This window comes from Janthinobacterium sp. GW823-FHT06H09, assembly GCF_058794735.1.
Map to the genome: position 1 here is coordinate 1 of NZ_JBXAHC010000023.1, position 55,073 is coordinate 55,073.

Genomic DNA, 55,073 nt, shown 5'->3' on the forward strand with positions numbered 1-55,073 from the left:
CTGCATGAAAGGCTCCCGTTTGTCTGATATATACAGTCAGACAGCCGGGGCTGGGGAAGATTCCTGAACTTCCCCTACTTAGCGGGAACAGAGCCTTAGATATCGAGGGTGCTGGCGCCCTGCGCCTCCACCACCCTGTTGCGGCCCGCCTGCTTGGCCGCCTGCAGCGCCTCGTCGGCCCGCTTGAACAGGCTGACGGTGCTGTCTTCGGCGCGGATGGTGGTCACGCCCAGGCTGGCCGTCAGCTGCAGCACGGCACGCTCCGTCTTGACGGGCAGCGCTTCGACGGCGGCGCGGATGCGTTCGGCCACCATCAGCGCATCGGCCAGAGTCGTGCGCGGCAGCTGGATGGCGAATTCGGCGCCGCCCAGGCGGCCCATCAGGTCGCTGTCGCGCAGCTGCTGGCGGCAGGTGTCGACGATGGTTTTGAGCACCGCATCGCCGACCGGATGGCCGTAGCTGTCGTTGACTCTTTTAAAATGGTCGATATTGAGCACCACCAGCGCCGTCGGCAAGCCGGGCCGGCGCGCCAGCGCCATCCACGGCGCCAGCGCCTGGTAAAAGCCGCGCCGGTTCGGCACGCCCGTGGCCGCGTCGAGCACTTCCAGGCGCGCCAGCTCGCCGCCCAGTTTTTCACGCGACAGCAGCAGATAGCCGAAGGCGTTCGTCAGCATCATCAGGTACAGGGCGCCGAAGCCGGCCAGCTGCATCAGCTCCGCATCGAAACCGGGAACGGTGGCGGCAAGCACGCCGCGCGCGGCGATCAGCAAGGACAGCACGCCCATGCTGACGACGAGGAAGCGGCGCAGCATGCTCGCCTCGCGCCATTTCAGGCACAGGGCGGCCACGCCGGCGAGGAAAAAGCCGGCCACGATGAGCGAGCCGCCGGCGCTGCGCAGCAGCGGCGCCACGTCGAACAGGTAGCAGGCGGCAAACAGGGCCACCGACAGGCCCAGCGCCGGCAAGACATAACGTCGCCAGCCGCCGCGCCCGGCCGCCTGCCACAGCGCGCCCGCATCGAGCGCCATGCCGGCAAACAGCAGGCTGTTGCCGAGCAGGATGGAGAGGAAATCGGGCAGCACGCCGCGGAAATACAGCAGGCACCAGGCGATGGCCTGGCATTGCTTGGCCACCGCCCAGGTGGACATGCTGAGCGACTTTTTGCGCTCGTATTCGAAGAAAAACAGGGCCGCGCACAGGCTCAGGTTGCCGAGCGCCAGGGCCAGTACCAGGGTCTTGATATCCATGGGCTACGCCATCGCCGCGCCGCCGCGGCACGCTGTGTCAGATTTCGTGTTCGACATTGGTGCTGCCGTCGCCGATCTTGCTGGCCCACGCCTGCACGAAATACTGCTTTTCCACGTCGCTGGGCGCTTCGTGCCAGAACACGATGAGGGTGCCCTTGTGGTCGTGGATCTGCGCCACTTTTTCAATGAAGCCTACATTGCCGGCCTGGTCCGCCAGCGCCGCCGCGTAGCCGTACACGCGCGTCAGCCGCTCGATGCGGTCAGGCTCCGTAAAACTGTTCGTCGCCGTAATAATGGGGTGATCCAAAAACATGCTTGTCTCCATGGTGCCCGACTGCGCGGCCGTGCCGCCGCGCGCCGTATATCTGCATATACGCATGCTCGGCGCGGATTAATCGGGTATGCTCACGGGAGCTTATCAGATTTCTCTGAATGCAACAAAGCATCTTCCCCAGTCCACTCAGCGAAGTCGTCCCATGCCGGAACACAGAAGCACCACCCCACTTGCCCCGCAGGTGCATACCTGTGGCGACCGGCGCCGCCTGGAATTCCAGCCCGGCATGATCCAGAGCGAAATGCTGCTGTCGCGCCCCGACCATCTGCTGCTGCGCTATGCGCGCGCCATGATGTGCTTTACCCTGTTCGTGCCGCGCCCGCGGCATATCCTGATGGTGGGCCTGGGCGGCGGTTCGCTGCTGAAATTCTGCCACCGCCACCTGCCTGATACGCGCATCACCGTGCTGGAACTGCGCGCCGACGTGATCGCCCTGCGCGAGCAGTTCATGCTGCCGCCCGACGACGCGCGCCTGCGCATCATCGAGACGGATGCCGTCAGCTATATCCGCCAGCATCCGGGCTGCGCCGACGTGCTGCTGCTCGACGGCTACGACGAAACGGGCTTGCCGCCCGCCCTCGGCAGCGCGCGCTTCTATGCGGACTGCCTGCGCGCCCTGCTGCCCGGCGGCGTGCTGGCGGCCAACCTGTTCAGTTATGACGAGCACTATCCCGCCATGCTGGCGCGCCTGATGCTCACCTTCCGCGGCGCCGTCTGTCACTTCGACGGCATCGCCGGCAACAACCGCATCATCTTCGCCGCCAAGCCTGAGCAAGGCCAAGGCGCCGACGGCCGCGCCGTGCGCGTCGTGCGCCTGGTGCGCTGGCGCCGGGTATGCGGCCTGGCTTTCCTGAACCGGCTGCTGCCGGCATGGCAACTGTGGCGTTTGCGCCGGCAATCAGGCGCACGCGACAACTGATAGTCGTCCGCCATGGCCATCTATATTGTTGCTTATTAGCAGCGATCTGGTACAAAATTCGCATGATGGATGTGGTTTATGACAAACTACGGCCTGCGCGGGCCGGCAGGTGCTGCCGAGCAATTGTGTCCATGAAGTGAGATAGGAAAAACCATGCTGCGTGGCCGCCTGCCATTGTCGATTTCCGCCGCGGCCGCGCTGACCTTCGCCTGCGGCGTCAGCGTGACGGCCGTGCTGTTCGCCGCCATCAGCCAGCTCGAATACGACAAGATGAGCCTGAGCCTGCAGCAACGCGCCGGCGCCAGGGTGGCCGCCATCGAGCAGGGACTCGACGACGCGGTCGAGGTACTGACCACGACGAACCAGCTGTTTGCCGCCGTCGTGCCCGTCACGCGCGAACAGTTCCACGACTTCACCACGCCGCTGCTGCAGCGCCACCCGTTCATCCAGGCCTTTAATTTCCACCGCATCGTGCCGCATGCGCAGCGCGCGGCATTCGAAGCCGAGCTGCGGCGCATCGTGCCCGACTACGCCATGATGGAAATGCGCGACGGCGTCATCGTGCCCGCGACGACGCGGGCCAGCTACATGGTGGTCGACTATCTCGAACCCTTGCAGGGCAACCGCCCCGCCTTCGGCCTGAACGTCAGCCCGAGCGGCATGCTGGCGCGCGCGCTGGAACAATCGATCATCAGCGGCCAGACCACCGCCACAGGCCTGCTGACCCTGGCGCAGGGACCGCAGCAGGGCTTCGTCATCGTACGGCCCGTGTACCGCCACGGCGTGCCCCTGCAAACGGTGCAGCAGCGGCGCGCGGCGCTGATCGGCGATACGGCGGCCATCGTGCGCGCTGGCGAACTGGTGCAGAAAATCCTCGCCGGCGCCGACCTGCTGGGCGACCCGCAGCTTGAACTGAGCGTCTATGCCGACGCCGGCGCCGACCCGCGCCAGTTGATCTTCCGGCACGGCCAGGCGCCTGCCGACGAAGCAGGCGTCACCTGGGAGGTGCTGCCGCGCTGGCTGCACTTTGCCTACCACAGCCATTATGACCGTGCTTTTTTTTCCGCCGGCCGGCCCTGGCACGTGCGCGTGGTGGCCCATCCGCGGCCCTTCCTGGCCGACCACCTGGGCTCGCTGTTCACCGTGATCATGGGCTTGCTGTTCAGCTTGCTGACGGCCGCCTTCGTGCAATCGCTGACGCAGCGCTCGCGCCGCGTGCAGCTGCTGGTGGAGCAGCGCACTGCCGACCTCAAGCGCAGCAACGAGCTGCTCAGCGCCGACGTGCGCGCGCGCCAGCGCACGGAACGCGCCCTGCAGGAAAGCGAAAAGCGCTTCCGCCGCCTGCTGGCCTTGTCCTCGGACTGGTACTGGGAGCAGGACGCCAACTTCTGCTTCACCCACATCACCAGCGGCTTCACGGACAAGTCGAACATGCCGCTGGAACGCTTCATAGGCATGACGCGCTGGGACAACAACCCGGAGATGCGCAATTCGCGCTGGGGCAAGCAGCATATCGCCAACCTGGAAGCCCACCTGCCCTTTTCCAACCTCGAATATGCGATGCACGACCGCAATGGCCAGCTGCGCTGGTTCAGCGTCAATGGCGAACCGCTGTTCAACGAGTTCGGCGAATTTCGCGGCTACCGGGGCACGGGTTCCGAAATCACGGAACGCAAGCTGGCCGAGCAGCAAATCCAGCACATCGCCCACCACGACGTGCTGACGGGCTTGCCCAACCGCGCCCTGCTGCGCGACCGCCTGGCGCAAGCGATGGCCCTGTCGCGCCGCAAGAACCGCGCGCTGTGGGTGCTGTTGATCGACCTCGACCGCTTCAAGTTCGTCAACGACAGCCTCGGTCACAAGGCCGGCGACCTGCTGCTGAAAACCATCGCCACGCGCCTGCAGGCCAGCCTGCGCGAAACCGATACGGTGGCGCGCCTGTCGGGCGACGAATTCGTCGCCATCCTGTGCGAACAGGCCGACGAAGCGCTCAGCGCCGCCATCGTGCAGCGCGTGATGGATGCCGTGGCCCAGCCGGTATTACTCGATGGCAAGGAATTCTTCGTCACCTGCAGCATCGGCGTAGCCGTCTACGACATGTCGCGCCACGACGCTCCCGGCGACGTGACCCTGAATGGCGAGACGCAGAACCTGATCGAGCAGGCCGACATCGCCATGTACTGCGCCAAGAAACAGGGCCGCAACAACATCAAGTTCTACACGACGGCCATGAACCAGGCCACCCTGGAGCGTCTGCGCATCGAGACGGCGCTGCGCAACGCCCTGGAGCGCGAACAGTTCGTGCTGCATTACCAGCCGCAGCTGGACCTGGCCAGCGGGCGCATCGTCGGCGTGGAAGCGCTGCTGCGCTGGCAGCATCCGGACCTGGGCATGGTGGCGCCGCAGCGCTTCATCGCGCTGGCGGAAGATACGGGCCTGATCGTGCCGATCGGCGCCTGGGTCATGCGCGAGGCGTGCGCGCAGGTGAAACGCTGGCATGCGGCGGGGCTGGACCCGCTGCGCCTGGCCGTGAACCTGTCGGCGCGCCAGTTCAACGAGCCGAACCTGGTCGCCTCGATCGCCGCAGTGCTGCTGGAAACGGGCCTGCCGCCCGCCTGCCTGGAACTGGAACTGACGGAAAGCCTGTTCATGCACGACGTGGCGCTGGCCGTCAGCCAGCTGCACGACATGAAGGCGCTGGGAGTGCAGCTGTCGATCGACGACTTCGGCACCGGCTATTCCAGCTTCGCCTACCTGCGCACCTTCCCCATCGACGTGCTGAAGATCGACCGCAGTTTCGTCGGCGACGTGGCGCGCGACGCGGACGACGCAGCCATCGTCGTCTCCATCATCGCCCTGGCGCACAATCTGAAACTGCGCGTGGTGGCCGAAGGCGTGGAAACGGCCGAGCAGCTGGACTACCTGCGTCAGCACGGCTGCGACGAGGCGCAAGGCTATTACTTCAGTCACCCGCTGCCTGCGCACGAGGTGGAACTGCTGCTGCGGGCCGAAACGAAGGAAGCGAACGCCGCGGCCTGACGCGCGTGCGCGCAGGCTAGCCGGCCGGCAGCCTGGCGAGCAGCGCCAGTTCCTCCCAGTCGTCAGCAAGACCGGCTGCCGCCAGAAACTCCGCCACGCCCTCGCTGGCGTCGATGTCGGGCGCGCTGCCCGGCTCGGCCCACAGGTTGTCGCATTCGGTGCAAACGACCACCTCCTGCCCCGTCTTTCTGACTTTCGCAAGGATCAGGTCGCCGTATTCGCCGCAGGTGGGACACTGCATGCCCTTCCCCTTCATACCCGGCCTACAGCTTGTGCTGCAGGAATTCGAGAAAGCAGCTGATGCGCTGCGCCAGCTGCGTGTTGCGGTAGTAGACGGCATGGATCTGCTGGCGGTAGCCCGTGTAGAACGGCTGCAGCACATTCACCAGGCGGCCGGCGGCGATATCGTCCTTCGTCATGAAGTCGGACAGGCAGACGATGCCCTGGTCGTGCAGGGCCAGCTGGCGCAGGGTTTCGCCGCTGGAGGCGGCCAGCGCGGGCACGATCTGCAGGCTGTTGCCCGCTGCGTGGCGCAGCGGCCAGTTGTTGCCCAGGTCGTACTGGGCAAAGCCCAGCAGCGCATGGCCGGCCAGCGCTTCCGGCGTGGCCGGTTCGCCGTGGCGCGCCAGATAGGCGGGCGTGGCCAGCACGTGCAGCGGGCTGGCAGTCAGGGCGCGCGCATGCAGGGTCGAGTCGACCAGGGCGCCGATGCGGATGGCGATATCGGTGCGGTGCTCGAGCAGGTCGGCGATCTGGTCGTTGCTGGTCAGCTCCAGGCGGATCTCCGGATACATGGCGCGAAATTCGGCCACGTGGGGCACCACGCAGTGGAGCATGAAGGGCGAAGCGGCATCGACGGACAGCCGCCCGGCCGGCTTCTGGCGGCGGATGCGGATCGACTCTTCCACGTCTTCCATCGAAGCGAGGATGGCGCGCGCCTTGTCCAGGAACAGCTGCCCTTCTTCCGTCAGCTCCATGCGCCGCGTGGTGCGCGTCAGCAGCGACGTGGCCAGCTTGTCTTCCAGGCGCGACAGCGCCCGGCTGACGCCGGAGGTGGTTTGTCCCAGGTGCACGGCGGCCGCGCTCAGGGTGCCGCTGTCGATGACGGTGACGAAGATTTTCAGGTCGTCCGAGTTGATGTCCATTCTTGCCCTTGTTTCACAGATCAGGGCATTATAATGGATTACAGGCAATAGTCAGCGAGGGTGGCCCGGCTGCGCGCTACGTCAGGCAACGTAGAACAAAATGGCGATAAAGTGGCAACTGCTGCCAGCCAGCACGAACAGGTGCCAGATGCCGTGGCCATGGCGCAGCTTGTGATCGGTGGCATAGAAAGCGATACCGCCCGTGTAGCACAGCCCGCCCGCCACCAGCCACAGGAAACCGTTCCACTCGAGCGCCGCCAGCAGCGGCTTGATGCCGATGACGATCAGCCAGCCCATGGCCACGTAAATCACCAGCGACAGGATGCGCGCGCCTTTCGCATACACATATTCCTGCACGATGCCAAACAGCGCCAGGCCCCAGACGACGCCGAACAGCGACCAGCCCCAGGGACCGCGCAGGGTCACCAGCATGAAGGGCGTGTAGGTGCCCGCGATGAGCAGGTAGATGGCGCAATGGTCGAGCCGCTGCAGCACGGCCTTGGCCTTGCCGCGCACGCTGTGGTACAGGGTGGAAGTCAGGTACAGGGTCAGCAGCATGGCCGCATACACGCTGCAGCTGACGATTTTCCAGGGGTCGCCCGTGCGGGCCGCCGCGACGATCAGGATGACGCCGCCGATGGCCGCCAGCGCGGCGCCCACCGTATGGGAAATGCTGTTGAACCGTTCACCGTAGTACATGCTTAACACCGCTTTGCTAAGACGCAACAGACACCCGGGGTCAGACCCGTCGGGACTCGGCGTCCCCGTCTGACCCCAGCCTTCCGCTGCGAGCGGTCAATCAAGCCGCTTCCGCCTTCTTGCGCGCGGGACGGCGTGCCGGGGCCTTGCGCGGGGCCTTGGCCGGCTTGTCTTCCGCCACGACGGCCGCTTCCACCGGCGCCGCCGCAATCACAGGCGCCGCTTCCGCCACGGCTTCAGCCGCCTTTTTGGCCGGCTTCTTCGCCGCTGCCGTCTTGCGCGCCGGCGTGCGCGGCTTGGCCTTCGGCTTCGCTTCGGCGGCCGCTTCCACGATCGCTTCGGCTACAGGTTCAGGCACGGGCGCAGGCATGGCTTCCGCCACCGCCACCTCGACCACCTCGGCACGCGCTTCACGGCCGCCATCGCCGTTCTTGCGGCCGCCACGGCCATTGCGGCGCGAACCGCGCTTGGCGTTGCCCTCTTCCGCCACGACCTCGACTGCGGCTTCGGCCAATTCATGCACGATCTCCGGCTGCGGCGCCGGCGCATACTGCTCGACGGCCGTTTCCACGTCGGCCACCGGCACAAAAGCCTGTGGCGCGGACTCGCCGCGGCGCTGCTCGTTCTGCTTGCGGCCGCCACGGCCATTGCGGCGCGAATCGCGGCGGCTGCCGCCATCGCGGTGATTGCCCTCTTCCGTCGTCGCGCCGGCTTCGCCGCTGGCGATGACGTCACTGGCGACTTCCCCGCTCACGGGCGCAGCGACAGGCACCAGGCCGCTGCTGCGGTAGACATAGGCGCCCGATTTCTCGTCGCGGCCGAATTCCAGCAAGCCGCGCGTCTGCGCTTCTTCCAGCAGGTTGCCGAAGGTGCGGAAACCGTAATACGATTCGCTGAAGTCCGGCTTGCGGCGCTTGATCGCTTCCTTCAGCATCGAGGCCCAGATCTTGCCGCTGTCGCCGCGCTCCGAGACCAGCGCGTCGAAGGTGGCGACGGCCATTTCGATCGCTTCCGTCTTGCGCGACTCGTATTTTTCCTTGCGGCGCACTTCCTCGTCGGGCGAGCGCTTGGCCGCCGGAGTTTCGCGCGCGTCGCGCTTGGCGGCCGTGCGGCGGCTCTCGCGCACCAGGTCATCGTAGAAAATGAATTCGTCGCAGTTGGCCACCAGCAGGTCGGAGGTCGACTGCTTGACGCCCACGCCGATCACCTGCTTGGCGTTTTCGCGCAGTTTCGACACCAGCGGCGAAAAATCGGAATCGCCGCTGATGATGACGAAGGTGTTCACGTGGGCCTTGGTGTAGCACAGGTCCAGTGCATCGACGACGAGGCGGATGTCGGCCGAATTCTTGCCGGACTGGCGCACGTGGGGAATTTCGATCAGTTCGAAGTTCGCCTCATGCATGGTGCCCTTGAAACTTTTATAACGATCCCAGTCGCAATATGCCTTCTTGACAACGATGCTGCCCTTGAGCAGCAAGCGTTCGAGGATGGGCTTGATATCGAATTTTTCGTAATTTGCATCTCGCACGCCGAGCGCGACGTTCTCGAAGTCGCAAAACACGGCCATGCTGAGGTTTTCTGGGGATGACGCCATAAGGGTGAATTCTCGCTGATGATAAGGGCGGACGGGAAGCGCAACGCCTCCCTTTTCGACTAGTATATTCGCCCATCCCCCGTTTCGGCGACAACTATCGTGCGCGGCAGCCTATTGCGCGCCGCCGGCGGCGCTCGCGCTGGCGCCGGCGACGGGCCAAACAACGCTTTCATCGACCGAATACAGCTGGCATGGCAGGCTGCTGCGGCGCTGGCACGAAGCGAGCGCGCGCACATCGGGGCTTTCGCCCTCCTCGGCCCAGCCCCAGGCGCCGCTGGCCGACAAGGCAAAGGCGCGCGGCGCGGTTTTTTCCAGGAAGACGCGGTAGGCGGCGCGGCCCTGCTCTTCCAGGTAGGGCACGGCGGCGATATCGTCCTGCGGCGCGAAATGCGTGGCGGGCGGCGCCGGCGCCTCGGCCACGCGGTAGACCTGGCGCACCGGCATGCCGATCTTCGCCAGGAAGCGCTCGGTAGCGGGCAGCCACACGGCCACCCCATCGCGGCTGCCCAGGGTCAGGTGGGCGTCGCGCTTGAACGGGCCATAGGCCAGCAGCTGCGCCCGGCCGCCTGAACCGGTAAAGGAATTGAACAGCCGCCGCGCCAGCGCCGGCGAAAAATACGAATCATTCGCGCCATACAGCCACAGGCTGGGAATGTGGTTGTAGGCGCCCAGGGTGGCGAAGGTCTTGGTCAGCGCCCCTTGCCAGTCGCAGCCGGGCATGTCGACGCGCAAGCCGCCCGCAAAATTGAGCACGCCGCGCACGCCGGGCACCATCCGTGTGGCCAGTGCCAGCGCCGCCATGCCGCCGTACGACTGCCCCGCGACGACGATGCGCTGCGGGTCGACCCAGCTCTGGCGGCGCGCATACGCGAGTGCGGCGAGCATGTCGCGCGCCTGGCCCTGGGCGTTGCCCAGCATGTCGCAGCCGAAATCGCGGTAGGCGCCCGTGGAGCGCGCAAAGCCGGCGCGCATCGGCAGCATCACGGCATAGCCGCGGCGCACGAACTCGGTCGCCATATAGATGAAGCGCTCGCGCTGCTGCAGCCGGGCCGGGCCGGCCTGCTTGCCGTGATTCATCAGCAGCAAGGGAAACGGGCCGGAGCCGGGGGGACGAAACACCGTCGTCTCCAGCGTCTCGCGCAAGCCGTCGCCGGCCGGCACCATGATGACTTGCTCGTTCAGGCGCGCATCGAGCGGTAGCTGAGAGGGAACAAGCTGGGCTTTCAGGGGCAGGCAAGGCAGGCTGAGCAGCAAACCCAGAAAAATGGGGCGTAACAGGTGGAAAATGACGGACTCCGTGGATGACTTCCCTGCCAGTCTAGGCAGTGAAATGCCACAGAACAATATAAAAAAATTACGTGACGTACATATTTTTTTCGGCAAGCACCTACGGGAAAAATTGTTGCCTTGCGCCACCACACTTTTTCCGCAGACGGGAGTAAACTGGGCGTATTCTGAAGGAGTTGCCATGTCCATATCCGCCCTCACCACCGGTACCTCGGGGCTGACCGCCAACCAGCGCGCGCTGGATGTGGCCGCCAACAATATCGCCAATGCGAATACGCCGGGCTTCCAGCCGCAGCAAGCCCAGTTCCAGGAAGCCAGCCCGGCCGGCACGGGCGTCACCCTCTCCGTCGAGGGGCGCAAGCTGGCCGCCAGCGAAAGCGTCAGCGGCGCCAATGCCAATGCGGCCAAGGCGTCCGAAAGCCGGCCGAACGGCGTGGGCCTCGCTTCCGAACTGACCGATAACCTCGTCTACAAGGCCGGTTTCAACCTGTCGGCGAACGTCGTCAAGGCGGCCGACCAGGCACTGGGCAGCCTGATCGACGTCAAGACTTAAGCACAGTCACTAGCGCTTAGATAGCCTGCTTTTGCATTTCCAGCGCCAATGGCGCCATCGCCGGCGCAATCAGCGCCAGCAGCCGTTCGGCCGGAATGCCGTCGCGCGCCTGCACCGACAAGCCATGCAGCAAGGCCGCATAGTAGTCGCCCAGCGCCTGCACGTCCGCCTCCGCCTTTAATTCCCCCGCCAGCTGCGCCGCGCGCAGGCGCTCGATGACGGCTTGCGTGCGCGCGCGGCGGTGCTGCGCCAGCCAGTCGGCGATGCCCGCGTTTTCCGCGCTCGTGTTGGTGGCGGCCGTGACCACCATGCAGCCTTGCGGCTGGCCGCTGCGCGTATACAGCAGCACGGCTTCTTCCAGCATGCGCGCCACCGCATCGCGCACGTTCAGGCTGGCCGCCAGCGCGTGCACGGCAAACGCGCCCTCTCCCGTTTCATACAGCTCCACGGCTTCGCGGAACAGCTGCTCCTTCGAGCCGAACGCCGCATAGATGCGCGCCGAGGCGATGCCCAGCGCCGCCACCAGGTCCGCCATCGACACACCCTCGTAGCCACGCGTCCAGAACGCGTCGCGCGCTTTTGCCAGCGCCAGCGCGCGGTCGAATTCCCTCGGTCTTCCTGCCATCTTGATCCTCTGCTTGCGAAGTGGCGGCCAGTATAACGCCTGGCGCCCGCGCCGCGTTCGCCATTTATTTTGCATCACGGGCTTGACCGCGCCAACAATTTCGCCTATTCTTTGTCGATCGACAAACAATAGGAGCCGATATGAAAACCATCCAAGGACCAAGCCTGCACCTGGCACAATTCGCCGCCGATACGGCGCCCTTCAACACCCTGCACGCCATCGCCGAGTGGGCGGCCGGCATGGGCTTCAAGGCCCTGCAGATTCCCGCCTGGGATGCGCGCCTGTTCGACGTGGCGCAAGCAGCGCACAGCCAGCAATACTGCGACGACCTCGTTGCCATGCTGGCCAGCCATGGCCTGGTCATCAGCGAACTGACGACGCACATCCTCGGCCAGCTGGTGGCCGTGCACCCGGCCTATGACGCGCTGTGCGACAGCTTCGCCCCGGCACATCTGCACGGCCAGCCGGCGGCGCGCACCGAGTGGGCCATCGAGCAGGTCAAGCTGGCAGCCATGGCGTCGAAACGCCTGGGCCTGACCGACATGGGCACGTTCTCCGGCTCGTTCGCCTGGCCATATCTGTTCCCGTTCCCGCAGCGCCCGCCCGGCCTGATCGAGGCGGCCTTCGACGAACTGGCACGCCGCTGGCTGCCCATCCTCGACGTGTGCGAGGAACAGGGCGTCAACCTGTGCTACGAAATCCACCCGAGCGAAGACCTGCATGACGGCATCAGCTTCGAGATGTTTTACGAGCGCGTAGGCCGCCACCCGCGCTGCAAGATGCTGTTCGACCCCAGCCACTTCGTGCTGCAGCAGTTGAACTACCTGGAATTCATCGATATCTACAAGGACCATATCCGCATGTTCCATGTGAAGGATGCGGAGTTCAATCCGACGGGGCGGCAAGGCATTTACGGCGGCTACCAGTCGTGGGAAAACCGCGCCGGGCGCTTCCGCTCGCTGGGCGACGGCCAGGTCGATTTCAAGGCCATCTTCTCGAAGATGGCGCAAAACGATTACGCGGGCTGGGCCACGCTGGAATGGGAATGCTGCCTGAAGGATCAGGAGGTGGGCGCGCGCGAAGGCGTGGCCTTCATCAATGCCCACATCATTCCCGTCACCGACAAGATCTTCGACGACTTCGCCGGCGCACCCGTCAGCGCACAACAGATCAATACCCTGCTCGGCATCGAGCATCACTAATCAAGGAAACATATGAACGACTTCATTCACGACTACGTCCGCATCGACGGCCAGCGCCTGCATTGCGTCATCGCCGGTCCCGACACCGGCAAACCCGTGCTGCTGATCCCCGGCTGGCCGCAAACCTGGTATGCGTGGCGCCACGTGATGGCGGCGCTGGCCGCCAGCGGCTACCAGGCCATCGCCATCGATCCACCGGGCAGCGGCCACTCGGACCGCCCGGCCGGCGGCTATGACACGGGCGCCGTTGCCGCCACCCTGCACCGCGCCATGCTGGCCCTGGGCCACGCGCAATACGACGTGGTCGGTCACGACATCGGCATGTGGGTCGGCTATGCGCTGGCCAGCGATTTCCCGCAGGCCGTGACGAAACTGGCGCTGACGGAAGCCGTGATTCCCGGTCTGGCGCCCGCGCCGCCGATTTTCGTCGCGCCGTCCGACAACATCTTCCTGTGGCATTTCATGTTCAACCAGGTGCTCGATTTGCCGGAAATGCTCACGGCGGGCAAGGAGCGCGAGTACATCCGCTTCATTTTCGACCGCTGGTCGTACCGCCGCGACAAGGTCGCCGTCGACGTGTATGCGGATGCCTATGCCACGCCGGGCGCCTTGCGCGCCGGCTTCGCCTACTACCGCGCCATACCCGAAACCATCCGTCAAAATCTGGAACGGGCAAAACGCAGCCTGACCATGCCGGTGCTGGCCATCGGCGCCGACCATGCGACCAACGACGCGCCGCTGCTGACCATGCAGGGCAAGGCGGACAATTTGCAAGGCGCCATCGTCGCCGAATGCGGCCACTTCATCATGGAAGAACAGCCGGAAGCGTTCATCGCCCACCTGCTGCCCTTCCTGGCCGGAGAAAAGTCAGGAAACAACGCATGAGCCTCGATCCGCTGATCGCCGCCTGGCTGGAAGAGATAAAAGATGCGCCGCCGCCCGCCTCGCTGGCGGACCTGCGCGCGGCCACGGAAACGGGGTTGCGCCAGCTGCATGGCCCCCTGGAAGACGTCGCATCCATCACCGATTACGTGCTGCCGGGCGAGCATGCGCTGACCTTGCGCGCCTACGTGCCCGCCGGCGCGGACACAAGCAAGCCCCTGCCGGCCATCGTCTTTGCGCATGGCGGAGGATGGTGTCTGTGCTCGCTGGACCTGTACGACAATCCCTGCCGCGCGCTGGCCAACGCCACCGGCTGCGTGATCGTTTCCGTCGACTACCGGCTGGCGCCCGAGCACAAGTTCCCCGTGCCACTGAACGACTTTTACCGCGCGTTGTGCTGGGTCGCCGAACATGCGGCGGCGCTGGGCATCGATGCGAAACGGCTGGCCGTGGGCGGCGACAGCGCGGGCGGCAACCTGGCGGCCGCCGCCGCCCTGATGGCGCGCGACCAGACGGGACCCGCGCTGGCGCACCAGTTGCTGCTGTACCCGGCGCTCGATTTCGCCTTCGACACGGACTCGTACCAGCGCTATGCGGAAGGCCATTCGCTGACGCGGGAAGCCATGCGCTTTTGCTGGTCGGCCTACCTGAACGAGCCGGCCGACGGCGCAAACGCCTACGCGGCGCCCCTGCGGGCAACGTCGCTCAAGGACTTGCCGCCGGCGACGGTGCTGGTATGCGAGTACGACCCGCTGCATGACGAGGGCGAAGCCTATGCGCGGTATTTGCGCGACGACGGCGTGGCGGCGCAATGCGTGCAGCTCGACGGCATGATCCATGCATCGATACACATGCAGGGCTTGGCACCAAAGGCGCGGGGATTGTTCGACGTGGCGGGCCAAGCAATGAACAGTGCCATGTTTGCGTAAATAGTCCACTAGAAAAATGCTGGGGTCTGACCCGGCGGGTCAGACCCCAGCATGCCTCTATTCCACCAATTTGCGCACCTCGATGGCGTTCAGCCACTTCACATGGCGCGGACCCGTGCGGATATCCTTCGCCGAGATGAGGGCGATCTCGCCATCGCTGTCGTCGAGCGCCTTGCCGTTCTTTTCGTAGTAGACGATCACGCCCTCGCCGGCCGGCGAGTTATACAACTCGCCCCAGGAAAACACCACCGCATAGCCATCGGTGGCCGTGGCGATGATGGCGAGCTTCTTGACGTCGTTGTGGCCGGGCGCATCGAGCGCCGCCTTGTCGAGGATGTCGCGCAGGCGCACGCCCTTGTAACTGGTGATGGTTTCGGCCTTGTCACCGTTGTGGCGCGTGACGGCGATGTCCCCGCCATTGGCTTGCGGCAGCCGGCGCAGGTCGGCCACCGTCAGGGTCAACGGCGTTGCCACCTTGCCCGTGACGGCGAGCGCGCGGCTCATGTTCTCGCGCGCCGGCGCCGGGCCGGCCCATGCGGGGACCGCCGCCAGCAGTGCGGCCGAAGCCAAACCAAGGAATATTTTCTTCAACATGCTGTGTCCTTTCATGACAGTGAAAACTCAGAACTGGTATTGCGCATTGGCCAGCCAGGTGCGGCCAGCGCCGGGAAAACCGTCGGCCAGCGCATAGTTGCGGTCAGCCAGATTGCTCACGCCCGCTTCCAGGCTCAAGGCCGGCAAGGGGCGGTACACGGTCTTCAGGTTCACTGTCGTAAAACCGCCAAGCTCCAGCGTGTTCGAAACCCAGCGCCCGCTGTTCGCTTCCGCGATGGCCACCACGTCGACCTGGCGCGCCGCGTGCAGCACGGCGTGCGCCGTCAGCTTGTGGCGCGGCACGTCCGTCAGGCGGATGGCACGGTCGCTGACGTTCTTCATGTCCGTGTACGTGTAGTTGCCGCCGAAATCGAGCCAGGCGCCGGCGCGGCCGCGCACGCCCAGTTCCACGCCGCTGATGTGCGCCCTGCCCGCGTTGCGCATCTGCGCACGCACGCCCGCCACATTCGCCACGCTCTGGATCTTATCCTTCACGTCGCTGTAGAACAGGGCGGCATCGAGCGCCAGCCCGCGCACGGTTGCCTGGTAGCCCAGCTCATAATTCATTGCCTCTTCCGCGCGCAAGGCCGGGTTTTCAATATATGTGCCCAGGCGCTGCGAGTAGCGGTCCTTCAGGGTCGGCAGGCGCGACTTGCGCGCCACGGTGGCGTACACGCGCGATGCAAGACCGGTCTTGTGGAACAGGCCCGCCTGCAGGTCGGTGGCCGATTGATTCTCGGGCAAGGTATACGCATTGCCGGCGCTGTAGACGGTGTCCGGGCGCAGTGCATTGCGCGACACGCCCAGCGACAGTTCCGTCGCCGCATTGAGGGCGATGCTGTCTTCCGCGCCCAGCGTCCACAGGGCATCCTTGTACCAGGTGGTGCGCACGCCCCTGGCGCCCAGTTCCTGGTGCTCGTCGGCCTTGTAGCTGGCCACAAAACGCAGGCTGTGCGCGGCCAGGCGGAACGATTCGAGTTCCACCGCGCCGCCGTTCGTGCGGTCGTTATAGATGCTGCGCCCGCCGCTGACGCTGCCCTGGCCGCTGGTCTTCAGGGTCGCGTAGCTGCCGTTTGTATAGGAGGTGATTTCATTGTCGTAGCTGTCGTGGTACAGGCGCAGTTTCAGGCGTTCCTGCTGGCCCAGACGCGTCTGCGAGACGAGATACACGCTTTCCTTGTTCCAGTACGGCCACTGCCAGTAGCGCGCGCCGACGGGATTGGTCGATGGCGGCTGGCCCTTTTCGCCATGCTGCTTGTAGTAGCTGAGCGCATATTCATCGCCCGCGTGCGCGCCATCGGGCGTCAGGCCCACCTTGAACGACACCTTATGGTCCTTGCGATAGGCGTTATTGCGCATGCCGCCGTCTTCCGTGGCCGTGGGGCGGAAGTCGGACGACAGGGGAAAGCCGTCGCTGTCGATGTAGGACACGCCCGCCTGCAGATACCACAGGCCCTGATTCGTGCCCACGTTGGCCGACACCTGGCGCTCGCTGCCCGAACCGAATCCCACTGACGCATCGCCTTCCATCAAAGCCGTCGGTTTGCGCGACACCAGGTTGATGGCGCCGCCCAGGGTATTGGCGCCGTAGGCCACGGAACTGAAGCCCTTGGCCACCTGGATGGCGGCCAGGTCGGCCGTCGTAAATCGGTTGAAATCGACATAGCCGTCATACGGCACGTAGACGGGAATGCCGTCGATGTACAGCGGCACCTGGCGCGCATCGAAGCCGCGGATGGCGACGGTTTTCTCATTGCGCGCATTGGTCGACAGCGACACGCCGGACAGCAAATTCAATGCGTCGCCCACGTTGTCGCGGTTAAAGCGGCGCATCTCGGCGCGGCTCACCTGCGTGCCCACCTGCTGTTCCAGCTGGCCGGCCTGCTCGCGCTGGCCGATCACCGTCACCGTGCCCAGCACGAACGGCGCAGCCTCATCTTTGCCTGCTGTCTGCTGCGCCTGCACCGTCTGCGCCAGCGCCAGCATCACGGCGCCTGCCATTACCTGTTTCACCATCGTCATCTTGTTCTCTTCCGTTATATATCGTTTTATATAGCGATATGCAAAAAAGCGGCCACTCGTGCGGCGGCCGTCATCCAACAGCGCAATATACAGACGTATATAGCGATGCTCAAGCGGGGAGAGGCAAAACGGGCGCGCAAGTCAATTTCCCGGCGATTTTTCATGCACCGCACCATTTCGCTGTGCGAACGAATGTTTCACAAAACGGTTGACATGCGGGAGCCGGCTAGGCAAACTGATTTCCAGGGAGCCAGCAAATGAATGCAAATATGACAAATATTCAGGCCGCAGCAGATCCGGAAATCATCGTCTTCAGCGATGACGAAGAAGGCAAGGACCGCCAGTTCGTCAACGCGCTGGCGCGCGGCCTCGAAGTGCTGCGGTGCTTTCGCCCCGGCGAAGTCTTCCTGTCGAATGCGGACATGGCCAAGCGCACGGGCATCCCCAAACCCACCATTTCGCGCCTCACCTACACCCTCACCAAACTCGGCTACCTCAATTATTCGGACAGCCTGGGCAAGTACCAGCTGGGCGCCGGCGTGCTGGCCCTCGGCTACCGCATGCTGTCGAACCTGGACGTGCGCAAGATGGCGCGCCCGCTGATGGAGGAACTGGCCGAACATGCGCAGGCCTCTGTCTCGCTGGGCACGCGCGACCGCCTCAGCATGGTGTACGTGGAAACGTGCCGCAGCAGCGCCAACGTCACGCTGCGCCTCGACGTCGGCTCGCGCATTCCCCTGATGACGACGGCCATGGGCAAGGCCCTGCTGTGCATCTTGCCGCAGGCCGAGCGCGACTATCTGATGGACCATGCGCGCGTGCACGAAACGGAACGCTGGCCGCGCATCAAGGCCGGCATCGAGCAAGGCTTCAAGGATTACCAGGACCGGGGCTTTTGCATCTCGGCCGGCGAATGGCAGAACGACGTGCATGCCGTGGGCGTGCCCATGCTGGGCGCCGACGGCGAACAGGTGATGGCCTTCAATTGCGGCGGCCCCGCCTTTTTGCTGTCGCGCGAAAAACTCGAATCGGACCTGGGTCCGCGTCTGGTGGCCCTGGTCAGGACAGTGGAAAAAAACCTGGGCCGCGGTTAGACTGCGCGCCCCCTCTCAACAACAGATCAAATCAAAGCGCCGAGGAACCCGATGATACGCGACGAAGAAACCCTGAACATCCTGCTCGACAGCATCGCCCGTTTCGTGCGCGAAGTGCTGGTGCCGAACGAGGCGCTGGTGGCTGAAACGGACACGATCCCGCCCGCCATCGTGGCGCAGATGCGCGAACTGGGCCTGTTCGGCCTGTCCATTCCGGAAGCCTACGGCGGCCTGGAACTGAGCATGGAAGAGGAAGTGCGCGTCGCGTTTGAAATCGCCCGCACCTCGCCCGCCTTCCGCTCGCTGATCGGCACGAACAACGGCATCGGTTCGCAAGGCATCGTCATCGACGGCACGGAAGCGCAAAAACAATACTATCTGCCCAAGCTGGCGGCCGGCGAGATCATCGGCTCCTTCGCGCTGACGGAAGCGGGATCGGGCTCCGATGCCGCCTCGCTGCGCACCTCGGCCGTGCACGACGGCGACTTCTATATCCTCAACGGCAGCAAGCGCTACATCACCAACGCGCCCGAAGCGAGCATCTTTACGGTCATGGCCCGCACGGACCCCGTCAAGCGGGGCGCCTCGGCCATTTCCGCCTTCATCGTGGAAAAGGATACGCCGGGCCTGTCCCTGGGAAAAATAGATAAGAAAATGGGCCAGCAAGGCGCGCATACCTGCGACGTCATCTTTGAAAATTGCCGCGTACCGGCCGCGAACGTCATCGGCGGCAAGGAAGGCGTGGGTTTCAAGACGGCCATGAAGGTGCTCGACAAGGGCCGGCTGCACATCGCCGCCGTCTGCGTGGGCGCGGCCGAACGCATGCTGGCCGACGCCCTCGCCTACGCGATGGAACGCCAGCAGTTCGGCCAGCCCATCGCGGAATTCCAGCTGATCCAGGCCATGCTGGCCGACAGCAAGGCGGAAATCTACGCGGCGCGCAGCATGGTGCTCGACGCGGCGCGCCGGCGCGACAACAAGGAAGACATCTCGACGGAAGCGTCGTGCTGCAAGCTGTTCGCCTCCGAAATGTGCGGCAGAGTCGCTGACCGCTCCGTGCAGATCCACGGCGGCGCCGGCTACATCAGCGAATACGCGGCCGAGCGTTTCTACCGCGACGTGCGCCTGTTCCGCATCTACGAAGGCACGACGCAGATCCAGCAGATCGTCATCGCCCGCAACATGATCAAGGCGGCGCAAAAGTGAAGGAGGCCGCGATGGACATTCCCGCCCTGCTGGCCCACTTGCCGGCGCGCCTGTCGGCCATCTCCATCTATTGGGCGACGCGCGCGCCCGACGCGCCCGCGCTGCATGAAGCTGGCCGCAGCTGGACCTACGCCCAGCTGCAGCACGGTGTGGAAAGCGCCGCGCAGCTGCTGCGCCAGCTGGACGTGCGCGCCGGTGACCGCCTGATGGTGGTGGGCGAGAACTGCGCGCTGCAGGTGGCGCTGATTTTTGCTGCCGCCAGCATCGACGCGTGGATCGTCAACGTCAATGCGCGCCTGTCGGCGCGCGAGATCGACACCATCGCCGCGCACAGTTCGGCGCGGCGCGTGCTGCTCCTGGCCGGCGCCTCGCCGGAAGCGGCCGCGCATGCGGCGCGTCTGGGCGCGGCCAGCGCCACGGTCGACGGCATGGGCGAGCTGCTGGTGGGCGACTTGAACGAGGCGGCCATCGCGGAAGACACGGTGCCCGGCAACGAACAGGTTGCCGCGCTGATCTACACGACGGGCACCACCGGGCAGTCGAAGGGCGTGATGCTCACGCACCGCAACCTGCTGTTCATCGCCGCCGTCTCCAGCACCCTGCGCGGCCTGACCAGCAGCGACCGCGCCTACGGCGTGCTGCCGATTTCGCACGTGTACGGCCTGGCCTCGGTGGCCCTGGGCACCCTGTATGCGGGCGCCGCACTGTACCTGGTGCCGCGCTTTTCCGTCGACGGCCTGCTCTCGGCACTGAAGGACGATGAACTGACCATCGTGCAGGGCGTGCCCGCCATGTACGCCAAGCTGCTGCAAACCCTGGGCGGCGCCGATACGCCGCTGCCCACGCGGCTGCGCTTTGCGTATGCGGGCGGCTCGCCGCTGGCGCCGTCGCTCAAGCACGAGGTGGAAAAGCTGCTGGGCACCGCGCTGCACAATGGCTACGGCATGACGGAAAGCGCCCCCACCATCAGCCAGACGCGCCCGGAAACGCCGCGCCGCGACGATTCGGTGGGCATGCCGATCCCCGGCGTGGAAGTGCGCGTGGTCGACGTGGCCGGCCGGGACGTGACGCCGGGCCAGCCGGGGGAACTGTGGATACGCGGGCCGAACATCATGGCCGGCTATTACCGCGAACCGGCCATGACGGCGGCCACCATGCGCGACGGCGGCTGGCTCAATACGGGCGACATGGCGCGCCAGGATACGGACGGCGCCCTGTTCATCGTGGGCCGCACCAAGGAACTGATCATCCGCTCCGGCTTCAATGTGTATCCGCTGGAAGTGGAAACGGCCCTGAACGCCCACGCTTCCGTGGTGCAGTCGGCCGTGGTCGGGCGCACCCTGGCCGATGGCAACGAGGACGTCATCGCCTATGTGGAGCTGGACCCGCGCCAGCCCGCCAGCGTGGCAGAATTGCAGGCCTGGCTGGCGCAGACCCTGTCGCCTTACAAGTGCCCGTCCGCCATCATCGTCATGGAAGCGCTGCCGGCAGCGGCCACGGGCAAGATTTTAAAGGGGCAGCTGCGGCAAATGGCGCAGAATGCACGATAAGTTGACCATGTAGTAGCAGACACGACAATAAAACCAAGCCACATCACCGGAGGAGACACGATGAAACGCACCTATACACGCATCGCCATGGCAGCGCTGGTTGCCAGCGCCTGGATGGCACAGGCCAGCGCCGACGAATTCCTGGTCGGCGCGGAAATCCCGCTGACGGGCAACCTGGCGCGGGTCGGCGCCGGCATGCAGGAAGGGATCATGGTCGCGGCCGAGGTATTCAACAAGACCAACGGCAAGCACACCATCAAGATCATCACCGTCGACGACGAATCGGCGCCCGCCAAGGCCATCGCCGCCGTGGAAAAGCTGGCCAGCCAGGGCGTGGTGGCCATCACGGGCGGCTACGGCTCGAACAATATCTCGCCCGCCTCGGACACGGCCAATAAACTGGGTCTGGTCTACATCACCTCGGGCGGCGTGGACGACAGCCTGGTGGCCAGCGGACGCAAGAATTTTTTCCGCATCAATAACACGGCCGGCTACGAAAAAGCCATGCTGGGACTGCTGCAGGATGTGGGCGCCAAGTCCGTCTCCATCGTGTATTCGACCAAGGATGCCACCACGGGCCTGGCCAAGGACGTGGAAAAGGCCCTGGCCGCCAGGGGCGTGAAGGTGACGACGCACTCGTTCGACCCGGCCATTACCGACTTCAAGCCCATCATCAACAAGATCAAGCTGCAGGATAAATCCGAAGTGGTGGCCATGGTCGGCTACGAAAACGACTACGTGGGCATCATCCGCGCCGCCCGCGTGCTGAAACCGAAGATCAAGGCCATGGTGGGCGTGTGGTCGCTGGCCACGCCGAAGATGGCGGCCGACTTCCCCGACCTGATGCCGAACGTCTTCGGCACGGCCCTGCTGCCCTTCCCGACCGAATTCAAGACGGCCGACGGCAAGGCCTTCAGCGACGCCTACAAGCAGCTGTACAAGAAGGAGCCGGACTACCTCGGCCAGTTCGGCTATGTGCAGTCGATGCTGCTGTTCGAAGCGATCGCGCGCGCGGCCGACAAGGGCACGCTCAAGAAAGGCGGCGTGGCCGACGAGATGCGCAAGACGGACCGCGAAACCCTGATCGGCCGCGTGCAGTTCGCCGCCAACGGCGACAACCAGAACTTCGTGCACCGCATGGCGCAGCACCAGGACAAGAAAGTGGTGATCGTCTGGCCGAAGGAACACGCGACGGGCAAGCTGAACTATCCTGCCCTACCCTGGTAAGCAGCCTCCCGCTGCACACGCGCGCGCCCGCCGGGCGTGCACCGATGAACGGCGGTCCTGGTGCCTCTTCGCGATGCGCCTGGGCCGCCTGACGGGATGACGAAATGACAGAATTAATCTTGCAAGCCCTGTATTCGGGCTTGCTGCAGGGCGGCTCCTACGCCCTGATCGCACTGGGACTGGCGCTGGTCTTCGGCACCATGAAAGTGATCAACCTGGCGCACGGCGAACTGGTGCTGCTGGCCGCCTACATCGCCTACAGCGTGGAATCGGGCCTGGGTCTGGGGCCGATGTTCGCCATTCCCATCGCGCTGGTGATCGTCAGCCTGACGTCCGTGGGCGTCTACCTGATCGTCAGCCGCATCAAGAAGGACCGCGAAATCAATTCGCTGATCCTCACCTACGGCATCGGCGTGATCCTCACCAATTTCATTTTGCTGGTCTGGAAGGCCGACATCCGCTCGACCTCGTCGAGCTGGCTGCAGGAAGGCTTCGAGATCGGCCCGTTTTTCAGCATGCGCAGTGAAGTGATTTTCTTCGGCGTCAGCCTGGTGCTGATGGCGGCCCTGTGGCGCTGGCTGTCGACCAGCTGGTATGGCCGCGCCGTGCGCGCCGTGTCCAGCAACCGCGACGCGGCCAAGCTGATGGGCATCGATCCGGGCCGCACAGAACTGGTCTCGTTCCTGGTCGCCGGCATCCTGGCCGCCTTCGCCGGCGTCGCCTTGTTCAGCTATGGCGTGATCCAGCCTGCCTACGGCGGCGCGCTGACGGTGAAAGCCTTCATCATCACGGTACTGGCCGGCATCGGCTCGATTCCCGGCGTGCTGCTGGCCGCCGTGCTGCTGGGCGTGGCAGAAGCCTTGACCGTCACCCTGGCCAGCTCCGCGCTGCAGGAATTGTCGGGCATGGTGCTGTTCCTGCTGGTGCTGTTCATCATGCCGAACGGCCTGTTCGGCGCACAACGGAGGCGCGGATGAAGCGCTCGACTTTGATTTTCACGGCAGTCCTGCTGCTGGCCGCGTATGTCGCCGTGCCGCTGGCCCTGGGCGCCAACCAGTATGTGATGAGCATGGTGGTGGCGGCCCTGATCATCGGCGGCGTGGCCATGTCCTGGGCCCTGCTGGGCAACCTGGGCGGCATGGTCAGCTTCGGCCATGCGGCGTTCTTCGGCGTGGGCGCGTATGTCTCCGCGCTGGCCACCGTGAAACTGGGCTTGCCCGTGTTTGCCGCCATGCTGCTGGGCGGCGCGGGCGCGGCCATCGCCGCCGTCATCATGCTGCCCGTGCTGCGGCTGCGCGGGCCGTATTTTGCGCTGGCCATCCTCGCCTACGCCCACATCTTCCGCATCCTGGCCACGGAATGGAGTGCCGTGACGGGCGGCGCCGGCGGCATCAACAATATCCCGGCCTTACCCACCGTTTTCGGCTTCGACCTGGCCAGCAAGACGGGCGCCTACCTGGTCGTGCTGACCCTGGTGGTGGCGTGCGCCTTTGCCTACAGCCGCATCCGCGCCAGCCACTACGGCATCGCCCTGCGCGCCATGCACGACAGCGAGGACGCCACGCGCGTCGTCGGCGTCAACAGCACCTTGCTGAAAGGCGCGATGCTGCTCGTGTCGGCCTTCATGGCGGGCCTGTTCGGCGCCTTCAACGCCCACTACATCAACTTCCTCGAGCCCGACTACGCCTTCAACAGCCTGTGGGTGACCTTGCCGATCGTGGCGGCCATCTTCGGCGGCTACCGCACGATACTCGGCCCCGTGCTGGGCGCCGTCGTGGTCTACCTGGTCGACCAGCTCATTTTCAAGTCGCTGATCCCCACGGGCCACCAGCTGGTGCTGGGCGTGCTGCTGGTGGCGATGATCGTCTTCAGCCCGAACGGCTTGCTGCCGCTGCTGCAAAAATGGCTGAAAAACACCTTCAAAACGAAGGAGAAACAACATGCTTGAACTCGATAATGTGTCCGTGCGCTTCGGCGGCCTGACGGCCGTCGATTCTGTCACGTTAAAAGTGGGCAGCCACGACGTGATCGGCCTGGTGGGCGCGAACGGCGCCGGCAAGACCACCCTGTTCAACGCCATTTCCGGCCTGGTGCGCCCCACCGGCGGCAGCATCCGCTTCGAGGGACGCGACATCATGGCCACGCCCATGTATCAGCGCGCGCGCCTGGGGCTGGGCCGCACCTTCCAGATCCCGCAACCGATGCATGAATTGACGGTGCGCGAAAACCTCGTCGTGGCGCAGCGCTTCGGCACGGGCAAGGTGGACATGCGCAAGATCGATGAAATCCTCGATTTCACGAGCCTGGCGGACAAGGCGCAACGCGACGCGGCCAGCGAACTGGCGCTGACGGAATTGAAAGCGCTGGAAGTGGCCAAGGCGCTGGCCACCAATCCGAAACTGCTGCTGTTAGACGAAGTGCTGGCGGGCCTGGAAACGAACGGCAAGCGCCGCTTCATGGGCATGCTCAAGGACTTGCACGCCGCCTTTGGCGTGGGCATCGTCATGATCGAGCACGACATCGAGACCATCAGCAATCTGTGCCAGCGCGTGGCCGTGCTCAATTTTGGCCAGCTGATCGCCGACGGCACGCCCGATTGCGTCTTCCGCGATCCGGCCGTCATCGAAAGCTATACGGGAGCAGCGCATGCTTAACATAGAAAATCTGCGCGCCGGCTATGGCGCCATCAATGTGCTGTGGGACGTGTCGCTCTCGATCCAGAAGGGCAAGCTGACCACCATCATCGGCCCGAACGGGGCCGGCAAGACGACCCTGCTGCGCGCCATCATGGGTTTGCTGCCTGTGGGCGCGGGCAGCATCGCGCTCGACGGCACACCCATCAACGGCACGCCCACCTGGAAGATGAGCGATGCGAGGGTCACGATGATCCCCGAGGGGCGCATGACGTTCCGCGACATGAGCGTGGAAGAAAACCTGATCATGGGCGCGTTTCCGAAGGAGCACCGCAGCCACATGCCGGCGCGCCTGGCCGAAGCCTACGCCATGTTCCCGCGCCTGCACGAGAGGCGCCGCCAGCTGGCCGGCTCGCTCTCCGGCGGCGAGGCGCAGATGCTAGCGATGGCGCGGGGATTGATGTCGGATCCGTCGTTATTGATCATCGACGAGCCGTCGCTGGGCCTGGCGCCGCTGGTGGTCAACGAGCTGTTCGAGATCCTCGCGCGCCTGAACGACGGCAAGCGCACCATCATTTTAGTGGAGCAGAACACGGCGCGCGCCGTCGGCGTGGCCGATCACGTCTACCTGATGCAAAGCGGTAAGGTGGCGCTGTCGCAGGCGGCGGTTGATGTCGACCTCGAACATCTGCATGCGCTGTATTTTGCACGCTGAGCGGCATGGCCGCCGCCGAGGTTGAGCGGCCTGCGGCCATCACTCCTCGTCGTCGTCCTCGTCGTCGTCGTCGGCCAGCTTGTCAAACACCTGCAGCTCGGCCTTGCTCAGTCCCGTCATCACGAAGGGATCATCGGCAGGAAAGCGGCCGGTATCGAGCAGCATGCGCAGCTTGCTCAAGCGCTCGCCCAGCGCCAGCGCCAGCGCCTGCGGATCGGCATCGGCTTGCCCCACCTGAGCGATCGCGCGGGTGACGGACACGGGAAACTCCCATAATTCCGCGATCCGTACCGACAAGATGCGCGCTTGCGCAAACACCTGGGCAATGAAGGCGTCCGATTGCGGAAAGGCATCGGGCGCATGCATCTGGTCGATCAGCCGGAAGGCCACCACCAGGCCGACATTGGCCATCAGTCCCGCCAGATACGCGTCGAAGGCGTTGGCCTGCATGGCCGGCGCGACCAGGTTGGCCGCCAGTGCACATTTCTCGGACTGGCGCCAGATCAGCGGCGCCGTGCGTATGGTCAGGCCGCCGCTTTGCATGCTGACGATGGGACGGAAGGCGACGCGGGCGAGCAGCATGCGCATGCCGTTTTGCCCGAGCAGCATGATGGCGCCTTCCATGTTGTTGATCGACGGGCTGGCGTTGTAGCGCGAATGGTAGCGGGGCCGGTTCGCTTCGCGGTAGACCTCGGCGACCAGCAGTACGTCCTGGGCCAGCTGGGCCGACAGCTTGGCCGCGCTCATGTTTTCATCTTGCAAGGTACGCATCAACTGGGGAATGATGGCCGGAATGCGCGGTATCAGCGCAGCGCCAGCGACCGGTTCACGGACCAGGCGCGCCAATTCGTCCAGAATCTGCTGTTCCGCCTCCGCCGGCGCCTGCGCCGAACCGGCGGCCGCCAGCCAGCGGTAGTAAATGGCATCGATTTCGGTGATGGTGGCCGGCTGCCGTGCCGCCTCGGGCGCCGCCGCTGCCGTGAGGTGCGCAGCCTTGTCGCCGCCGCCGCTCAGTAATTTTCCTATCCAACCCATTTTATTCTTCCAGCCCTATGTGCATCACTATCGCGAAATCCGCCCCGCGATTTTACTTGATGACAGCGGCGCCGGTGCGGCGGGCGTGAGCGCTTTGTCCACCTGCCGCAACATGCTAAAGTAGCATGACATGCCCCCTGTCCTGCCTAACAAGCGATCCATCATGAACAATCCACTTGCGCACTACATCACCAGCCAGGCGTACAACAACGCCTGGACCAACCACCGCCTGCTGAAAGCTTGCGGGCAGCTGACCCGGGCCGAGTTCCAGGCCACGCGCGTCAGTTTTTTTCCCACCATCCAGTTCACCTTGAACCACATCCTCACATGCGACTGGTTTTATCTCGACGCGCTCGAGCGCGAGCTGCGCGGCGAAGCGCCCCATCCCGACTGCTACGTCTTCTTTGCACAGGATGAACCATTCACCGATTGCGCGGCCCTGCACGCGGCGCAGCGCGCATCGGACCTGCGCCTGATCGCCCATTGCCGCAGTCTGTGCGACCTTGACTTGGCGCGGCCCGTGACGATCTTGCGCGACACGCCGCAAGTCGACACGCGCCAACGCCTGCTGGCGCATGTGTTCCAGCACCAGATCCACCACCGGGGGCAAGTGCACGCCATGCTGGCCGGCACGCGCATCGCGCCGCCGCAGCTCGACGAATTCTATTGCGCCGGCGAAGCGGACGAGCGGGCGCAGGATTTTCTGGAACTGGGCTGGACGGAAGACGAGGTGTGGGCAGAACGCTGAGTTACTCCTCGCCGTGGCAGCAGACGCACAGCTTGTTGCCGTCGAGGTCGCGGAAGTAGGCGCCATAGTAATTATCGTGGTAATGGGGGCGCAAGCCAGGCGGCCCCTCGCACACGGCCCCCAGCGCCAGCACGGCCTGGTGGCAGCGGTCCACCTGCGCGCGGCTGGACGCCAGCAAGGCCGTCATCTGGCCATTGCCGGACGTAGCCGGCAAGCCGTCGTGCGGCGCCGTCAGCACGAACAGGGGACGCGGCGCCTGCCGCGCCATCCAGCCCGCCCAGGGCTTGGCCGGATCATGAAATTTTTCGATCAGGTCGAGTTCTCCCAGCAAGGCCGTATAGAAGGCGTAGGCGCGGGGAAAGTCGTTGGTGCCGAGGCAGAGATGGGACAGCATGCTGCTCCTTCATGGTTAGAAACGGGTGTGCGGCGGAATGCGCCAGCTGATTATAATGGCGCATCTCTTTCGGACCAGATCCCATGCCAGACATCGACCGCCTCCAATTGTCCCCTCCGACCAGCGCCGACCTCTGCGCCTTGCTCGCCTTCGAGCTGGACAACCGCGCCTATTTTGAATCCTGGGTCACGGCCCGGGCGCCGTCCTACTATAGCGAGGAAGCCATCGCCGCCGCCATCGAGCAGGCGCAGCGCGAGCGCGAGCAAGACCGCGCCTACCAGTATCTGGCCAGGCTGGACGGACAAATCATCGGCAGGGTCAACCTGACGGCCGTCACGCGCCCGTATTTCAACAAGGCGGCGCTCGGTTACCGCATCGGCGAACGATTCGGCGGACGCGGCTACGCCACGCGCGTCGTGGCCCTGCTGCTGGAAGAAGCGTTCGGTCCACTGGAACTGTGGCGCCTGGAAGCGACGGCGCGGCCGCAAAACCTGGGCTCGGTCGCGGTCATGCAGCACAACGGCTTTCACCAGTATGGGCGCTCGGAAAAAGCCATGCATTTCCAGGGCGTCTGGTCGGACTTGCTGTATTTTGAACGGCGCAACGAGCACGCCGGCATGGAATAAAACCGAGCAGTTGCTCTATTGTGAGGCCGCTTCTGCCCTGATGTTATAAAATAGGCAAATATCACACTCAGGGAACAATATGCACAATACAGATAAAAAAGCCTACCTCGTCGGCGGCGGCATCGGCTCGCTGGCCGCGGCCGCCTTCATGATACGCGACGGCGGCATGCAAGGCAGCAACATCACCATCTTCGAAGCGGCGCCCGTGACGGGCGGCAGCCTCGATGGCGGCGGCAATGCCGAGGATGGCTACACCTTGCGCGGCGGGCGCATGCTGACCACCGACAATTACGAATGCACGTGGGACTTGTTCAAGAGCATCCCCTCGCTCGAGCATGCGGGCCAGAGCGTCTACGACGAAACCATCGCCTTCAACGAACGGCATATTCCCCACTCGCGCGCGCGCCTCGTCGACCGCAACCGTTTCAAGGTCGACGTCAGCAGCATGGGCTTTTCCATGCAGGACAGGCTGGAACTGCTGAAGCTGACGGAAGCCGATGAAGACGTCCTGGGCAGCAGCGCCATCACGGACTGGCTCTCGCCCGCATTTTTCGACACCAAGTTCTGGACCATGTGGGCCACCACGTTCGCCTTCCAGCCCTGGCACAGCGCCGTCGAGTTCAAGCGCTATCTGCACCGTTTCATGATGGAGTTTTCGCGCATCGAGACGCTGGCCGGCGTCAAGCGCACCGTCTATAACCAGTACGATTCGCTGGTGCGTCCGCTGGTCGCGTGGCTGCAGGAGCAAGGCGTGAACGTCATCATGGATTGCGCGGTAACCGATATCGAAGTGCAGGAATCCGAAGGCCGCCTGAGCGCCACCGCCATTGCCTGCCAGCGCCGCGGCATGGCCGACGTGATTCCTGTCGCTGCCGGCGACCTGGTCTTTTTCCAGAATGCCTCGATGACGGATGCATCGAGCTATGGCAGCATGCACAGCGCGCCGGCCAAGCGCACGAAGAACGACAGCCACGGCTGGCGCCTGTGGGAAAAGCTGGCCGAGGGCCGCCCGCAACTGGGTCGCCCCGCCGCCTTCAACAGCAGCATTCCCGAATCGTACTGGGCCTCGTACACGGTCACCCTGAAAGACAGCGCCTTCTTCGACAGGATGGAACAATTCACGGGCAACAGCGCGGGCACGGGCGGCCTCGTCACCTTCAAGGACAGCAACTGGTTCATGTCCATCGTGCTGGCGCACCAGCCCCATTTTGCGGGCCAGCCCGAGGGCGTGCAAGTGTTCTGGGGCTATGCGCTGCACCCCGACCGCATCGGCAACTTCGTCGCCAAGCCCATGTCCGACTGCAGCGGCGAGGAAATCCTGCGCGAGCTGTGCGGCCATCTGAATTTCGACCTCGACATGATGGCCACGGCCAACTGCATTCCCTGCCGCATGCCCTACATCACCAGCATGTTCATGCCCCGCGCAAAAAGCGACCGCCCGCTGCCCGTGCCGGCCGGCTCCGTCAACCTGGCCTTCGTGAGCCAGTTCGTGGAAATCGCCGACGATGTCGTGTTTACCGTGGAATACTCGGTGCGCGCGGCGCAGACGGCCGTCTACCAGCTGCTCGGCGTGCAGCGCGACGTGCCGGCCATCCACGCGCACGACAAGTCGCTGAAGGTCAAGCTCGATGCCGTCATCAAGGCCTTCACATAAGCCATTTTCCCGCGCCAACGTCGTTTTCATCCTATCGGGCGCGCCTTTGTGACAGCGCAAAGCACGGCGATATCGGACTGATAACGTCAAGGTCCGGGAATCTTCCCTACCTTGCCAAGTCCAACATGAAACTGCGGCTACGCCTGTTCGAACATGTGCTGCTGGTGCTGGCCTTGGCCCTCGTCATCTTTGCCGCCGCCATCGTGCTGGCACGCATGACGCAATGGGCGGAAGCGCAGGAATTACCCGCCTACCTGATACAGGGCATGCACCTGGTGGGCAAGGTGCTGTTTTTCCTGGACGGTTGCATCGTCATCGCCGTCAGCAGCATCCTGGCCGCCCGGCTGTTCCGCATGCTCACCAAGGAGGATGTATGAAGCACCTTCATTACCTGTTCACGCTCCGGCATCCGCGCCGTTTCTGGTGCAGCGCCCTCGTCATCGCCGTGGCCTCGGCCATCGTGCTGGGTCCCTGGCTCGACAGCATTCCATGGCTGGTGGCGATCCCCCTCGTGGCCGGCGGCCTGCTGGTGGCGCTGGGCGAACTGTGGGATGAAATGCATGGCAAGCGCCTGCCGAACGGCAACGACGACACGCAAGCGCCGTGCCGCCATCCCTGATGGCTGACACGGTGATGCGTGCACGCAACAGCGGTCACGCCATCGGCCCCGCATGCGCTGGATTTAAGACTGGCTTCAGCCTCGCCGTGCATCGTGCATAGGACGCCAGCAGCAATGGCGCCTCCCTACACCATCACGGGCACAGCCCAGCGAAAGAGCCGACATGAGCACATGGATGCGCGCCAACAAAGGTTTTTTGATGTTTCTCCTGCTGTTCGGCGTGTTCCGCACGGCCGTGGCGGACTGGAATCCCATCCCGTCGGCGTCCATGCGCCCCAATCTGCTCGAGGGCGACGTGGTCTTCGTCAACCGCCTCGCCTTCAACCTGAAAGTGCCGCTCACCGACATCGTGCTGCAGCGCCTCGGCGAACCGCAGCGGGGCGACATCGTTACGTTTTCCTCGCCGAAAGACGACACGCGATTGATCAAGCGCATCATCGCCCTGCCCGGCGACACGGTGGAAATGCGCAATGAGCAGCTGGTCATCAATGGCCAGCCGGCCCAGTACACGGCGCTCGACACGGCGCCCGAAACCATCGCCCACGTGGGCCAGCTGACGGCGCAGCGCATCAGCGAGCGCAACGCGACCGAGCAGCACCGCATCCAGGTCTTGCCGCAAATCGCAGGGGCGGCGCGCAGCTTTGCCCCCGTGACGGTGCCGGCCGACCATTTCCTCATGCTGGGCGATAACCGCGACAACAGCGCCGACTCGCGCTACTTCGGTTTCGTGCCCCGCGCACTGCTGATCGGCAAAGCCGAACGCATCCTCGTCTCGGCCGATATTCAGGAGCATTGGCAGCCGCGGCTGCAGCGTTTCGGCATGAAACTGGAGTAAACCTCTCCCTCGCAACGGCGCCATGCTTTTCGGTTAGCATGGCGCATCATGCAAAACTTTCCTTCATCCAGTCAGCAGTGCGCCAGCGACGATGCCGCCCTCGAGCAGCTGGCGCAGTTCCTGCAGCGCCATCCCGACGTGCTGCTGCTGACGGGCGCCGGCATCAGCACGGCGTCCGGCATCCCCGCTTACCGCGACACGGAAGGCGTGCGGCGCGGCAATGCCCCCGTGCAAGGCCCCGATTTTCGCCGCCAGGAAGCCGTGCGCCGCCGCTACTGGGCGCGCAGCATGGTGGGCTGGCCGACCCTGGCGCGCGCCACGCCGAACCCGGGCCACCTGGCCATCGCGCAACTGGCGCAGCGCCAGTGCATCGGCGGCCTGGTCACGCAAAACGTGGATGGCCTGCATCAGCAGGCAGGCAGCGCCGCCGTCACGGAGTTGCACGGCAGCATACATGGCGTGATCTGCCTCGATTGCCGGACCCGCCATACGCGCCGCCTGATCCAGGATCAGCTCGAACGCGACAATCCCCGGATGCTGGGCGCCACGGCCACGCCGGCGCCCGACGGCGACGCCTTGCTGGAACCGTCCCAGCTGGCCACCTTCCACGTGCCGGTGTGCCCCCGCTGCGGCGGCACCCTGCAGCCCGACGTGGTGTTTTTCGGCGATGGCGTACCCGCCGCCTGCGCGGCCGAAGCCGAAAGCAAGATGCACGCGGCCAGCGCCCTGCTGGTGGTGGGCTCGTCCGTCATGGTGTATTCGAGCTTTCGCCTGTGCCGCATGGCGGCCGAAACGGGCAAGCCCGTGGCCGCCATCAACATGGGCAAGACGCGCGCCGACCATTTGCTGGCATTCAAGACCGATGCCCCGGCACAAGACATCTTGCCTGCATTAGCGGCCATGCTGGAGTGATCCCGTGCCGGCCCCGCGCCGCTCTGGCTATACTGTGCAATTAACGAGGAGAATTCATGCTGGAACTGTTGAGTGAACACGCCTGTTTTGGCGGCGTACAACGCTTTTATCGCCACGACGCGCAAGCCATCGGCTTGCCCATGCGTTTCTCGGCCTTCATTCCCGACATGGCGCCGGGCAGCGCCGTCAGCACCAAACGCCCCGCCCTGTTTTACCTGGCGGGCCTGACCTGCACAGAAGAAACGTTCATGATCAAGGGCGGCGCGCAGCGCGTGGCGGCCGAAGAAGGCTTGATCCTGATCGCCCCCGACACCAGCCCCCGTGGCGCCAACATCGCGGGCGAGACGGATGCCTGGGATTTCGGCGCGGGCGCCGGCTTTTACGTGGACGCCACCGAGGCGCCCTGGAGCCGCCACTACCGCATGTACAGCTACATCCTGGAATTGCGCGCGCTGCTGGAACAGGAACTGGCGATCGATGCGCAACGCACGGGCATTTTCGGCCACTCGATGGGCGGCCACGGCGCGCTGGTGCTGGCCCTGCGCAACCCGGACCTGTTCCGCTCCGTCTCCGCCTTCGCCCCCATCGCCGCGCCGAGCCAGTGTCCTTGGGGCAAAAAGGCATTCACGGGCTACCTGGGCGGCGACGAGGCCCGCTGGCAGCCGTACGATGCCAGCGCGCTGATGCGCGGGCTGCAGGGCCAGCCGCCGCTGTTCCCCGAAGGCATCTTGATCGACCAGGGCCTGGCCGACAAGTTTTTGCCCGAGCAACTGTTCCCGGAGGTGTTCGAAGCGGCATGCCGCGACGCCGGCCAGCCCTTGCGGCTGCGCCGCCATGCCGGCTACGACCACGGCTATTACTTCATCGCCAGCTTCATGGAAGAGCACGTGCGCTTCCATGCGCGGAATCTGCGCGCCCTTGGCTGAAGCACTTGCCTGACGCACTTGCCTGACGCATTTGCCTGACGCCCTTGCCGATTGAATTACTGCGCCGTGCTGGTATGCCCGTTGAAATGGCGCGTGTACCAGTCCGTGGCCAGCAGGGCCGCCTGGTGGCGCGTGTCGGGGCCGCCAGGCGCGGCGATCTGTTCCAGCTGCTTGTCGCAGCGCAAGGTGGCAAACGCCATGCGGTTCAGGCCGGCCACGTCGGGGTCGCGCCCGCCCACGATCAGCAACGATGGCACGCGCACGTTTTCCAGCGCCGCCTTGCCCGCCATTTCCACCTGGCCATCGCAGACGGCCAGCGCGGCGATCTCCGCGCTGCGCCAGGCCGCCAGCTGCATCACGACGGCGGCGCTGGTGCCATAGCCATACAGGCCGCAGGGCAAGCGTCGGGTGGACGGGTCGATTTGCAGCCAGCTCAGGGCTTTTTCCAGCTGGCGCGCCAGCAGCACGATATCGCTGCGCACGAAGTAGGCGTGGCCATTGCTGCCGCCGCCAGGCTCGATACCGCCCTGATCGAAGCGCAAGGTGGCGATGCCCGCTCGCAAAAAATCCTGGGAAGTGGCGTGGCTGGAGGCGCCCAGATAGTCGCTATCGGCGCCCGCGCCGTGGGCAAACAGGACGATGCCCACGGGCCGCTCGGGCATTTCAAGCACGCCGTCCATTTGAAGTTCATCGGCCGTGATGCTGACAAATTGTTCTTGCATGGCTGCCTCCGCTATCGAGCTGAAATCAAGCTGCTATTGCACAGATTTTGCGCTGATCTTGCCGGAACGGGCACCGCCTGCGCGCCCTGAGCGGCAAGCCCCAGTGTACCAGCCTGCGTCCGTTCGCGCGCGGCGCACGTCAAATTCGCCCTGCGCCCGCATCAGACGGCGCCGTACCGGTCCAATCCCTTCAGCACGGCTTCCGGACGGATCGGCAAATGCCGCACGCGCGAGGCCACGGCGGCGAAGATGGCGTTGCCGATCGCGGGCGCCACGGCCGTCGTGGGCGGCTCGCCCATGCCCGTCGACGTTGCCGTGCTGGCCACGAATTCAATGTCGAGCTCGGGCACGTCGGCCATGCGCAACGGCGTGTAAGTGTTCAGGTTGGTATCCTTCACTTCGCCATTGAGGAAAGCCGTGCCTTCGTGCAAGGCCATGCTCACGCCCCACAAAGCGCCCCCTTCCGCCTGCGCCAGCGCGCCGTCGGGATCGACGATGCTGCCCGCGTCGATCACCATGAACAGCTTTTCGACTTTCACCATGCAAGTGCTGCGGTCCACTTTCACCCGGGCAACGCAGGCCGTCCAGGTGGGCATGTCGCGTTCCTGGCCGAACGTGGCGGCGATGCCCAGGCCCGTGTCGGGCGGCATGGCCGTGCCCCAGCCCGCCTTGTCCGCCACCCGCCGCAGCACGTGGGCCAGGCGCGCGGCGCCGCCGACGGCATTCGGCGCGCTGCCCGCATTGCGCCCCGTGGCCTGCAGCAAGGACAAACGAAACGCCAGCGGGTCGACCTTGGCCGCCTGCGCCGCCTCGTCCATGAAACTTTCCACTGCCCAATTCGTCCAGCCCGGCCCCACGGAGCGCAGCCAGCCGGGACGGAAACTGCTGTTGGCCAGGTCGTTCGACACGGCCCGCACGCGCTGCGCGCCCACCGCATACCAGTGGTCGGCGCCGGCGATGGCGAACGGGTCGTACGGATGGCCCTGCTTATCCTTGGCCAGCAAGGCGGGGATCATCGCTTGCGTGGGCCAGCCCGCGCTGGCCTCGTGCACCATCGCCGACACCTTGCCGGCGTCGTCGAACGCCATGCGCACGTGCTGCACGGACGGCGAACGGGGCGAATCGAAACGGGCATCGTCGGCCCGCGTGCAGATCATCTTGACGGGGCGCCCCACGGCTTGCGCCGCCAACGCGGCCGGCACGCAATAATCGCCGTTCAGGCGCCGCCCGAAGCCGCCGCCGAGCAAATAGGTATGCAGCATGACCTTGCTCTCCGGCACCTTCAACGCCTGCGCCAGCACGGGCAGGATCAACGATTGCCACTGGTTGCCCGCATGGATATGCCAGACGCCGTCGACTTCCTGGGCCAGCGCATTCACGGGCTCCAGCTGGAAATGCAGCACGGTGCTGGTCGTGTAGTGGCGTTCCAGTTGCAGGCTGGCATCCTTGAACGCTTGCTCCACGCCATCATCGTCGACCACGCGGGCGCCCAGGCCCGCATCGGCCAGCTGCTTGCCCGCATAGCTGACGATGTCCTGCTCCGACACGTGGGCGGCCGCGCCGGCCCGCCATTTCACCTGCACCAGGTCGGCCGCGCGCATGGCGGCCGCATACGTTTCGGCCACCACCATGACCCAGCCGGGCACCGTGCCGCTGGGGTCCTGCAGCGCCACGCTGCGCAGATAGCCGTTCACTTTCTTTGCCGCCGAGTCGTCGATGGAGACCACCCTGGCACCGTAGCGCGTGGGCGGGATCTTCGGACGCGCGTACAGCATGCCCTCCACCTGCGCATCGATGCCGTACACGGCCGTGCCATTGATTTTCGCGGGGATATCGAGCGCCTGCACCTGCTGGCCGATCAGCCTGCGCTGCTGCGGCGTTTTCAGCACGATGGCTTTCAGTTGCTCGGGCGTGTACTGGCGCGCCAGCTTGCCACGGCGCACGATGTCGCCATAGCTGATCGAGCGTCCCCGGCCATGCACGACGCCCAGCCGGGCGTGGCAGGCGGACACCGGCACGCGCAGCAGGCGCGCGCCCTCCTCGACCAGCGCGAGGCGCCCGGCCGCGCCGGCTCGGCTGAGCGGATCGAAGTTCTGCCAGACGGACCAGCTGCCGCCCGTCACCATCAAGCCCCATTTCGGGTCCGTGTCCACGTAATGCAGGCGTACCTTGCTCCAGTCCGCTTCCAGCTCTTCGGCAACGATGCGCGCCAGGGCCGTGCCGATGTGCTGGCCCATTTCCGCCTTGGCGATATTGACGGTGACGATGCCGTCCCGGCCGATCTGGAACCAGATGCTGGGATCGAACTCGGGCGCGGTGGACTTTGTCGGCGGCGCGGGCGCCGCCTTGCCGGCGGCCGATGAGCTGTCCGCGCGCAGGAAGGCCAGGGTAAACCCCGTGCCGGCGGCGGCGATCAGGAAGCCGCGCCGGCCCGGCGAAGGAGCGCGGGTCCCTGAATTTTCTTTCGGCAACTTAAACACCGGGCGCCTCCTGCATGCCGGCCGCCAGCTTGATCGCCTTGCGGATGCGCACATACGCCATGCAGCGGCACAGGTTGCCGCTCATGACGGCATCGATATTCGCATCGGTCGGCTGCGGATAATCTTTCAACAAGGTAGCCGCCTGCATGATCTGGCCCGACTGGCAATAGCCGCATTGGGGCGCCTGCGTGGCAAGCCACGCGCGCTGCAGCGGATGCGTGCCGTCCGGCGAAAGGCCTTCGATGGTGGTGATGGCGCAACCGGCCACGGCGGCAATCGGCGTGATGCACGAGCGCATGGCGCGCCCATCGACGTGCACGGTGCAGGCGCCGCACATGCCGATGCCGCAGCCAAATTTCGTGCCTTTCAAATGGGCTTCGTCGCGCAGCACCCACAGCAGCGGTGTTTCGGCATCGGCCTCGGTGCCGAAGGGCTGGCCATTGACGGTAATGTTATACATAAATATTTAAGACACTTTCAAGTATCACTTGCCGGCGCGCGCGCGTGCCACGGCCGCTTCCAGGTTCGTCCAGGCCGGCTGGTGGCTGCGGCTGCGGCGCAGATAGGCGGCCAGGTTGGCCACGTCGTTGTCCGTCAGCGAGGCGGCAAAGCCCGGCATCAGCACGCCGGACATGGCTTCGTCCTTGCCGATGCCATGCAATATCACCTGGATCAGGTTGGCGGGATCGGGCGCGCTGACGGCGCTGTTCAGGCTCAGTTCCGGGCGCAAGGCCGCGGGTTTTCCATCGCTGTTCGAATGGCACGCGGCGCAGGCGGCCACGTACAGGCTGGCGCCACGGTCGTTGTCGACCAGGCTGACGCGCTGCGAGCGTTCGATGCCGGCTTTCACCACGGCATCCGCATCCACCTTGCGCTGCTCGGCCCCGGCCACGCCGGCAAAATACACGGACAAGGCACGGATATCGCTGTCGGGCGAGGCGCCCATGCCTTCGTGCACGACGGCCGACATGGGACCTGCCGCCACGCCGTGCAAGGCCGTCGCCCCCGTGCGCAAAAAGGCGTACAGCTCGTCCTGCGTCCACGGCAAGGGCGCCGTGTTGGCGCCGGTCAAGGCCGGCGCATACCAGTGGTCGATGGACGCGCCCAGATAGGCCGAGCCGGCAAGCTCGGCGCCCAGCGCATTGCGCGGCGTGTGACAGGCGGCGCAATGGGCCAGACCCTCGGCCAGATAGCGGCCCCGGTTCCAGTCCAGCCCTTGCGCGGGATCAAGCTGAAAGCCGGCCGGCTTGAAAAACAGCAGCTTCCAGCCAGCCTGTAACGGCCGCAAGTTCAGGGGGGACGGCACGCTGTTGGCGGGCGCGGCCGCATACACGGGCGGGCGCGTCATGAAATACGCGTACAGGGCCGTCAGGTCGGCATCCGAGACTAGGTTGAAATGGGTGTACGGAAAGACGGGATACAAATGCGCGCCATCGCGGCCCACGCCTTCGCGCATGGCCCGCTGGAAGGCGGCCAGCGACCAGCGGCCGATCCCCGTCTGCCTGTCGGGCGTGATATTCGTCGCATAGATCGTGCCGAACGGCGTGGCCAGGCCGTGGCCGCCCGCGTACTCGGCGCCGCCCCTGGCCGTATGGCAGGCGGCGCAATTGCCCATGCCGGCCAGGATGCGGCCCCGCTCCACCACTTGCGGGGAAAAAGCCGTGGCGGCGGGCGGATCGATGGGCGCCAGCGCGGGGCGCCAGTAATACAGGTAGGCGGCCAGCGCCGCGACGATGAGCAATGCCAGCGACAGCAGCAGGCCGGTGAGGATTTTCTTGAGCAAAACAGGAACCAATGAAAAGTAAAGGCCAGGGTAAAAGCAAGGCGCACGGACCGCCAGCCAATGGCGGCCGCAACAAGGCCACGGTGACAATCTTACCGCGATTGTGACTTGTTGTATGTACGCAATGACACGGAGGTCGTGCCGCAGGCGGGCTGCGCCTTATAATCAGCGTTTCAGCACGCCGCCGCTTCTTCATGCATACCGTTACCATCATCCTCATCCTCGTGTTGACCGTCGTCCTGTGCGGCTTTCTCGCCCGCTCGCGCTGGGTCAAGCTGCCGCTGCCGCTGATCCAGATCGCCGGCGGTACGGGATTGGCCCTGTTTGGCGTGCAAGTGCCGCTCGATCCCGACATCTTCTTCCTGCTCTTCATTCCGCCGCTGCTGTTTCTCGATGGCTGGCGCATTCCCAAGGGCGCCTTCTTTTCCGACGCGCGCTCGATCCTGATGCTGGCCATCGGCCTGGTGCTGTTTACCGTGCTGGGCATGGGTTTCTTTATCGACTGGCTGATCCCCAGCGTGCCGCTGGCCGTCGCCTTCGCGTTGGGCGCCATCCTCTCGCCGACGGACCCCGTGGCCGTCTCGGCCATCGCGGCCGGCAACCCGATCCCGCCGCGCCTGATGCACATCCTCGAAGGCGAATCCTTGCTCAATGACGCTTCGGGCCTGGTCTGCTTCACGTTTGCCGTGGGCGCCATGATGACGGGCGGCTTTTCCATCGGCGCCGCCTCGCTGAGTTTCCTGCAGGAAGCGGGCGGCGGCATCGTCATCGGCCTGGGCATCTCCTGGGGCGTGGGCCTGGCGAATAAATGGCTGGTGAGCAAGGTTGGCGAAGAGCCTGGCCTGCAAATCCTGATCAGCATCCTGATCCCGTTCGCCGCCTACCTGGGCGCCGAGCAAATCCACGGCTCCGGCATCCTGGCCGCCGCCACGGCGGGCGTGTCCATGCATTATGCCGACCTGATCGGCCGTCCGCTGGCCGCCACGCGCACCCAACGCAAGGCCGTCTGGGATACCGTGCAACTGGTCTTGAATGGCGTGATCTTCGTCATGCTGGGCGCGCAACTGCCCGCCACCGTGGCCGGCTTGCCCGCCGCCTCCATGGAGGTAGGCGCCGGCAGCGCCTGGAAACTGCCGCTGTTCGTCATCGCCATCACGGTGGGGCTGACCTTCATGCGCTTCCTCTGGGTCTTCATCTCGATGAAACTGACCCTGTTCAAGCACCACAAGAAGGTGGCGGGCGAGCCGAAGGACGCGGCGCTGCTGGCGCGCCCCAGCCTGCGATTGCTGCTGGTGGCGTCGTTCGCGGGCGTGCGCGGCGCGCTGACCCTGGCCGGCATACTGACCCTGCCCTTGTTCCTGCCCGACGGCACGCGCTTTCCCGCGCGCGACCTCGTCATCTTCCTGGCCATGGGCGTGATTTTGCTGTCGCTGCTGCTGGCCAGCGTCACCCTGCCCCTGCTGACCAAGGGCCTCGTATTCGCGCCGCCCGCGCGCCGTTCGACGGAAGAGCGCAATGCCCGCGCCGCCGCCGCTGAAGCGGCCATCGCGCGGCTGGAAAAAGTGTGCGAAGGCATCGACAAGAATGACAAGCAGCAAGTCGTCACGGAGGCGGCCAACCGCCTGATCGAAGCCTACCGGCGCCGCCTCGCCTATGGCGAAAGCAGCAACGACGAGGCGATGCGCTTGCAGGAACTGGCCAAGGCCGAACGGGCGCTGCGCCTGGAAGCGCTCAATGCCGAGCGCGACGAGCTGTTCCGCCGCCGCATCTCGGGCGAACTGGACGACACCATCCATTTGCGCCTGCTGCGCGAAATCGACTTGCTGGAAGCGACACTGGAAGAATAGCAACACTTTAGCGCGCCACGGCAGTGTTGATAAGTAATTCTCATGGTAAAGAATGCAAGTTTTCACATTCGTGTTTATAATGCAAGGTTTATGGCGTCATGCCGTGATTTACTTTCAACACGGACTTCCGTACAGTCTGTGTTGCTGAGTAACTATTTGAATAGCCACCGACCTGCATAAAGACACCGACGCCGTGCCCTCCTCCCCCCGCCACCGGCAGCGCTCCACGCCGTCCGTCCTGCCCGCTGTCGTGCTGCTGGCCGCGCTGCTCGCCTGCGCTGCGCTGGCGCCGTGCGCGGCGTGGGCGCAAGCGGGCGCGGCGGCCGACGCCAGGCGTCCGGCCGAAGTGGCCCAGGTCCTGTTTGGCATCATCAGTTATGTGCGCTGGCCCGTGGCGCGCCAGGAAGTGCGCGTGTGCATGCTCGGTACGCCCCACTACGGCGCGGCCATCGTCGACACGCCCGCCTCCAGCCTGGGCCAGCGCATCCGCGTGAAAATCCCCGCGCTGGCAAGCGCTGCCAGCGAATGCGACGTCGTCTACCTGGGCAGCCTGCCCGAGGGCGAACGCGAGCATCTGCTGACGCAGATCATCGGCAAGCCGATTTTATCGGTCGCCGAACCGGGCACGGCCTGCACCGTGGGCACCATGTTCTGCCTGCGCCTGGCCGAGGGGCAGATCGGCTTTGACGTCAACCTCGACGCCATCGCCCGCAGCGGCCTGCGCGTGCATCCGAACGCCTTGCAAATTGCACGTCGCAAGGGACCGCCGCCATGAGCGCCCGCATGAGCAACAAGCCTGCCCGCAAGCCCCGCCCCACGCTCGACAGCGTGCTGCGGCGCGCCCACCTGAGCGTGTCGCTGATCGCCGTGCTGGCGGCCGGCCTGACCCTGACGGCCGTGGCGCTGCTGGCCCTGCGCGTGTATTCGGACCAGAACCTGCGCCTGGTGGCCCGTTCGATGAGCTACACGGTGGAAGGGGCCGTCGTCTTTGGCGACTCCCTGGCCGCTAGGGAAGCGCTGGCCCTGATCGGCGTCAATGAAGATATCGACCAGGCGCAGGTGAGCGACCAGGCCGGCAAGGTGCTGGCCCGCTGGGAACGGGGCGAGCACGGCACGCGCTACTACATCGAACGCGCGCTGACGGGCTGGATGCTGCCCGATTCGCTGACCTTCCCCATCACGCGCAACGAACAGGCGATCGGCAGCATCAGGCTGGTGCCGCACAGCCGCAGCCTGCTGCCCTTCCTGCTCAGCGGCCTGACCTGCCTGCTCGCTTGCCTGGTGCTGAGCCTGGTCGTCGCCGTGCGCCTGTCGCGCAGCATGGAAACGGAGATCACGTCGCCGCTGCGCCACCTGGCGGAAACGGCCCACCGCGTGCGGCGCGACCGTTCGTTCGAACTGCGCGTGCCGCCCGCCAATATTGCCGAGCTGAACCAGATCAATGACGACTTCAACGCCCTGCTCGACGAACTGGAAGCGTGGCAAAGCCACCTGCAGAAGGAACACGCTTCGCTGTCGCACCGCGCCAACCACGACAGCCTGACGGGCCTGTCGAACCGCGCCTTCATGGAAGCGGAACTGGAACGCGCCATCCTCGAAGCGCGGGTCGGCAATGGCAAGGTGGCCGTGCTGTTCCTCGACAGCGACCGGTTCAAGTACATCAACGACACCTTCGGCCATGCCTCGGGCGACCGCGTGCTGGTGACGATCGCCGCGCGCATCAAGCAGCAATTGCGCGAGGGCGACCTGGTGGCGCGCCTGGGCGGCGACGAATTCGCCATCGTGCTCAAGCCGCTGCGCAACAGCAGCGACGCCATGCACATCGCCGACAACATCATCGCCGCCATGGCGCAAGCCATTGAACTGCCCACCGGCAACAGCATCGTCAGCTCGCTGACGATCGGCGTGGCCGTCTTCCCCGATCACGCCATCGACGCCATCTCGCTGGTCGGCGCGGCCGACGAAGCCATGTACCGCGCGAAGCAGGCGCAGCGCGGCACGCGCCAGGTGGCGCGCCTGCCGCAACCCCATATTCACCCCTGAACCAAGGAGCAACACCATGCAATTCATCTACAAGCAATTACGTCGCGGCTTACTCGGCCTGTTCATGCTGGGCCTGCTGGCCGCCTGCCAAAGCACGCCAGAGACCAAGCCGCTGTTCAGCCCCGAGCAAGTCGCCACCCTGAAGGAGCAAGGCTTCAACCAGACCGACGAAGGCTGGGAACTGAGCTTTACCGACAAGCTGCTGTTCGAATTCGACGCCGCCAAGCTGACGCCGCCGAGCCGCATGGCCATCCAGAAAATCAGCGCCGCCCTGCTGAAAGTGGGCATCACGCACATGCGCGTGGAAGGCCATACGGACAACGAAGGCACGGAAGCGTACAACAACAAGCTGTCGCTGGCGCGCGCCAACGTGGTGGCCGACGCCATGAGCGCATCGGGCATTCCACGCGATAACATCAGCGTCAAGGGCCTGGGCATGAGCAAACCGGTGGCCTCGAATGCCAGCAAGACGGGCAAGGCGGAAAACCGCCGCGTCACCGTCATCGTCTCGGCCCCTTGACCATGGGCGTGCCCGCCGTGCGCTGGGTCGTGATGGGTGTGTCCGGCTGCGGCAAGAGCGCCGTCGGCAGCCTGCTGGCCGAGGCCTTGCACGTGCCCTACGTGGAAGGCGACGACGTGCATTCTCCGGAAAACGTGGCCAAGATGGCCGCCGGCATCGCGCTCGACGATGCCGACCGGGCCGGCTGGCTGGCCGCCCTGCGCGACCGGATCGCCACGGCCCGCGCGCAAGGCAGCGGCCTCGTCGTCTCCTGCTCGGCCCTGAAGCGCGCCTACCGCGACGTGCTGCGCGAAGGCGACCCGGCCCTGCGCTTCGCCCACCTGGACGGCCCGCGCGCCGTGCTGGAAAACCGCTTGCAGCGCCCCGGCCATTTCATGCCGGCCAGCCTGCTCGACAGCCAGCTGGCCACCCTGCAGCCGCTGCTGCCGGACGAAGCCGGCATGGTGCTCGACATCCGCCAGCCGCTGGCCGTGCTGGTCGCACAGATCCTGCAAGCGCCCTGACAGGCGGCCGCGCGGCTGGACAGCCCGCGCCCCCCTGTGTAGACTGGCGCGCACTTTCATGAGGGATTTCTATGAGCACACCAACGACAAAACCAGCACCAGGCCCGGAATTCTGGGAACGCGCCGACCAGGTCATCGCCCTGGCCAATGAACAATGCATGCACAGCGGCGGCAATGAAGTGGCCACCTCGCTGCTGTACGCGGCCGCCCGCTTCAACGCCTTCCTCGTCGCCAGCAAGAGCAACGACGTGGCCAAGATGCAGGAAGAGAAGGAAGGCGCCGTGGCCTTCTTCACGGAACAGTACAAGCGCATGCTGACCGACAACTTCAACGACTACATCACCAACTTCGACAAGTACACGCAACCGTCGTCGGCCCCCAAGGGCTGATGTCCGCAGCCAGCCTGGACGGCCACCGCGCCCGCGCCACCCATGCCGGCAGCGTACTGGACGGCACGGTGCGTTACGCGCCGCTGCAATCGCTGTGGCTGCTAGCCATGCTGGCCGGCGCCGTGACGGGCGCCCTGTGCTTCTTCAGCTGGGCCGGCTTGCTGCTGTTTGCGGCCGGCACGGCCGTCGTCCTGCTGTTCGGCCACTCGCTGGGCAGCCACCGCAAGCTGATCCACGACAGCTTTGCATGCCCCCAGTGGCTGGAATATACGCTCGTCTACCTGGGCGTGCTGGTGGGCCTCAGCGGCCCGCTGGGCCTGCTGCGCCAGCACGAACTGCGCGACTATGCGCAGCGCCTGCCCGATTGCCACCCCTATCTGCGCCACGGCGCCGGCTTCTGGCGTGATGCCTGGTGGCAATTATTCTGCCGCCTGGAACTCGACCACCCGCCGCACATCGCCATCGAGCCGCGCATCGCGCACGACCGCTTTTACCGTTTCCTGGAAAGAAGCTGGATGCTGCAGCAATTGCCGTGGGCCGTGCTGTGCTTCGCCTGGGGCGGCTGGGGCTTCGTCTGCTGGGGTGTCTGCGCGCGGGTCAGCGCCGGCGTGCTCGGCCATTGGCTGATCGGCTACTTCGCCCACAACCATGGGCAGATGCACTTTCATGTCGACGGCGCCGCCGTACAAGGCAGGAATATCCGCCTGACGTCGCTGCTGACCATGGGCGAATGCTGGCACAACAACCATCACGCGTATCCAGGCTCGGCCAGGCTGGGCCTGCTGCCGGGCGAATGGGACCCGGGCTGGTGGATGCTGCTGCTCTTGCGGCGCCTGGGCCTCGTGTCAGGCCTGCGCCTGCCGCACGATCTGGCGCCGCGGCCGGAACTGCGCCGCCTTGATGGCGCTGGCGGTCAGGCGTAGCCGCCGCCGGCCAGATAATTGTTCTTGACGCGCACATAATGCTCGGCCGAATAGCGCAGGTAGGCGATCTCCGCCTCGGTCAGTGCGCGCACCTTGGCGGCGGGCCGGCCCACATACAGATGGCCGCTTTCCAGCACCTTGCCCGGCGACACCAGGCTGCCAGCGCCCAGCATCACGTGCTTTTCCACCACCACGTCATCCATGACGATGCTGCCCATGCCGATCAGGCATTCGTCGCCAATCGTGCAGCCGTGCAGGATCACGGAATGGCCGATGGTCACGTAATTGCCGATGGTCAACGGAGAACCATCGGGCTTGGCCGCATTCCTGTGCGACACATGGCCCATGGAAAAGTCCTGGATATTGCTGCCCTCGCCGATGACGATGCGGTTGACGTCGCCGCGCAGCACGCTGTTGCACCAGATGGAACAGTCGTCGCCGATCTGCACATCGCCAATCACTTGCGCCGTGTCATGCAGGTAGACTCTTTCGCCCAGCACAGGACGGGTATTCAGGTAGGAACTGACAGGCATCGCTTTCTCGCTTTTCATTAATTAGTAGACATTCACACCCAGCCGGCCGCCAGCGCAAAAATCGCCAGGCCATGGGCCAGCGATGCGCCCAACAAGCCGGCACGGCAATATACCAGCCCCGCCACCACGCCTTCGATCACGGTGAACACGAGGATGGGCGCGCCCACCTGCGTGACGGTTGTGGCGAGAAAGGCGTGGCACAGGCCGAACAGCAGGCCCGACACCAGCGCCGCGCGCCAGGCGGGAAGCCAGGCGCGCAATTGCTGCTGCAGCAAGCCGCGGAACAGCAATTCCTCATAACAGTTGGCCGCCAGCGCAAAACCCAGCAGCAAGGGCAGCGTGGATGACGCGACGGGCGGCAAGGACGGCAAGCCGAACAGCGCTTTCAAGCCCGCCGCCAGCGCAACGATCACGCACGCGCCCGCCACGCCCAGCAATACGGACAGGGCTGGCCGCATGCCCAGCCAGCGGATCTGGCCGCGCGCCTCGCTTTCCAGCCAACACGTGCTTGCCACCAGCCCCAGCGACATGGCGCCCAGCGCCAGCAAGACCGGTGGCGGCGCCGTGAAGCGCAAGCCGCCCGCCGCCACTTGCCAGTAGCCGTGCGCCGTCATCGCGTCGCGCGCCAGCACGAAAAACAGGATATGCACGAGCACGCGCAGCAGCGGTACCGTCCGGGGAGCGGCCAGCAGCAAGGCGGCACAGACGAGGAAGGCAGGCGTGATCGCCAGCAGATACTGCGCCAGGGAAGTCAGGTCGTCCATCGCTCACATCGGAGAAAGTACGGTGCCAACGGGCACGGGCGCAGCAATTGTATGCGCCGCCTGGCAACATGGGCAACCTGTCTTGCTATGCCGCCTTGCGCCAGCCATGCATCAGCCCATGCGCAGCCAGCCCCGCCGCCAGTCCCCACAGGGCGCCGCCCACGCCCAGCAGGGTCACGTTCGCGGCCGTGGCCAGGAAAGTAATCAGGGCCGTTTCGCGCATGCGCGCGTCCGCCATCGCCTGCGCCAGGCTGTTGCCGATGGCGCCCAGCAGGGCCAGGCCCGCCAGCGCCGTGATGAAGGGGCGCGGCAAGACCATGAACAGGCTGGCCAGGGTCACGCCAAAGATGCCCACGAGGATGTACAGCACGCCGCACACCAGGCCCGCCACATAGCGCTTCGACGGGTCCGCATGGGCATCCTTGCCCGTGCAGATGGCGGCCGTGATGGCGGCCACATTGAAGGCGTGCGCGCCGAACGGCGCCATGAGCAGCGAACCGAGGCCCGTCACCGTCAAAATCGGATTGGCGCTGACGGCGTAGCCGTCATTGCGCAGCACCAGCATGCCGGGCATGTATTGCCCCGTCAGCGTAATCAGGAACAGGGGCAGCGCCACGCCCAGCAGCGACGCCACGGAAAAGCGCGGCATCTCGAACACGGGTGCGGCCAGGGCCAGTTCGATGCCTTGCGCATCGATGCGCCCCTGCGCCAGCAGCAGGGCCAGACCGATCAGCATGATGCCCACCACGGCAAAACGTGCCGTAAAACGACGCAGCACGGCGTACGACAGCAGCAATAAGACGACCAGCACGGGATCGGCGCTGGCGCCGCCAAACGCGTTGACGCCAAACTGCAGCAGGATGCCGGCCAGCAAACCGGCGGCGATGCCGCCAGGAATCAGCCGCACCAGGCGCTCGAAGGCGCCGGACATGCCCAGCACAATGAAGGCGATGGCGGAAATGATATACGCGCCGATCACCTCGGCATACGGCGTATGCGGCATGACGGTGGCCAGGAAAGCCACGCCGGGCGTGGACCAGGCCGTGATGATGGGAGCGCGGTAGCGGTAGCTGAGCCAGATGCCCGTCACGCCCACGCCGATGCTCAGCGACCAGACCCAGGACGCCGTCTGCGCGGCGCTCAGCTGGGCCAGCTGGGCCGCCTGGAACACCAGCACGAAGGTGCCGCCATAGTTTACGAGGACGGAGATGAAGGCGGCCATGGCGGGGGACGCCAGGTCGCGCCAGCGCGCCCGGTCGGCCATCGCGGCGGTGGTGGTGGTGGTGGTGGTTGCTGTCATGTGTATGCCCCTGCCATTGAAAGGGAGCATCTTAATGGTCGCATGGACTGCCCAGGCAGGCCAATTTCTTCACATACGGCAGACCACTTGCGCGCTCACCCCAGCGCTCACCCCAGCGCGCGCGCCAGGCGGACGATGCCGCTGTCGATCTCGTGCGGCGTGAGCGCCGCAAAGCCCAGCAGCCAGCCACCGCGTTCCGGTGGCGTCGCGTACAAGCGGCTCAGGCCCGGCAGCACGATGCCCGCCTGCGCTGCCAGGCGTAGCGTGTCCAGCTCGTCCCTGCCTTCGTGCAGCAGACATGGCATCTGCAAGCCGCCCGGCGGCAGCTGCGCCGTGACGACGTGCGGCAAATGCCGCTGCACGGCCTGCGCCATCGCATCGCGGCGCACGGCGTAGACCTTGCGCATGGCGCGCACATGGGCCGCGAAATGGCCATCGGCGATGAAACGGGCCAGTGTCAGCTGGTCCAGCTGCGGCGTATGACCATCGAGAATGCTGCGCGCATACGTCATCGGTTTCACCAGCGCGGGCGGCAGCACCATGTAGCCGATGCGCAGACCGGGATACAGCGACTTGGCGAAGGTGCCCAGGTAAATCGTGCGCTGCTGTGCGTCGAGCCCCTGCACGCAAGCCGTCGGCAAGCCCGCGTAGTGAAACTGGCTGTCGTAATCGTCTTCGATGATCCAGCCCTGGCGCTCGGCCGCCCAGGCAGTCAGCGCGAGGCGGCGCTCGAGCGCCAGGGTGGCGCCCGTCGGGTATTGATGCGACGGCGTGACATAAATCGTGTTGGCTCCGCTGCGGTCCGCGCGCAGGTGGTCGATGGACAGGCCATGCGCATCGACGGGCACGGGCACGATCTGCAATTGCGCCATCTCGAAGGCCTTGCGCGCGCCGAAATAGCCGGGATCTTCCATCAGGATGGGGCCATGCGCGTCGGCCAGCACCTGCGCGCACAGGTACAGGGCCTGGCGCGTGCTGCTCAGCACCAGCACCTGGCCGGCCGTGGCCCGCGCGCCCCGCTCCAGGTTCACATAGTCGGCGATGGCCTGCCGCAGCGGCTCGGCGCCTTGCGGGTCGCCGTGCAGCAGCATGCCCGCATGGTGTTCGCCGGCCGCCTGGCGCCGCAAGCGCTCCCACACGTCGAGCGGAAAGGCCCGCGTTTCCGGCAAGCCCGTGGCAAACGCCTTCACGCTTTGCTGGTCGGCCACGCCGCCGCTGGCGAGTATCTGCGCGCCGCGCGCGCTGAGCGCCACCGGCTGCGCGGACAAGGACGGCAGCGTCGTCGCAGGCTTGCCCAGCAAGCTCGCGCCTATCGTCGGCGAGACGAAACTGCCCGATCCCGCCTGCCGCCGCAGATAGCCATCGAGACGCAGCTGCGCATACGCCATTTCCACCGTGTCGCGCGACACGCCCAGCGATTGCGCCAGCGTGCGCGTGGCCGGCAGGCGCACGCCGGGCGCCAGCACGCCGTCGAGTATCAGCTGGCGTAGCGCGCGCTGCACGCGCACGCGCAGGTCGAGCGCCGCCAGTCCGGGAGCGGCGAGGCGGATTTTCAGGGTGTCGAGTTCGAACTGCGGCGTCATATGGCCTTGGCGCGCGCCGCATCCACGGCCGCCATGCTGCTGGCCAGCGAAAAGCCGTGCTGCTGCAGCACCGCCACCAGCTGTTCGCCGGCGCAGCCCAGGCGCAGGTTTTCCGCCACCCAGTCCTGCCACTCGCGGCTGATGTCCGGCATCGGTTCATCGTCCAAGGTCAGACCGAGTATGCAGCTGGCCAGCAAGCCGTTGATGCGCTTCGTGTCGATCAGGTGCTGCACCACCGCGTGGCCCGAGTGGGGGAACGGATGCAGGGTGCAGCGGCCGAAGGCGGCCAGGCGCTGTGCGTGCATGGCGTCGAGGTTGACCGATTCGCTGGCGCCCGTGCCGGGATTGGCCACGTCAGGCCGGGTGCCGAACAGCAGGTGCATCCGCGTATATTCGGTGGCCCTGGCGCGGCACAGGGCCGCCAGGTCGTAATAACCGGAGGTCGGAGGATCCTGCGCCAGCGACTCCATCACGGGCAGCCAGCGCAGTTCGTGGTACAAACGCGCCTGCTGCACGTCAAGAAAAGACAGCGGCCCGAAGGCGACGATTTGCTGCGCCTCGAGCAGCAAGCCATACATGACGGCCGCGTAACCGCCCATGGACTGGCCGAGGGTGGTGACGGTACTTGGCGCGATGCGGCGCACGAGCTCGCGCAAGGCTTGCGCCGTTTCGTCGACATGATTGCCCAGCCCCGCGATGCGGCGGTGGTACCAGGCGTTACCCGAATCGCGCACGAGGATCTTGTTCAGCGGCTGGCCGCTGGCCTGCTCCAGCTTTCTCAGGCGCCCGTAGAAATCGAAGGCGGGACGCGTCGTCCACGAGACGAAGCCGAAGGCGATGACCAGCGGCGCGCCGGGCACGATACGGTCGATCAGCACGTCGTCGCCAGTGGTGGCGACCAGTCGGTTATCCAGCGCTTGCGCTTCCAGCATCGGCCCGGCTCCCCGATCAAGGTTAAAACAATGGAAAGCATGAGTGTAATGCCAGGACTGGCAAAATGGAAACAATCGCCGCTGCCGTGCGCTGAACGGCACGGAAAACCTGCTAGTCTGCGGGCATTCCACCCCTCACAGGAGACTTCCATGCTGCATCACCTCAAATACCTGTCCCTCGCCGCCGCCATCGCCATGGCCGGCGGCTGCGCCGCCACCTCCGACAGCGCCAGGCCGGACACGGGCCTGACGCCCACGTACAGCCTGACGAATACCTACTGGAAGCTGACGGAACTCGATGGCGCCCCCGTGACGATGGCGCCCGGGCAGGAGCGCGAAGTGCGCATCACGCTCACCGACGATGGCAAGGTCCATGGTTTTACGGGCTGCAACCAGGTCATGGGCGGCTACACGCTGGCCGGCACGGCCCTGCGCTTCACGCAGCTGGCGGGCACGCGCATGGCCTGCCCGCCGCCGCTGATGCAGCTGGAAAGCGCCGTGCTGGCCAATTTGAACAGCGTGACGGGCTACCGTTTCGATGGCGAGTACCTGATCCTGCTCAAGGATGGCGCGCCCGTGGCCAGGTTTGAATCGGTCTACCTGTGAAATAAAAACCGGCTGCCGTTACAATGGCTTCCAGCCCATCAATTGGAAGGAAGCCATGTCCGCACTGCCCTCGCCGTCGTCATCCCCAACACCATCGGCCGCCGGCCGCTACCGGGCTTTTCTTTTTGACATGGACGGCACCGTCATCAATTCCATCGCCGCCGCCGAACGCATCTGGGGTACCTGGGCACAGCGCCAGGGCCTCGACGTGGCTGCCTTTCTGCCCACCATCCATGGCGCGCGCTCGGTCGACACCATCGCCAAACTGCGCTTGCCCGGCGTCGATGCGCAGCGCGAGTCGCAGGGCATCACGGAGGCGGAAATCATCGATGTGGAAGGGATTATTGAAATCGCGGGCGCGCTGCGTTTTTTGACGTCGCTGCCGCCCGCGCAATGGGCCATCGTCACCTCGGCGCCGCGCGCGCTGGCCACGGCGCGCCTGAAGGCGGCCGGCATGCCCATTCCCGCGATCATGGTGACGGCGGAAGACGTCAAGGCCGGTAAACCAAAACCCGATTGCTACCTGCTGGCGGCGCAAAAACTGGGCGTGGCGCCAGTGGATTGCCTGGTCTTCGAGGATGCCTCGGTCGGCATCGAGGCGGGAGAAGCGGCCGGCGCGAAGGTCATCGTCGTCACTGCCACGCATGCGCACCCGCTGGCCACGCGCCATCCGGCCATCGCCAGCTATGAAGGCATCGTGGCGACCGTCGATGGCGATGGCTTTATTGTCCTGGCCGAGACGGCTGCAGCACCCGCGACAAGATAGCCTGCTCGAGCGCGGCGAAATCCGCATGGCCGCGCTGACGGGGGCGCGACAAGTCCACCCGCACATCCAGGGTGATCTGGCCATCCTCGATCAAGAGCACGCGGTCGGCCAGCGCCACCGCTTCGGCCACGTCGTGCGTCACCAGCACGGCCGTAAAGCCCCGCGCCAGCCACAGCGACTCGATCAGCTGCTGCATCTCGATGCGCGTCAAGGCGTCGAGCGCGCCCAATGGTTCGTCGAGCAGCAGCAGTTGCGGCTCGTGCACGAGGGCGCGCGCCAGCGCCACGCGCTGCTTCTGCCCGCCCGACAGGGCCGACGGCCAGTCGTCCGCCCGCTCGGCCAGGCCCACCGTCCACAGCGAGGCGGCCGCCGCGCCGACGGAACGGGGCAAGCCCAGGGCCACGTTGTCGAGCACCGTCTTCCATGGCAGCAGCCGCGATTCCTGGAACATGATGCGGATGTCGGGCGCCCCGACACCGCTGCCGATGGCGACGCTGCCTTCATCGATGCTTTCCAGCCCCGCGATCGCACGCAGCAAGGTGCTCTTGCCGCAGCCGCTGCGTCCCACGATGGCGACAAATTCGCCCGCCTCGAGCTGCAGGTCGACGTTTTTCAGCACGGGGCGGCTGGTGTAGGATTTGCTCAGGTTTGCCAGTTCCAGGGGGACGCCACGCCGTTGCAAAGGGGTGGATGGCGCCGTCTTCGCCTGCGGCGGCGCGCTGGCCGGGTCGTACTGCACGAAGTGCGACAAAAAATCCGTTTCGATCTGGATGGGGGCAAGCAGCATGGTGTCCTCTTCAATCATTAGCGGTAAGCGGGATTCCAGCGCAGGCAGTGGCGCTCCAGCCGGCGCGAGAACATATCGGCCAGCTTGCCCAGCAAGGCGTACAGCAAAATCCCCACCAGCACCACGTCCGTTTGCAAGAATTCGCGCGCATTCATGGTCATGTAGCCGATGCCGGCCTGCGCCGAGATGGTTTCGGCGACGATCAGCAGCACCCACACGAGCCCCAGCGAAAAGCGCACGCCGACCAGGATGGAGGGCATGGCGGCCGGCAGGATGACGTCGCGGTACAAGGGCCAGCCGGACAAGCCATAGCTTTTCGCCATTTCGATCAAGCCCTGGTCGGCCGAGCGGATGCCGTGGAAGGTGTTCAGGTAGACGGGAAAGAAGACGCCGACGGCCAGCAGGAAGAGTTTCGCCGTCTCGTCGATGCCGAACCACAGGATCACCAGCGGAATCAGGGCCAGTGCGGGGATGTTGCGCACCATTTGCAACGTCGTGTCGAGCAGGGTTTCCGCGTGGCGGAAGCTGCCCGTCAATAAGCCCAGCAGCAAGCCCAGTCCCGCGCCGATGACAAAACCCACCGTCGCGCGCCACAAGCTCGTCTTCAGGTGCAGCCACAATTCGCCCGACACGGCCAGATGCCAGAAAGCCTTCGCCACGGCCCACGGCTCGGGCAGGATGCGGCTCGACAGCCAGCCCCACTGCGCCGCCAGCTGCCAGGCCAGCAGCAGCGCCACGGGCAAGGCCCATGGCGCCAAGGCATTGCGCCATGGCGTGCCGGGCAACCTCTTGACGGCGGCCGTCTCCATCTCAGGCCGCCTTTTTCTGCGGCGCGGCCGGTACGATATTGCTGGCCATGACTTCGCCGAAGGGGCCGCTCAAGGATTGCTCGCCCACGGCCTTGCCCTTGCCCAGCAGCGGGAACACCAGTTCGGCGAAACGGTACGACTCTTCCAGGTGCGGGTAGCCCGAGAAAATGAAGGTGTCGATACCCAGGTCCGCGTATTCCTGCATGCGCGCCACCACGGTCGGACCGTCACCGACCAGGGCCGTGCCCGCGCCGCCACGCACCAGGCCCACGCCGGCCCACAGGTTGGGCGACACTTCGAGCTTGTCGCGCCGCCCGCCATGCAGGGCCGCCATCCGTTGCTGGCCCACGGAATCCATCTTGCCGAACGCCGCCTGCGCCTTGGCGATGATGTCGTCGTCCAGGTGGCTGATCAATTCATCAGCCGCGCGCCAGGCCGCCTCGTTCGTCTCGCGCACGATCACGTGCAATCGGATGCCAAACCGTACCGTGCGGCCTTTTTTTGCGGCGCGCGCGCGGATGTCGGCGATTTTCTCGGCGACTGCGGCGGGCGGCTCGCCCCACGTCAGGTACACGTCCATCTGCTCGGCCGCCAGTTCGTGCGCCGGCTCCGACGAGCCGCCGAAATACAGGGGCGGATACGGTTTCTGCACGGGCGGATACAGGGTTTTCGCGCCCTTCACCTGGATATGCTTGCCCTCGAAGTCGTAGCCGGCCGCGCCGCCCTCGCCCGCCAGGGTGGCGCGCCACACCTTGATGAATTCATCGGAGATTTCATAGCGCCTGGCGTGGTCGGCAAACAGGCCGTCCGCTTCCAGTTCGCCCTGGTCGCCGCCCGTGACGACATTGATCAGCAGGCGCCCGTTCGACAGGCGGTCGAAGGTGGACGCCATGCGCACGGCCAGGCCGGGCGTGGACAGGCCGGGGCGCACGGCCACGAGGAACTTGAGCTTTTGCGTCACGCTGATCAGCGACGATGCCACCACCCACGCGTCTTCGCAGGAGCGGCCCGTGGGCAGCAGCACGCCGTCGTAGCCCAGCGTGTCGGCGGCCACGGCCACCTGGCGCAAGTAATCGGCATCGACGGGGCGCGCGCCCTGCGACGTACCCAGGTAGCGGCTGTCGCCGTGGGTCGGGATAAACCAGAAGACATTCAATGACATGATATTTGTTCCTTATTTTGCGCTGGTGGCCAGCTGGCGCGCCGGCAGCAGCGCATCCTTGACAAGGATGGGTTTCGGGATCAGCTTCAGGCTGGAAAAGGCGTCGGCCACCCTTTGCTGCGAGGCGATGACGTCGGGCGACACGGGTTTGACGCCATACGCATAGCGCGAGGCGGCCAGCGCCACCACATCCTTGCCCAGCCCCGTCTGCGCCGACAGGATCGTCGCCACCTCGTCCGGATTGTTGCGGCCCCAGTCATCGACCTTGGCCACTTCGTCGAGCACGATACGCAGGATCTCGGGATTTTTTTCCGCATACGTGCGCGAGGCGAGATAAAACTGGTAATTCGCCACCAGGCCCTTGCCATCGGCCAGCACGCGGGCGCCCAGCTGCTTTTCGGCGGCGGCCAGGAACGGGTCCCAGATGGCCCAGGCGTCCACGCTGCCCCGCTCGAAAGCGGCGCGCGCATCGGCCGGCGGCAGGAACACGGGCTGGATGTCGGCGTACGCGACGCCTGCCTTTTCCAATGCCTTCAACAGCAGGTAATGCACGTTCGAGCCCTTGTTCAGGGCGATTTTCTTGCCCTTCAAGTCGGCCAGGGTGCGCAAGCCCGAACCCTTGGGCACGACGATGGCTTCGCTGGCGGGCGACGCCGGCTCATTGCCGACATACACCAGGTTGGCGCCGGCCGCCTGGGCAAAGATCGGCGGCGCCTCGCCCACGGTACCGAAATCGATGCTCCCCACGTTCAAGCCTTCGAGCAGCACGGGGCCGGCCGGGAACTCCGTCCATTTCACGCCCACGCCCTGCTCGGCCAGGCGTTTTTCCAGGGTGCCGCGCCCCTTCAACAAGGTCAGGGTGCCGTATTTCTGATAACCGATGCGGACCTCCCCCTTGGCCTGCGCCTGCGCCGTGGCCGGCATGCCGGCCGCCATCACGCCGGCAGCGGCGGCAAACAGCAAGCCCAGAGTGGTACGGCGCGAGAGGCGTTGTGCGTGGCGGTGTGTCATGGCGGTTCCTTGGTCGGTGAATAATCAGGCGGCTTGATACTGGGGGGCGTAAGGCTGGTCTTGCAGCGAACGCACGGGTAACGAGATATCGACTGGCGCGGGCGGACGCCGCCCCTGCAGCACGAACAGGCCGGTGGACAGCTCCTCGATACCGGCCTGCACGCGCGCGGCGATCGGCGCGTCCAGGCTCAAGCCCCCCTCTTCGTGCCACGCCAGCTGCTGCGCATTCGCATAGATGCTGGTGAAGACCTGCTTGGCGCCCAGCGCATGCAGCACGGGACGCAGCGCATAGTCGAGCGCCAGGGTGTGGGCGTGGCCGCCGCCCGTGGCCAGCGGCAGCACCAGCTTGCCGGCCAGGCCATCTT

57 protein-coding genes (1 of these 57 running past the window's edge) are annotated in these 55,073 nt (G+C 65.5%); 31 read left to right on the forward strand and 26 right to left on the reverse strand.

The genetic code is table 11. The annotated features are described in order from the left end of the window. Positions 1–95 precede the first annotated feature (95 nt). Entirely contained in the window at positions 96–1,247 is a 1,152-nt protein-coding gene (locus AC1Q6X_RS26005; RefSeq protein ID WP_070222978.1) for a GGDEF domain-containing protein, read from the reverse strand. Between the two features lie 37 nt (positions 1,248–1,284). Then, positions 1,285–1,560 carry a hypothetical protein gene (locus AC1Q6X_RS26010; RefSeq protein ID WP_070222980.1) on the reverse strand — a complete coding sequence of 92 codons (276 nt, stop codon included), beginning with the start codon at positions 1,558–1,560 and terminating at the stop codon, positions 1,285–1,287. Between the two features lie 163 nt (positions 1,561–1,723). Between AC1Q6X_RS26010 and AC1Q6X_RS26015 the strand changes: the two genes are divergently transcribed. Then, the gene (locus tag AC1Q6X_RS26015; RefSeq protein ID WP_070222982.1) at positions 1,724–2,500 is read left to right on the forward strand and encodes a spermine/spermidine synthase domain-containing protein; all 777 of its coding nucleotides are present in this window, start codon (positions 1,724–1,726) and stop codon (positions 2,498–2,500) included. Positions 2,501–2,653: 153 nt separating this feature from the next. After that, the gene (locus tag AC1Q6X_RS26020; protein ID WP_070311452.1) at positions 2,654–5,539 is read left to right on the forward strand and encodes a bifunctional diguanylate cyclase/phosphodiesterase; all 2,886 of its coding nucleotides are present in this window, start codon (positions 2,654–2,656) and stop codon (positions 5,537–5,539) included. A 16-nt stretch (positions 5,540–5,555) separates the two neighbouring features. Here AC1Q6X_RS26020 and AC1Q6X_RS26025 read toward each other — a convergent pair whose 3' ends face one another. The 5 genes from AC1Q6X_RS26025 to AC1Q6X_RS26045 all read right to left on the reverse strand — a co-directional run bounded on the left by AC1Q6X_RS26025 (position 5,556) and on the right by AC1Q6X_RS26045 (position 10,231). Further along, on the reverse strand, positions 5,556–5,780 hold the full coding sequence (locus AC1Q6X_RS26025; protein ID WP_070289679.1) for a hypothetical protein: 225 nt from the start codon (positions 5,778–5,780) through the stop codon (positions 5,556–5,558). A gap of 22 nt (positions 5,781–5,802) precedes the next feature. Further along, a complete protein-coding gene (locus AC1Q6X_RS26030; protein WP_492498840.1) occupies positions 5,803–6,684 on the reverse strand; it encodes a LysR substrate-binding domain-containing protein in 882 nt (293 codons plus the stop codon). A gap of 81 nt (positions 6,685–6,765) precedes the next feature. After that, positions 6,766–7,383: a PAQR family membrane homeostasis protein TrhA gene (trhA, locus tag AC1Q6X_RS26035; protein ID WP_492498841.1), complete on the reverse strand. Its 618-nt coding sequence runs from the start codon at positions 7,381–7,383 to the stop codon at positions 6,766–6,768. Between the two features lie 100 nt (positions 7,384–7,483). After that, a complete protein-coding gene (locus AC1Q6X_RS26040) occupies positions 7,484–8,977 on the reverse strand; it encodes an NYN domain-containing protein (RefSeq protein ID WP_492498842.1) in 1,494 nt (497 codons plus the stop codon). A gap of 111 nt (positions 8,978–9,088) precedes the next feature. After that, positions 9,089–10,231, reverse strand: a complete 1,143-nt coding sequence (locus AC1Q6X_RS26045) for a dienelactone hydrolase family protein (RefSeq protein ID WP_492498843.1) — start codon at positions 10,229–10,231, stop codon at positions 9,089–9,091. Positions 10,232–10,445: 214 nt separating this feature from the next. Here AC1Q6X_RS26045 and AC1Q6X_RS26050 point away from each other — a divergent pair, with 214 nt between their 5' ends. Continuing rightward, a complete protein-coding gene (locus AC1Q6X_RS26050; protein ID WP_070311456.1) occupies positions 10,446–10,817 on the forward strand; it encodes a flagellar basal body protein in 372 nt (123 codons plus the stop codon). A gap of 16 nt (positions 10,818–10,833) precedes the next feature. On the opposite strand, the gene AC1Q6X_RS26055 is transcribed toward AC1Q6X_RS26050, so the two are convergent. Then, the gene (locus tag AC1Q6X_RS26055) at positions 10,834–11,442 is read right to left on the reverse strand and encodes a TetR/AcrR family transcriptional regulator (protein ID WP_070311457.1); all 609 of its coding nucleotides are present in this window, start codon (positions 11,440–11,442) and stop codon (positions 10,834–10,836) included. A 140-nt stretch (positions 11,443–11,582) separates the two neighbouring features. On the opposite strand from AC1Q6X_RS26055, the gene AC1Q6X_RS26060 reads away from it, so the two are divergent. Genes AC1Q6X_RS26060 through lipP1 form a run of 3 tightly spaced genes read left to right on the forward strand, consistent with a single transcriptional unit; the run spans position 11,583 to position 14,455 of the window. Then, the gene (locus tag AC1Q6X_RS26060; RefSeq protein WP_492498844.1) at positions 11,583–12,644 is read left to right on the forward strand and encodes a sugar phosphate isomerase/epimerase family protein; all 1,062 of its coding nucleotides are present in this window, start codon (positions 11,583–11,585) and stop codon (positions 12,642–12,644) included. A 12-nt stretch (positions 12,645–12,656) separates the two neighbouring features. Further along, complete coding sequence (locus AC1Q6X_RS26065; protein WP_492498845.1) at positions 12,657–13,529, forward strand: alpha/beta fold hydrolase; 873 nt, start codon at positions 12,657–12,659, stop codon at positions 13,527–13,529. Then, positions 13,526–14,455 carry a LipP1 family hormone-sensitive lipase gene (gene lipP1 / locus AC1Q6X_RS26070; RefSeq protein WP_492498846.1) on the forward strand — a complete coding sequence of 310 codons (930 nt, stop codon included), beginning with the start codon at positions 13,526–13,528 and terminating at the stop codon, positions 14,453–14,455. Before AC1Q6X_RS26065 ends, lipP1 begins: the two co-directional genes overlap by 4 nt. A 57-nt stretch (positions 14,456–14,512) precedes the next feature. On the opposite strand, the gene AC1Q6X_RS26075 is transcribed toward lipP1, so the two are convergent. Together AC1Q6X_RS26075 and AC1Q6X_RS26080 are read right to left on the reverse strand one after the other, a co-directional pair. Beyond that, on the reverse strand, positions 14,513–15,049 hold the full coding sequence (locus AC1Q6X_RS26075; protein WP_492498847.1) for a molybdopterin-dependent oxidoreductase: 537 nt from the start codon (positions 15,047–15,049) through the stop codon (positions 14,513–14,515). A gap of 27 nt (positions 15,050–15,076) precedes the next feature. Then, complete coding sequence (locus AC1Q6X_RS26080; RefSeq protein ID WP_492498848.1) at positions 15,077–17,071, reverse strand: TonB-dependent receptor plug domain-containing protein; 1,995 nt, start codon at positions 17,069–17,071, stop codon at positions 15,077–15,079. 269 nt (positions 17,072–17,340) lie between these two features. On the opposite strand from AC1Q6X_RS26080, the gene AC1Q6X_RS26085 reads away from it, so the two are divergent. The 8 genes from AC1Q6X_RS26085 to AC1Q6X_RS26120 all read left to right on the forward strand — a co-directional run bounded on the left by AC1Q6X_RS26085 (position 17,341) and on the right by AC1Q6X_RS26120 (position 25,496). Next, complete coding sequence (locus AC1Q6X_RS26085; RefSeq protein ID WP_492498849.1) at positions 17,341–18,165, forward strand: IclR family transcriptional regulator; 825 nt, start codon at positions 17,341–17,343, stop codon at positions 18,163–18,165. Positions 18,166–18,216: 51 nt separating this feature from the next. After that, entirely contained in the window at positions 18,217–19,371 is a 1,155-nt protein-coding gene (locus AC1Q6X_RS26090; protein ID WP_492498850.1) for an acyl-CoA dehydrogenase family protein, read from the forward strand. An 11-nt stretch (positions 19,372–19,382) separates the two neighbouring features. Further along, complete coding sequence (locus AC1Q6X_RS26095) at positions 19,383–20,921, forward strand: class I adenylate-forming enzyme family protein (protein WP_492498851.1); 1,539 nt, start codon at positions 19,383–19,385, stop codon at positions 20,919–20,921. Positions 20,922–20,981: 60 nt separating this feature from the next. Next, the gene (locus AC1Q6X_RS26100) at positions 20,982–22,148 is read left to right on the forward strand and encodes an ABC transporter substrate-binding protein (protein WP_492498852.1); all 1,167 of its coding nucleotides are present in this window, start codon (positions 20,982–20,984) and stop codon (positions 22,146–22,148) included. Positions 22,149–22,252: 104 nt separating this feature from the next. Next, entirely contained in the window at positions 22,253–23,125 is an 873-nt protein-coding gene (locus AC1Q6X_RS26105) for a branched-chain amino acid ABC transporter permease (protein ID WP_035817692.1), read from the forward strand. Further along, positions 23,122–24,096, forward strand: coding sequence for a branched-chain amino acid ABC transporter permease (locus tag AC1Q6X_RS26110; RefSeq protein WP_492498853.1), 975 nt, complete (start codon positions 23,122–23,124; stop codon positions 24,094–24,096). Before AC1Q6X_RS26105 ends, AC1Q6X_RS26110 begins: the two co-directional genes overlap by 4 nt. Next, positions 24,089–24,802: an ABC transporter ATP-binding protein gene (locus tag AC1Q6X_RS26115; protein WP_070289689.1), complete on the forward strand. Its 714-nt coding sequence runs from the start codon at positions 24,089–24,091 to the stop codon at positions 24,800–24,802. The genes AC1Q6X_RS26110 and AC1Q6X_RS26115 overlap by 8 nt, the downstream gene beginning before the upstream one ends. After that, the gene (locus tag AC1Q6X_RS26120; protein WP_492498854.1) at positions 24,795–25,496 is read left to right on the forward strand and encodes an ABC transporter ATP-binding protein; all 702 of its coding nucleotides are present in this window, start codon (positions 24,795–24,797) and stop codon (positions 25,494–25,496) included. The genes AC1Q6X_RS26115 and AC1Q6X_RS26120 overlap by 8 nt, the downstream gene beginning before the upstream one ends. 39 nt (positions 25,497–25,535) lie before the next feature. Here the strand turns inward: AC1Q6X_RS26120 and AC1Q6X_RS26125 are convergent, their stop codons facing one another. Beyond that, complete coding sequence (locus AC1Q6X_RS26125) at positions 25,536–26,531, reverse strand: HDOD domain-containing protein (RefSeq protein WP_492498855.1); 996 nt, start codon at positions 26,529–26,531, stop codon at positions 25,536–25,538. A 163-nt stretch (positions 26,532–26,694) separates the two neighbouring features. Here AC1Q6X_RS26125 and AC1Q6X_RS26130 point away from each other — a divergent pair, with 163 nt between their 5' ends. Beyond that, positions 26,695–27,279, forward strand: a complete 585-nt coding sequence (locus tag AC1Q6X_RS26130; RefSeq protein WP_492498856.1) for a DinB family protein — start codon at positions 26,695–26,697, stop codon at positions 27,277–27,279. Position 27,280: 1 nt separating this feature from the next. Here the strand turns inward: AC1Q6X_RS26130 and AC1Q6X_RS26135 are convergent, their stop codons facing one another. Next, positions 27,281–27,673 (reverse strand): VOC family protein, encoded by a 393-nt coding sequence (locus tag AC1Q6X_RS26135; protein ID WP_070311463.1) that lies wholly within the window; start codon positions 27,671–27,673, stop codon positions 27,281–27,283. 83 nt (positions 27,674–27,756) lie between these two features. Here AC1Q6X_RS26135 and AC1Q6X_RS26140 point away from each other — a divergent pair, with 83 nt between their 5' ends. From AC1Q6X_RS26140 to fghA, 7 genes are all read left to right on the forward strand, one after another. Continuing rightward, complete coding sequence (locus AC1Q6X_RS26140; RefSeq protein ID WP_492498857.1) at positions 27,757–28,299, forward strand: GNAT family N-acetyltransferase; 543 nt, start codon at positions 27,757–27,759, stop codon at positions 28,297–28,299. Positions 28,300–28,378: 79 nt separating this feature from the next. Further along, entirely contained in the window at positions 28,379–29,953 is a 1,575-nt protein-coding gene (locus AC1Q6X_RS26145) for an oleate hydratase (protein WP_070218222.1), read from the forward strand. Positions 29,954–30,078: 125 nt separating this feature from the next. Then, on the forward strand, positions 30,079–30,330 hold the full coding sequence (locus tag AC1Q6X_RS26150) for a hypothetical protein (RefSeq protein WP_070218223.1): 252 nt from the start codon (positions 30,079–30,081) through the stop codon (positions 30,328–30,330). Next, positions 30,327–30,572: a hypothetical protein gene (locus AC1Q6X_RS26155; protein WP_070289693.1), complete on the forward strand. Its 246-nt coding sequence runs from the start codon at positions 30,327–30,329 to the stop codon at positions 30,570–30,572. Before AC1Q6X_RS26150 ends, AC1Q6X_RS26155 begins: the two co-directional genes overlap by 4 nt. A gap of 163 nt (positions 30,573–30,735) precedes the next feature. After that, on the forward strand, positions 30,736–31,407 hold the full coding sequence (gene lepB, locus AC1Q6X_RS26160; protein ID WP_492498858.1) for a signal peptidase I: 672 nt from the start codon (positions 30,736–30,738) through the stop codon (positions 31,405–31,407). 48 nt (positions 31,408–31,455) lie between these two features. Beyond that, the gene (locus tag AC1Q6X_RS26165) at positions 31,456–32,319 is read left to right on the forward strand and encodes an NAD-dependent protein deacetylase (protein WP_492498859.1); all 864 of its coding nucleotides are present in this window, start codon (positions 31,456–31,458) and stop codon (positions 32,317–32,319) included. A 56-nt stretch (positions 32,320–32,375) separates the two neighbouring features. Then, positions 32,376–33,245 (forward strand): S-formylglutathione hydrolase, encoded by an 870-nt coding sequence (gene fghA / locus AC1Q6X_RS26170; RefSeq protein WP_492498860.1) that lies wholly within the window; start codon positions 32,376–32,378, stop codon positions 33,243–33,245. Between the two features lie 56 nt (positions 33,246–33,301). Here fghA and AC1Q6X_RS26175 read toward each other — a convergent pair whose 3' ends face one another. The 4 genes from AC1Q6X_RS26175 to AC1Q6X_RS26190 form a co-directional block, all read right to left on the reverse strand. Then, positions 33,302–33,967: a dienelactone hydrolase family protein gene (locus AC1Q6X_RS26175; RefSeq protein WP_070218228.1), complete on the reverse strand. Its 666-nt coding sequence runs from the start codon at positions 33,965–33,967 to the stop codon at positions 33,302–33,304. 161 nt (positions 33,968–34,128) lie between these two features. Further along, complete coding sequence (locus AC1Q6X_RS26180; protein WP_492498861.1) at positions 34,129–36,447, reverse strand: xanthine dehydrogenase family protein molybdopterin-binding subunit; 2,319 nt, start codon at positions 36,445–36,447, stop codon at positions 34,129–34,131. Beyond that, a complete protein-coding gene (locus AC1Q6X_RS26185; RefSeq protein ID WP_070218230.1) occupies positions 36,440–36,907 on the reverse strand; it encodes a (2Fe-2S)-binding protein in 468 nt (155 codons plus the stop codon). The genes AC1Q6X_RS26180 and AC1Q6X_RS26185 overlap by 8 nt, the downstream gene beginning before the upstream one ends. Before the next feature lie 24 nt (positions 36,908–36,931). Continuing rightward, positions 36,932–38,230 carry a c-type cytochrome gene (locus AC1Q6X_RS26190; protein ID WP_492498862.1) on the reverse strand — a complete coding sequence of 433 codons (1,299 nt, stop codon included), beginning with the start codon at positions 38,228–38,230 and terminating at the stop codon, positions 36,932–36,934. Positions 38,231–38,424: 194 nt separating this feature from the next. Between AC1Q6X_RS26190 and AC1Q6X_RS26195 the strand changes: the two genes are divergently transcribed. From AC1Q6X_RS26195 to AC1Q6X_RS26225, 7 genes are all read left to right on the forward strand, one after another. After that, positions 38,425–40,077 carry a Na+/H+ antiporter gene (locus tag AC1Q6X_RS26195; RefSeq protein ID WP_492498863.1) on the forward strand — a complete coding sequence of 551 codons (1,653 nt, stop codon included), beginning with the start codon at positions 38,425–38,427 and terminating at the stop codon, positions 40,075–40,077. Positions 40,078–40,270: 193 nt separating this feature from the next. Continuing rightward, complete coding sequence (yfiR, locus tag AC1Q6X_RS26200; protein WP_230505378.1) at positions 40,271–40,852, forward strand: regulatory sequestration protein YfiR; 582 nt, start codon at positions 40,271–40,273, stop codon at positions 40,850–40,852. Positions 40,853–40,860: 8 nt separating this feature from the next. Further along, on the forward strand, positions 40,861–42,120 hold the full coding sequence (gene dgcN / locus AC1Q6X_RS26205; RefSeq protein WP_070218314.1) for a diguanylate cyclase DgcN/YfiN: 1,260 nt from the start codon (positions 40,861–40,863) through the stop codon (positions 42,118–42,120). Between the two features lie 16 nt (positions 42,121–42,136). Continuing rightward, positions 42,137–42,640, forward strand: coding sequence for an outer membrane lipoprotein YfiB (gene yfiB, locus AC1Q6X_RS26210; RefSeq protein WP_083287130.1), 504 nt, complete (start codon positions 42,137–42,139; stop codon positions 42,638–42,640). 2 nt (positions 42,641–42,642) lie between these two features. Next, positions 42,643–43,143 (forward strand): gluconokinase, encoded by a 501-nt coding sequence (locus AC1Q6X_RS26215; RefSeq protein WP_409026656.1) that lies wholly within the window; start codon positions 42,643–42,645, stop codon positions 43,141–43,143. A 71-nt stretch (positions 43,144–43,214) separates the two neighbouring features. Beyond that, positions 43,215–43,532 (forward strand): DUF3144 domain-containing protein, encoded by a 318-nt coding sequence (locus tag AC1Q6X_RS26220; protein ID WP_034782889.1) that lies wholly within the window; start codon positions 43,215–43,217, stop codon positions 43,530–43,532. Further along, positions 43,532–44,455: an acyl-CoA desaturase gene (locus AC1Q6X_RS26225; RefSeq protein ID WP_492498864.1), complete on the forward strand. Its 924-nt coding sequence runs from the start codon at positions 43,532–43,534 to the stop codon at positions 44,453–44,455. The genes AC1Q6X_RS26220 and AC1Q6X_RS26225 overlap by 1 nt, the downstream gene beginning before the upstream one ends. Here AC1Q6X_RS26225 and AC1Q6X_RS26230 read toward each other — a convergent pair. The 5 genes from AC1Q6X_RS26230 to AC1Q6X_RS26250 all read right to left on the reverse strand — a co-directional run bounded on the left by AC1Q6X_RS26230 (position 44,446) and on the right by AC1Q6X_RS26250 (position 49,567). Continuing rightward, positions 44,446–44,988 (reverse strand): gamma carbonic anhydrase family protein, encoded by a 543-nt coding sequence (locus AC1Q6X_RS26230; RefSeq protein ID WP_492498865.1) that lies wholly within the window; start codon positions 44,986–44,988, stop codon positions 44,446–44,448. The genes AC1Q6X_RS26225 and AC1Q6X_RS26230 overlap by 10 nt on opposite strands. Before the next feature lie 32 nt (positions 44,989–45,020). After that, positions 45,021–45,752 carry a CPBP family intramembrane glutamic endopeptidase gene (locus AC1Q6X_RS26235; RefSeq protein WP_230505370.1) on the reverse strand — a complete coding sequence of 244 codons (732 nt, stop codon included), beginning with the start codon at positions 45,750–45,752 and terminating at the stop codon, positions 45,021–45,023. A gap of 85 nt (positions 45,753–45,837) precedes the next feature. Beyond that, positions 45,838–47,016, reverse strand: coding sequence for a benzoate/H(+) symporter BenE family transporter (locus AC1Q6X_RS26240; RefSeq protein WP_492498879.1), 1,179 nt, complete (start codon positions 47,014–47,016; stop codon positions 45,838–45,840). A 143-nt stretch (positions 47,017–47,159) separates the two neighbouring features. Continuing rightward, positions 47,160–48,635 (reverse strand): MocR-like pyridoxine biosynthesis transcription factor PdxR, encoded by a 1,476-nt coding sequence (gene pdxR / locus AC1Q6X_RS26245; protein WP_492498866.1) that lies wholly within the window; start codon positions 48,633–48,635, stop codon positions 47,160–47,162. After that, a complete protein-coding gene (locus tag AC1Q6X_RS26250; protein ID WP_492498867.1) occupies positions 48,632–49,567 on the reverse strand; it encodes a hypothetical protein in 936 nt (311 codons plus the stop codon). Before AC1Q6X_RS26250 ends, pdxR begins: the two co-directional genes overlap by 4 nt. Before the next feature lie 150 nt (positions 49,568–49,717). On the opposite strand from AC1Q6X_RS26250, the gene AC1Q6X_RS26255 reads away from it, so the two are divergent. Together AC1Q6X_RS26255 and AC1Q6X_RS26260 are read left to right on the forward strand one after the other, a co-directional pair. Then, positions 49,718–50,173 (forward strand): META domain-containing protein, encoded by a 456-nt coding sequence (locus AC1Q6X_RS26255; RefSeq protein WP_492498868.1) that lies wholly within the window; start codon positions 49,718–49,720, stop codon positions 50,171–50,173. Between the two features lie 55 nt (positions 50,174–50,228). After that, complete coding sequence (locus AC1Q6X_RS26260) at positions 50,229–50,939, forward strand: HAD-IA family hydrolase (RefSeq protein ID WP_492498869.1); 711 nt, start codon at positions 50,229–50,231, stop codon at positions 50,937–50,939. Here AC1Q6X_RS26260 and AC1Q6X_RS26265 read toward each other — a convergent pair. The 5 genes in view from AC1Q6X_RS26265 to ssuE are tightly spaced (at most 24 nt apart) and all read right to left on the reverse strand, a layout consistent with a single transcriptional unit that may run on beyond the window. Continuing rightward, positions 50,896–51,726: an ATP-binding cassette domain-containing protein gene (locus tag AC1Q6X_RS26265; protein ID WP_492498870.1), complete on the reverse strand. Its 831-nt coding sequence runs from the start codon at positions 51,724–51,726 to the stop codon at positions 50,896–50,898. The genes AC1Q6X_RS26260 and AC1Q6X_RS26265 overlap by 44 nt on opposite strands. 17 nt (positions 51,727–51,743) lie before the next feature. Then, entirely contained in the window at positions 51,744–52,535 is a 792-nt protein-coding gene (ssuC, locus tag AC1Q6X_RS26270) for an aliphatic sulfonate ABC transporter permease SsuC (protein WP_492498871.1), read from the reverse strand. Position 52,536: 1 nt separating this feature from the next. After that, positions 52,537–53,697: an FMNH2-dependent alkanesulfonate monooxygenase gene (gene ssuD, locus AC1Q6X_RS26275; RefSeq protein ID WP_492498872.1), complete on the reverse strand. Its 1,161-nt coding sequence runs from the start codon at positions 53,695–53,697 to the stop codon at positions 52,537–52,539. A 12-nt stretch (positions 53,698–53,709) separates the two neighbouring features. Further along, positions 53,710–54,708 carry a sulfonate ABC transporter substrate-binding protein gene (locus AC1Q6X_RS26280; RefSeq protein WP_492420134.1) on the reverse strand — a complete coding sequence of 333 codons (999 nt, stop codon included), beginning with the start codon at positions 54,706–54,708 and terminating at the stop codon, positions 53,710–53,712. A 24-nt stretch (positions 54,709–54,732) separates the two neighbouring features. Continuing rightward, positions 54,733–55,073: the 3' portion of an NADPH-dependent FMN reductase gene (ssuE, locus tag AC1Q6X_RS26285; protein ID WP_230505357.1), read on the reverse strand. The gene runs 280 nt beyond the window's last position; only the last 341 of its 621 coding nucleotides appear in the window; its start codon lies off the right edge, out of view — the gene reads right to left on this strand; its stop codon occupies positions 54,733–54,735.

Coding starts and splice junctions, on each gene's coding strand:
- AC1Q6X_RS26005 (WP_070222978.1), bottom strand. CDS start 1,247: ATGGATATCAAGACCCTGGTACTGGCCCTGGCGCTCGGCAACCTGAGC.
- AC1Q6X_RS26010 (WP_070222980.1), bottom strand. CDS start 1,560: ATGTTTTTGGATCACCCCATTATTACGGCGACGAACAGTTTTACGGAG.
- AC1Q6X_RS26015 (WP_070222982.1), top strand. CDS start 1,724: ATGCCGGAACACAGAAGCACCACCCCACTTGCCCCGCAGGTGCATACC.
- AC1Q6X_RS26020 (WP_070311452.1), top strand. CDS start 2,654: ATGCTGCGTGGCCGCCTGCCATTGTCGATTTCCGCCGCGGCCGCGCTG.
- AC1Q6X_RS26025 (WP_070289679.1), bottom strand. CDS start 5,780: ATGCAGTGTCCCACCTGCGGCGAATACGGCGACCTGATCCTTGCGAAA.
- AC1Q6X_RS26030 (WP_492498840.1), bottom strand. CDS start 6,684: ATGGACATCAACTCGGACGACCTGAAAATCTTCGTCACCGTCATCGAC.
- trhA (WP_492498841.1), bottom strand. CDS start 7,383: ATGTACTACGGTGAACGGTTCAACAGCATTTCCCATACGGTGGGCGCC.
- AC1Q6X_RS26040 (WP_492498842.1), bottom strand. CDS start 8,977: ATGGCGTCATCCCCAGAAAACCTCAGCATGGCCGTGTTTTGCGACTTC.
- AC1Q6X_RS26050 (WP_070311456.1), top strand. CDS start 10,446: ATGTCCATATCCGCCCTCACCACCGGTACCTCGGGGCTGACCGCCAAC.
- AC1Q6X_RS26055 (WP_070311457.1), bottom strand. CDS start 11,442: ATGGCAGGAAGACCGAGGGAATTCGACCGCGCGCTGGCGCTGGCAAAA.
- AC1Q6X_RS26060 (WP_492498844.1), top strand. CDS start 11,583: ATGAAAACCATCCAAGGACCAAGCCTGCACCTGGCACAATTCGCCGCC.
- AC1Q6X_RS26065 (WP_492498845.1), top strand. CDS start 12,657: ATGAACGACTTCATTCACGACTACGTCCGCATCGACGGCCAGCGCCTG.
- lipP1 (WP_492498846.1), top strand. CDS start 13,526: ATGAGCCTCGATCCGCTGATCGCCGCCTGGCTGGAAGAGATAAAAGAT.
- AC1Q6X_RS26075 (WP_492498847.1), bottom strand. CDS start 15,049: ATGTTGAAGAAAATATTCCTTGGTTTGGCTTCGGCCGCACTGCTGGCG.
- AC1Q6X_RS26080 (WP_492498848.1), bottom strand. CDS start 17,071: ATGACGATGGTGAAACAGGTAATGGCAGGCGCCGTGATGCTGGCGCTG.
- AC1Q6X_RS26085 (WP_492498849.1), top strand. CDS start 17,341: ATGACAAATATTCAGGCCGCAGCAGATCCGGAAATCATCGTCTTCAGC.
- AC1Q6X_RS26090 (WP_492498850.1), top strand. CDS start 18,217: ATGATACGCGACGAAGAAACCCTGAACATCCTGCTCGACAGCATCGCC.
- AC1Q6X_RS26095 (WP_492498851.1), top strand. CDS start 19,383: ATGGACATTCCCGCCCTGCTGGCCCACTTGCCGGCGCGCCTGTCGGCC.
- AC1Q6X_RS26100 (WP_492498852.1), top strand. CDS start 20,982: ATGAAACGCACCTATACACGCATCGCCATGGCAGCGCTGGTTGCCAGC.
- AC1Q6X_RS26105 (WP_035817692.1), top strand. CDS start 22,253: ATGACAGAATTAATCTTGCAAGCCCTGTATTCGGGCTTGCTGCAGGGC.
- AC1Q6X_RS26110 (WP_492498853.1), top strand. CDS start 23,122: ATGAAGCGCTCGACTTTGATTTTCACGGCAGTCCTGCTGCTGGCCGCG.
- AC1Q6X_RS26115 (WP_070289689.1), top strand. CDS start 24,089: ATGCTTGAACTCGATAATGTGTCCGTGCGCTTCGGCGGCCTGACGGCC.
- AC1Q6X_RS26120 (WP_492498854.1), top strand. CDS start 24,795: ATGCTTAACATAGAAAATCTGCGCGCCGGCTATGGCGCCATCAATGTG.
- AC1Q6X_RS26125 (WP_492498855.1), bottom strand. CDS start 26,531: ATGGGTTGGATAGGAAAATTACTGAGCGGCGGCGGCGACAAGGCTGCG.
- AC1Q6X_RS26130 (WP_492498856.1), top strand. CDS start 26,695: ATGAACAATCCACTTGCGCACTACATCACCAGCCAGGCGTACAACAAC.
- AC1Q6X_RS26135 (WP_070311463.1), bottom strand. CDS start 27,673: ATGCTGTCCCATCTCTGCCTCGGCACCAACGACTTTCCCCGCGCCTAC.
- AC1Q6X_RS26140 (WP_492498857.1), top strand. CDS start 27,757: ATGCCAGACATCGACCGCCTCCAATTGTCCCCTCCGACCAGCGCCGAC.
- AC1Q6X_RS26145 (WP_070218222.1), top strand. CDS start 28,379: ATGCACAATACAGATAAAAAAGCCTACCTCGTCGGCGGCGGCATCGGC.
- AC1Q6X_RS26150 (WP_070218223.1), top strand. CDS start 30,079: ATGAAACTGCGGCTACGCCTGTTCGAACATGTGCTGCTGGTGCTGGCC.
- AC1Q6X_RS26155 (WP_070289693.1), top strand. CDS start 30,327: ATGAAGCACCTTCATTACCTGTTCACGCTCCGGCATCCGCGCCGTTTC.
- lepB (WP_492498858.1), top strand. CDS start 30,736: ATGAGCACATGGATGCGCGCCAACAAAGGTTTTTTGATGTTTCTCCTG.
- AC1Q6X_RS26165 (WP_492498859.1), top strand. CDS start 31,456: ATGCAAAACTTTCCTTCATCCAGTCAGCAGTGCGCCAGCGACGATGCC.
- fghA (WP_492498860.1), top strand. CDS start 32,376: ATGCTGGAACTGTTGAGTGAACACGCCTGTTTTGGCGGCGTACAACGC.
- AC1Q6X_RS26175 (WP_070218228.1), bottom strand. CDS start 33,967: ATGCAAGAACAATTTGTCAGCATCACGGCCGATGAACTTCAAATGGAC.
- AC1Q6X_RS26185 (WP_070218230.1), bottom strand. CDS start 36,907: ATGTATAACATTACCGTCAATGGCCAGCCCTTCGGCACCGAGGCCGAT.
- AC1Q6X_RS26195 (WP_492498863.1), top strand. CDS start 38,425: ATGCATACCGTTACCATCATCCTCATCCTCGTGTTGACCGTCGTCCTG.
- dgcN (WP_070218314.1), top strand. CDS start 40,861: ATGAGCAACAAGCCTGCCCGCAAGCCCCGCCCCACGCTCGACAGCGTG.
- yfiB (WP_083287130.1), top strand. CDS start 42,137: ATGCAATTCATCTACAAGCAATTACGTCGCGGCTTACTCGGCCTGTTC.
- AC1Q6X_RS26215 (WP_409026656.1), top strand. CDS start 42,643: ATGGGCGTGCCCGCCGTGCGCTGGGTCGTGATGGGTGTGTCCGGCTGC.
- AC1Q6X_RS26220 (WP_034782889.1), top strand. CDS start 43,215: ATGAGCACACCAACGACAAAACCAGCACCAGGCCCGGAATTCTGGGAA.
- AC1Q6X_RS26225 (WP_492498864.1), top strand. CDS start 43,532: ATGTCCGCAGCCAGCCTGGACGGCCACCGCGCCCGCGCCACCCATGCC.
- AC1Q6X_RS26230 (WP_492498865.1), bottom strand. CDS start 44,988: ATGCCTGTCAGTTCCTACCTGAATACCCGTCCTGTGCTGGGCGAAAGA.
- AC1Q6X_RS26235 (WP_230505370.1), bottom strand. CDS start 45,752: ATGGACGACCTGACTTCCCTGGCGCAGTATCTGCTGGCGATCACGCCT.
- AC1Q6X_RS26240 (WP_492498879.1), bottom strand. CDS start 47,016: ATGGCCGACCGGGCGCGCTGGCGCGACCTGGCGTCCCCCGCCATGGCC.
- pdxR (WP_492498866.1), bottom strand. CDS start 48,635: ATGACGCCGCAGTTCGAACTCGACACCCTGAAAATCCGCCTCGCCGCT.
- AC1Q6X_RS26250 (WP_492498867.1), bottom strand. CDS start 49,567: ATGCTGGAAGCGCAAGCGCTGGATAACCGACTGGTCGCCACCACTGGC.
- AC1Q6X_RS26255 (WP_492498868.1), top strand. CDS start 49,718: ATGCTGCATCACCTCAAATACCTGTCCCTCGCCGCCGCCATCGCCATG.
- AC1Q6X_RS26260 (WP_492498869.1), top strand. CDS start 50,229: ATGTCCGCACTGCCCTCGCCGTCGTCATCCCCAACACCATCGGCCGCC.
- AC1Q6X_RS26265 (WP_492498870.1), bottom strand. CDS start 51,726: ATGCTGCTTGCCCCCATCCAGATCGAAACGGATTTTTTGTCGCACTTC.
- ssuC (WP_492498871.1), bottom strand. CDS start 52,535: ATGGAGACGGCCGCCGTCAAGAGGTTGCCCGGCACGCCATGGCGCAAT.
- ssuD (WP_492498872.1), bottom strand. CDS start 53,697: ATGTCATTGAATGTCTTCTGGTTTATCCCGACCCACGGCGACAGCCGC.
- AC1Q6X_RS26280 (WP_492420134.1), bottom strand. CDS start 54,708: ATGACACACCGCCACGCACAACGCCTCTCGCGCCGTACCACTCTGGGC.